The organism is Streptococcus sp. HMSC064H09 (assembly GCF_001812625.1).
In the GTDB taxonomy this organism is placed as follows: Bacteria; Bacillota; Bacilli; order Lactobacillales; family Streptococcaceae; genus Streptococcus.
In genome coordinates, this window is the sequence record NZ_KV809550.1 from 1 (window position 1) to 43,901 (window position 43,901).

Here is a 43,901-nt window from a genome sequence, read left to right on the forward strand (position 1 = left end):
TTTCTTTGGGTTGTCGAGTCTTTCCTTTACGACGAAGGACGCTTAAATCCAGATCAATCAAACCAGCATAGAGCCAGTTATAGATAGTTTAAAAGCTACCATTGGTTTTTGTTTAAGCTGATAGCAGCCACAAATCTGTTCAGGCGACCAGGAGGATTTTAAACCATCCTCAATTTCCTTTTTCAACTCTGGTGTCAAACAAGACTTCCGACCTTTTTGCTTAGCCGTGTGGTTGTACTGTTCCTGTGCTAAGGCTGCGGAATAACCATTTTGGCATCGTCTTAACTCTCTTGAAATGGTAGACTTATGGACGCCAAGTTTGCTTGCAATTTGGCAAGGTTTCAAACCTAATTCTAAGTAGGCTTCTATCTTTATTCGGTCGGTTATGGTAAGATGGGAGTAGCTCATAGTTTTTCCTAGGCTTCTGTTTGTGTGGTTACTTACAGTTTACACCAATGAAAGGCTATGAGTTTTTTGTTGCACTATATTTTACAATTTCTCTTAAAATAAAAATGGTTTATCAGCTCATATTATGATATAATATGAAGGCGTATGATTAGATTTTTGACTTGTGTGTTCGCAAGTATTTACAAAAATGTTACTAGAGTGTTCAGCTCACTCCAGTAATCCCAAAACTAAGGCAAATAGATCTCTTCTGGAAAAAGTTGCAGTATGTTTTATCTCAGTTGAAGGAAGATTTCTATACTGTCGTTCGCATAAGAGTTTTCATGCGCTTTTTTTTAAGGAAAAGATAATGACTAAATTAAATAAATTAGAAACCAAGGATGACTTAGCAAAGCTTCTTGGTTTTAAAAATGCCAGATACATTAACTATTTATTGTATAATATACAAACTGATAGTTTATATACCACCTTCACTATTCCTAAAAAGAATGGTGGAGAAAGAGTTATACATGCTCCTAAAAAAGAGTTAAAATTTCTTCAGAAAAAATTAGCTGATATTTTATGGGAGTGCTACCTCGAAAGCTTGGAATCTAAATATAAGGACAAAAACTTTAAAATTCCAGTACTATCCCATGCATTCGAAAAGGGGAAAAGTATTATTACCAATTCCCAAATGCATCGAAACAAGAAATATATTCTTAATATTGATTTGAAGAACTTTTTTGATTCTTTTAATTTTGGGCGAGTAAGAGGCTTCTTTATAAAAGATCGAGATTTTGCTGTTTCACCAGAAATTGCTACTGTAATTGCACAAATTGCATGTTATCAAGGTAAGCTACCACAAGGAGCACCGTCTTCTCCTATCATCACAAATTTAATTACTAGAATTTTGGATTATCGGATTGTCAAAATTGCTAAAAAATATCGTTTTACATATTCTAGATACGCTGATGATATGACTTTTTCTACAAATCGTGAATTAAACTCTAATAAATTGAGAGCAACTAAAGAGTTAGAAAAATTTCTAACAGAATTAGAGGAAGTGATTAACTCTTCTGGTTTTGAAATCAATTCTAAAAAGACACGATTGAGTAATAACATGAAACGTCAAGAAGTTACTGGACTAGTTGTCAATAAGAAAATAAATGTAAAAAGAGAGTACATAAAAAATACTCGTGCAATGGCATTTCAATTATACAAAGATGGAGCTTTCGAAATAGATAAAAAACCAGGTACGCTCAGTCAACTAACGGGACGATTTGCTTTTATTTTTCAAATAGATCAATACAACAACTACTTACTTTATAAAAAATCTCTGATACAAAATAATCTAGATTCGCAAAAATATTTATTAGGAAGAAATTCATCAAAAAAATCTGAATCAAAATACTATTGGAAGTATATCTTTTACAATAAAGACCTACGTAAAGAATTATTCTATAATAAAAAACATAATACATATAATAATTTACCTAAAGAGTTCTACAGTATCCCAGAAAATGAAAAAGAAGTTTATATGTGCTTATTTAATTCTAAAGAAAAAGAATATAAAAAATTTTTATTTTATAGATATTTTTTTGGGAATGATAGACCTATGATTGTTACAGAAGGGAAGACAGATCCTCTATATATTAAAGCAGCCTTAAAAAAACTATATAAGAATTATCCAGAACTTATTGAAAAAGATGGTGATGATTTTATATTTAAAATTGAATTTCTAAATCGCAGTAATACTGTGGAATACCTGTTTAATATCCCAGAAGGTGGAGAAGGTTTCAAGTATTGGTATAATTATTTTTCTAATCAAATACCCGCAAATTTTTTTAATCAAAAATTTCCTACAAAAAATGATGGAAAAGATATCTACAAGGAACTGTATCCTAATTATATAGAGTATTTTTCTAATTTAACAACAAGGAAACCTAAAAATCCTACTATTTTTTTATTTGATAATGAGCCTTCGGGTAATCCTCTTTTTAAATTTTTTAATCATGCTACAGATTTAAATGTTAGTAGCAATAATCTTGGTCAAGTTAGAGGTACATCTTTTTATAAGATTACAAAGAAAGATAGTTTGTATATAATGGCGACACCTTTAATGCCTCACATGAATAACGGTAACTCATCTGATATTGAAGATTTATTATTTTCGTCATCTCAAAATACGGTCCCTATTTTAAAAGGGAAGAAATTTCGTAAAAAAGGGGGTCAAAATTACTATGGAAAAGATATTCTTTCAAAGTATGTTCTGAAGAATTATATGAAATTTGATTTTACAGGGTTTATCCCTTTGCTAGATGGGATAAGAGATAATATTCTAGATTATCAACAGAAATAGAGGATACTGTCAATAATTATGTATAAACACTCAAGTAGAGTTCAATAGCTTACAGTTGTGCACGTCATTTATTTTTTATATCTAATTAATATGCTTTTATATTCAAATCCTAAAAATGGATTAGTTGCTGCTTTTTTACTATCTGTTATTTAATTTAAGAAATAAGAATCGCTATAAGCTTTCAAGAATAGAATAATCGTAAATATATGAGACATTTTGGAGGTTCTTAGATATGAAATTTCATGAATTTGGTGATAAAAATTTGCCTCCCATTTTATTGATACATGGTGGGGGTGGTTCCTGGTGGAGTTATCTTAGACAAGCTCGTCTCCTGTCTCATAATTACCATGTCATTTTACCTACACTTAATGGACACGGAGAAGAGTATCAAGAGGATTATATATCAACGGAAGATTCGGCACAGGAAATTCTAGATTATGTTCGACAAAACTGTGGTGGGAAATTATTTGCTTTAGGTGGAGTTTCTCTTGGTGGTCAAATTGCCATGGAACTTTTGTCCTTAGATAGCGATATAGCTGAGAAAGCCATCATAGATGGAAGTATCTGTATTCCTCAGCCAAGGTTGGCGAGATTTAGCATCTTGTTGGTATCTTTATTTGGTAAACTGATGTTTAGTAAATCCTCTTGTAAATTTCAGTTAAGCTTAATGAATAAATTCTATCCCCAATTAGCTTACCCAGACGAGATAAAAAATTATTATATGGAGGATATGCAAAGGGCACCTATCAAGACATTAGTGATCATCTATAAAACTTATATGGGGCACTACAAATTGAATAGTAGGATTTCTAAAAGTAAGGCGCAGGTTCTCTATATTTATGGTGAAAAAGAATTGAAATGTGTTAAGGAATCAGCTAGATTATTTCAGCAGATGCATCCCAACACTATCTTGTATGAAGCAAAGGGCTATAATCACGGCTATTTATCAGCCTACCTACCTCAAGAGTGGATTGACTTGGTTGTTCCATTTTTGGAGAATAACGATTGATTATACTTTATTAATTTAGAAAGCAGAGTTTCATGGAAGTCAAAAAATATAGTCCTCTCAATTCCTTAAAAAAGATAGCAGATAACCTCTGGATTGTAGATGGGGAAGAAGTACTGATGAATTTCAAACTCTTCAAAGTGCCTTTTTCAACTAGAATGACGGTTATCCGTTTGAAGAATGGTGGTATTTGGGTGCATTCACCGATTAAGCCTAGTGACAATTTGCTTTTTGAAATTAAGCAATTGGGTGAGGTAAAACACCTTATTGCACCCAATGTCTTACATTATAGTTATATAGATGAATGGAATCAACTATTTCCTGAAGCAAAAATCTGGCTAGCTAATGGTGTTCAAAAGCGTGCCAGAAAATCGGGAATGAATTTAGATTATGGTTATGAACTAGAGAAAGCCAATTGGAACGAAGAAATTTGTTTTACGACATTTGAGGGAAGTTTTTACGTGAAAGAGGTTGTTTTTTTTCATACTGAAAGTTCAACTTTGATTTTAACGGATCTTATTGAAAACATAGAAACTGAGAAATTATCGATTTTTGAAAAGCTACTGTTTAAAATAGGCGATAATCACTATCCAAATGGTAAAACACCAAGAGATTTAAGAATAAGTTTCTTATTTGGCAAAAAACAAGCTTTGAGGAGTTATCACAAAATAAAGAAATGGGAACCTAAGAATATTATTATTTCTCATGGACCGTGTATGATTGGACAAGCAAAAGAGATGTTAAAGCAATCGTTCTTCTGGTTAGAAAAATAGGGTTATGTGGTTAAGAAAACTTCTCGAAAGACAAATACGAATACTTCGACCTTTGTATTTAAAAGTTGCATTCATTCGCCGCACGCAAAATAACACCCCACAAGTCACAACTTGTGGGGCATTTTCTTTTATTAGTTTTTCTCTTACAAAATAACGTCTGTTTTTTCAACTTTGTAAAGGGCTATTCCCATGATTAGGGTCAAGACAAGAAGAATTAAAACAGCAGGGGTCCAAGAGTTAAAGAGTTGTTTGCTTGAACCGAACAAAACTGGACCAAGGGCCGCAAAGATATAGCCTCCGGTTTGGGCTAAACCTGATAGTTGGGCTGTTTTTTCAGGCGTGCTAGCCTTCATTGAAAAGGAAACCATCATGTAAGGGAATAGGACACTAGCAGAACTTCCGATTAAGAGGTTAAGTACCAACCAATACACAAAGCTGTCTGTATTGACTAGAAGCATGGCAACTCCGATGAGTCCTGCTAGGACGGTAGCCACTAGCATCAAATGGCGGTTACGATCAGAAAGTTTAGTGATTAGGCTAGGAATGATCATAGAGAATGGAATACTCGTCAGTGTGAAAACGGAAGCTAGAATTCCGGCATTGGCCTCGCCGACACCGGCTTGAGTGGCCATGGTTGGAAGCCAAGTGATAGTGGTGTAGAAGAAGAGTGACTGTAATCCACCGAAAATCATGATGGCCCAAACTTTGCCGCTCTTATACCAACTGCCTGAATTTTCGTTAGTAGAAGTATCTTGTTCTAAATAATGATTGTGACGGACATTGGGGAGCCAAACCACAAGAGCCAAGGCACAGACTGCTGTCAATACCCAGACCAAACCTTGCCATGAGGTTGCCTTAGTGATTGGAACGGCTACTGATGAAGCCACGGCTGTGGACAAGCCCCATGGCTGTAATGTAAAGTGTGGTTAAGAATCCTAACTGATTTGGCTCATTAGCCTGAATTAGGCTTGGGAGAAGGACGTTGATAAAGGCAATTCCAGCTCCGACTAAAAGCGTTCCCACATAAAGAAGAGGGAGATTAAGGGTACGCAAAGCAGAACCAAGTGTCATCACAATTAAAACACCGAGGAAGAGTCTTTCTATACCAAAGCGTTTGGCCCAGCTAGCCGCAAAAGGTGAGAATATCGCAAAGGTCAAGAGAGGGAGACTTGTCAAGAGACCGAGAGAACTGACCTCAACGCCTAGACCAGAAGCAATGTCTGATAAGACCGTAGACAAGGTTGTGAACGGGGCCCGCAAAACGATCCCTAGAAGAAGGATTCCAGGGATTAGAAAATGTGAATGTTTCTGTTTCATAAACTATCTCCATGTTTAATAAGGGTATTTTAATTTTTAAGAATATGACATTAATGCGTCACTACCATCTTACCATAAATGAAGGGGGTGATGAAAGCGATTACGTTGGATTGTCAAGAAAGAATTTTTAGTTTTATAATCCTATTCTGCTGATTATCAAATAGCATAATCTGATTTTTAAAAGACCGAACATGTAGTCCAGCCTCTTTTCAATCTCGTCTTAAATTTCATACCCCATAAGGAGTCCGCCTTCTTCAGCATAAAAGCTACAGAGTCCAGAAGTAGGAAGGACTTCGATGCTTGCTTGGGCAAATTTTTCACGAACCAATTCAGAGAATTGCTCGATAAATTTTTCATTGTTGCGGTGGGCAATCGTAATGTGGCCTCCAGCATAACCAGCCTTGAGGAGTTCATCAAAGGCAGCTTTGATAGCTTTCTTTTGGCCACGAGCTTTTTGAAGCAACTCTAGGGTACCAGTCTTACTAGCTTCACCGACCATACGGATATTGAGGAGTCCAACAACGGTGCCAACCAGTTTACTTAGACGACCATTCTTCACCAAATTATCAACTTTGGCTAAAACAAAGAGCAACTTAGTCTTGGCTTGATAAGCTGTGATGCCATCAACGACTTGGTCAAAATCAAGGCCTTCAGCGACTAAGTGATTGAGTTTACGAACGATAAGGTCGACCTCGCCACCAGCTGACAGGCTATCAATCACGTGAATCTTAGTATCAGGATGCTCTTCCAGATAAATTTTCTTAGCGATTTCAGCACTATTGTAGCTACCAGAAAGGGTTCCAGTAATCGTCACGACGACGATATTGTTCGCTCCTTCAAAGGATTTCATATAATCATCAGGACTCGGACAGGCAGACTTAGAAGCAGTCGTAGTCGCATACATTTCCTCCATCATTTGATCAATATTGAGTTGGGCATCATCCCTGTAAATGGTCTCGCCCACTTGGATAGTCAAAGGAACACTGACAAACTCCGTATCTGGTGCCAGATTGTCCAAAGAACGGTAGTCACAGCCTGAATCCGCAATAATTTTCCATTTCATAGGTTTATACCTCATATCTGCATAATGTACATTGACAAGTGTTTTGTCTTCTTTTACAATTTTATCATGAAGTGCATTGCTATCATAGTAGATCTCATCAGGTGTGACAGATAGAAAGTGAATGTTATGGCAGAAAGAAAAATCTCAGAGAAATCCTTGGAAAATCTCAAACGATTTAACCAAGAAAACAAAGCAATTACACGAGAATCCATTGAAATTTCTCTCCTGCAATTGTTGGAGAAAAAAGACTTTAAAAAGATTACCATATCGGAACTGGTTGAGCGTGCGGGTGTATCTCGTGCTGCCTTTTATCGCAATTATGGTTCTAAGGAAGAGATTTTGAAATCTATTTTTGAGTCTAGCATTGCAAAGATTACTAAGTCCTTGGACGGCTATAATCTCAAGACGGATCTTTACCAAGTCTGGGTTTATCTCCTTAAGGAAGTCAAAAAAGAAGCCAAAATCATCAGTCTTGCCATTGATTATAATTTTGAGCAGGTATTGACCAAGGCCGTTTATGATTTTTTGGAAAAACGAAATGGTAGCTCATCAAATGGTGCCGGTAGTTACCTCAATTCCTTTTGGAGCTCAGCTATTGTCTCAGTGATTTCCAAATGGGTCAAGGATGGCATGAAGACCCCAGCTGAAAAGATTGCCAAACTTGGTCTCCCGCTTTTTCCACAAAAGAAGAAGTAGTAGCCACTGAGAGGTGGTTTTTAAGTAAACTGCACCTTTCCATTACTAGTTCAAATGAATAGATAGAACTGTGCACAGATTATACAAAGGACAAGAACGATGATCGAAGAACGAATTCTTGCTGCTAAGCAGTATGTTAAAACCTTATTTGCTGATCGAGCGGATGGCCATGATGTGGCGCATACCCTTCGCGTCTATACCAATGCTATGAAAATCGCACAAGCAGAAGGTCTATGTGATCTGGAGATAGTGGGCTTGTCAGCTCTTCTTCACGATGCTGATGATTATAAATTGTTTCAAACAGAGAATAATGCGAATGCTCGCATGTTTCTAGAAGAGATTGGTGCTCCTAAAAAGCAAATCGACCAGATTTGTCGGGTTATCAATGCTGTTTCTTTCAGCAAAAATCGCGGTAAACATCCAGAATCGTTAGAAGGCAAGATTGTCCAGGATGCAGACCGCCTGGATGCGATAGGAGCTGTAGGAATTGCGCGAACTTTTTCCTATGGTGGCCACAAAGGGAGACCCCTTACTGATACCGTCCAACATTTCCACGATAAGTTGCTCCTCTTATAAGATGAAATGAACACGGAGACTGCCAAACAAATGGCAGAAAGTCGCCATCAATTTTTAATCACCTTTCTAAAAGAACTAGAGAAGGAATTGGACTGAGTGAAATATTGAAATTAACTTTTATAAAAGACTTATTTGAAAGGAAGATATGCTAAATCAACTAATAAAGAAACCTATTTTAAGTTGTTCAATGATATTTGTTATCTGCTCAGTAGCAAGGCTAATCGAATACTTCTATATGAGGACGGATGAGACCTTCTTATCTGAGAATTTTCTACATAAGCTTTTTGGAATTCTTCTACTGTGGGGAGTCCTTTCAATTTGTAAATTAAGATGGAAAGATATTGGTTTCAGTTCTGACGGAATAGTGAGTGGTATAGGGAAGGGGCTACTCTTTGGCTTAGTGTGTTCCGTCTTTGCATATACAGTTGAGTGCATTGTTCTCTTGTTTCTTCATGGCAATGTTCACTTATCGTTTTACGCCAGGCCAGTGGTTTTTCCTTAACAAACGAAAAAGTATCTCAAGCAGGAATCTTACTTATTCTCTCAAGTGTGTTGTTTAACCTGATAAACGTATGGATGGAAGAAGGAGTTTTTCGTGGCCTTTTCACAAAAATTCTTGAAGGGCTTTCTTACCGCAAGAGTCTATTCTTTATAGCCTTCCTATTTGGAATATGGCACTTGGTAATGCCTTTAAGAGATTATCTTCAAGGAGAATCATCACTATTAAATCTTATTGCCATGGGGATTGGCTATGTTATCCTAGCAGGAATGATGAGTATCAAATGGTCTTTACTTTACAAAATGACAGGTTCCTTGTGGCTAGGACTTGGAGATCATCTTTTCAACAATCTTGCTTCAAATCTTGTCCATGTGGTTTCTAATTCTGAAGTGGATAGTTTGCAGATTGTGAGAATATTGCTATGGCAGTTGTTGTCGTTTGCTATAGTGTTATGGGGTTATCAGAAAACTAACAAGAAAAACTGATAGTCAATCCCTTGCCACTACAACTAATAGAAGGTTCAGTATGCCAATTTATGAATTTTGTGCAGAAAATGTCACTCTCTTAGAAAAAGCCTTTAAAGCTGGTGCTCAACGCGTAGAGTTGTGTGATAATCTGGCTGTTGGAGGCACGACGCCTTCTTATGGTGTCATAAAGGCAGCCGTTGAGCTGGCCAAGGATTATCAGGCTAAAGTGATTGTAATGATCCGTCCACGAGGAGGCGACTTTGTCTATAGCCAGCAGGAATTAGCTATCATGCTGGAAGATATCAAATGTGCGCGTGACTTGGGTGTTGACGGCTTTGCACTTGGTGCTTTGACTTCAGAAAATCAACTCGATACAGAAGCTCTTAAGACCTTACTAGATGCCAGTCGAGGCTTAGAAGTTACCATGCATATGGCCTTTGATCAGATCCCTAAAGCAGATCAACCTAGTGCTATCCAATGGCTTAAGGACCACGGTGTGACGCGTCTTCTCACCCGTGCTGGGACTCCCGAGACTGATTTAGAATCACGCTTGAAACGTTATGCAGAATTGGTTAGGCTAGCAGAAGGTCAGTTGGAGATTTTAGCCGGTGGTGGTATCTCCGTGGCTAATCGTGACCAATTTCTTGCCATACCTGGTCTTGAGCAAGTTCATGGTACACGTGCCGTCTTTTAGATTTCAAAGGAACCAGCTTCTTGGCTTGGTTCCTTTTAATTTTTGTACCATGAAAAGTCACTTTGCCTTTCTAGCCATTCTTTGATAAGCTATTACTATAACATTTAAAAAATTGGGGGATGTATGTTAGATAATTTGTTAAAAAAGAACCCTGTCTTGGGTGTCATTATTTATCCGTTATTAGGTTTAGGAGCTATTTGGCTTGGTCACTATTACTCACAGAGCCTTTCACTATTGGAAAAAACGGGTGGTCAGCTTAAGGTTAATACTTTTGTTTACATTGCCTATCAATTAGGTGGGATCAAACTCGTCATGGGTTTCTTTATTCTTTTAGCGCTTTTCTTTTTCTATCTGGGCTATACTTACTTTAAAAAACTTGGTAATACTCAGAAATAAGGACCATGGTTATACATCGACTGCAGCTACTTGCTTGCAGTCTTTTTCTTTTTTAACTGGTCAACCAGAATCCCCAATTTATGCTAAAATAAAAGTATTACGCTTCAAAAAGGAGATGAGATGAAAGCAGAAGAATGGTAACCTATTTTATAAAGATTTATGGACGTCACCCAAAGATGACAGAGGTTGACGAGGCGATAAAAAATGGCAGTCTCTTGACCAATCGAGCAGAAGTAGAGCGCTTATTGTTAGCATCTAAGAAAAGCATTTGGCAAACCTTAAGTCAGTCTATTGTGACTCATAAGGTCGCAGCGTCAGTTCTTGCAGTTTCTTGTATGACGCTTCTTGGTGGTGGTGCCATTTTTGCTTGGCATTCCCTTCATTCACAAGCTCAACAAATGTCATCCCTTGCGGTCTCTTCGTCAAGCAGTCAGACTGGTCAAACGTCTTCCTCAGACAAGTCTAAACAATCGAGTTCCAGAGCTTCTGAGTCGTCTTCAAACTCTAGTTCTCAAAGTCAGAATGCCTCATCAGAAGTCAAAACGCCTGCCATGGATGTGGATGCTATTCGAAATGGTGATTTTTCAAGCATCGAAGGTGACTGGGTTTCTGACGGTGGTCATGTTGTGACCATTACCAAGTCAGGGCTCACAAAGTCTGAAGAGACAGGAAGTACTGATGGCAAGACTGTCATTAAAGATTTCAATGGTCAGCCTATGTTTTATTTTGCGGACAATGGTCCAGGGCATGGGGTCAATCCTTTTGTGCCTGTGCCAGCCAATCAAGCAGCACCGTCTCCGGACAATTCTGTCAAAGACACAGATCGTTTGGTTCAAATTCCAGAGTCTGCTGGGCCAGGGGTGGTTTACACGTCTTATTACAGAGTGAAAAGCAAGAGCCAGTCCAGCCAGACTAGCCCAACCAATACGACAGCCCTTTGGAATAGTGACAAGGCTGCCAAGCTCGCAAGTTACATGGTGGAGTTTGGGCACAAGATGAATCAAGAAAGTTATAGAAGGCTAACACCTAACGGAAGTGACGATTTCTTTGGTGCCATGTCTTTTGCTAAAAATAACCGCATTATTGTAGGTGAAAAGACTGAACAAAATGCCCCAATGACCAACCAACAAAAGGTAGACGTTGCCTTTTCTGACGATGGTACAGGGACAGCCGACTATATCATTGTAGACAGCTACGGGTATTCAGGTTCCGCCATGATTCTCTATCATTTCACCATCCATAAAGGTCAACCAGTGGTCCTAGTTTCCATGCAAAATCAGGGGAATCCTGAAAACATGTATTATATGTACCCTACCAATAATAAGGACATCCAAGAAGCCTTTGCCAATATTGTGAATGACAAGTGATGGTTTGAGAGGTTAGGAAAAAGCCAATATCTTCAATCTAAAGCCTTGTCAACAAGGCTTTTTCTTGTGGATAAGTATCTTGAGAATGAGTAGTCAGCAAAATCTGGTATAATGAAGCCAAGGAGGTGCCCTATGAAACATCTAAAAAAACAGACGCTAATTCTTTTATCTATCGCTAGCCTATTACTCGTCGGTTTAGCAGTTTTTGCACATATACACAAAAAGGAGGAAAAACCAAGCTACTCCAACCTTAATAGCAAGGCCAGTCTTAATGAGGTGCGAGCCATACTCTCGAAACATTTGAACGAGGAGAGTGTGGATAACTTTATCAATCTGGTTAGGGATTACAATGATACCGTGGGTACTGTTGGACTTTCTGGGGATTTTGCGCCATTTACCAAAACAGACTATGATGTGGAAAAAATCAGTAGCCTGTGGACAGCCAAGCATGGTGACTTTATCGGTACCAACTGCCGTATCAACACCTACACGCTACTGAAAGGCAAAATCAAGATTCCTCAAGTCAAAAGTGATACTGAGCTCCTTTTCCAAGACAAGGACGCCATTGACAAGGGTAAGCTCTTTAATGCCAAGGACCAGGCAAACTTTGACATTCTTTTTTCAAGGGTCAAGACCGAAGCTACCCAAGATGTCAAGGTTCACGCCAAGCATATGGAGGATTACTACAAACAGTTCACCTTTGATGACAAGGCACGCATGCTGTCGGTTGTTGTCCACGATAATTTGGATGGTGATTACCTTTTTGTCGGTCACGTCGGAGTCTTGGTGCCTACGACGGATGGCTACTTATTTGTTGAAAAGTTAACCTTTGAAGAGCCCTACCAAGCCATTAAATTTGCCAGCAAAAAAGATTGCTACAAGTATCTCACAACCAAGTACAAGGACTATACTGGACCAGGCCTAGCCAAACCCTTTATCATGGATAATGACAAATGGGTGGATATGGACTAGCTTAACGTGAAGCGGAAGTTTTAATAGGGAAGAAAAAGGAAGCAAGATATGAAAAGAAAACAAGCCTTGTTGCTTTATCTGGCGGGGACCTTTGGACAGATTTTACTGGTCAGTCTCCTTGTTTGGCTGCTAAGAGCAGGAGAAGTTAGGGTTGATTATGGGACTCCAATTGGCCTCTTTACCCTTATGTTAGGTGGCTTGTCATCAGCCATTTGGGGAGCAATTATTAGCATCCGCTATCATAACTCCAGTTTTAAACAGCTTGTCAGTGATTTTTTCCAAGTCAAACAGCCTCTTAGTAACTATCTCTTAGTCCTCATTTTTCTATGTTTGGATTTTCTACCACTAATCCTGAGTGGAGGTATACTTATCCAAGTTTGGTATTTCCCCATAATTTTATTTGTAAAAGCCCTCGTTTTTGGTGGAATCGAAGAAATTGGTTGGCGCTATTTTTTCCAGCCTACTTTGCAAGAAAAGTTGACCTATCTAGTGTCTACGCTGTGTACCTTTGTAGCCTGGTCACTATGGCATTTACTCTATTTTTACATTGATGGGTCTCTGACTACGATTCATTTATTGCCATTTTTGCTAGGCTTATTAAGCAATTGTTTCATCTTATCCGTAATTTATACAAAGACCAGAAGCCTTTGGCTTTGTGTGATGACACATGCGTTGATCAATGCTTTATCGCAACTGTCATCAGTTGAGAACATTTGGTTATCCCTTGTGATTAAGGTGCTGATAATCCTTCTTGCCATGAGAATTGCTAGTAGCAGTGTGGAGAAAGTTAAATGATAAACCGACTTTTTTCTCACTTTGCTTCAATTATTTATAAATCTTAAGAGTAGTTCAAGACTGCTCTTTTTTCTATGTAATACTCAAATGACCTTGCCCTTCTTTTTGAGGCATGTTATACTAGAAAATGTATTGTCAAAATTTTCTGACATTACAGGTGGAAAGGAGGTGCTAATGCCTTTTAAAATAACAAAACACCTTGTTTTTTCCCGCTACCTAAGCCTGCTCTGTTTGCTTCTATTTTTAGTAGTAGCGTCAGTTTTTATAGCAGTTTCTTTAGGAGCGGTCACTATAGATATAGGTGATACCTATGGTGTCATCCTCAGAAAATTGGGGTTTCCGATGGCCAGTCATAACATAGCCAAACCACTTGAAGCTATTATCTGGAATATGCGAGTTCCTAGGGTTCTCCTAGGGTTAATAGTTGGTGCAGGCCTTTCCATGTCTGGGAGTGTCATGCAGTCAACCGTTAATAATCCGATTGCCGAACCCTATATCCTGGGAATCTCGGCAGGGGCAACTTTTGGAGCAACCTTGGCCATCATTTTAGGCCTTAAGGCTGTGGTAGGCTTGGGTGCCTTTGTGGGGGCTATCCTAGCGACGGTTCTTGTCTTAATCATTGCCTCTATGCAGGGGAGAGTGACCACATCTGGCCTGATTTTATCTGGAACGGTTGTCAATGCCCTCTTTATTGCCTTTGCCAATTTTATAATCTCTATTGGAGCGACAGCAGATAGTGTCATGACCATTAAGTTTTGGACCATGGGTTCATTGACAGGAACATCTTGGTCAGATGTGATGCTTCCAGCAGTAGTGGTTGGTTTGGCCTTTCTCTTTTTCTCAACTCAGTATCGTGTCTTCAATGCCATGATGATGGGAGATGAGGCAGCTTTGACTTTAGGGATTCCACTTAAACTCTACTGGTATCTTTATATTGCCATTGTTGCGGTCATAACGGCCGTCTTGGTTGCTAGCTGTGGGATTATCGGCTTTGTAGGCTTGATTACCCCTCATATTGCTAGAAGTTTAGTCGGAACTAACTATCGTAAGCTTTTTCCAGTGGCAACTCTCTTAGGTTCCTTGTTTGTGGTTTGGTCAGATGTCTTGGCGAGAATCCTCGTCAAAAATGCAGAGCTACCTATCGGTATCTTTACAGCCTTAGTTGGCGCACCTTTCTTTATTTATATTGTGACTAGAAATCGTAGGAAGGTGGTTTAGACTTATGGATGTAAAGTGTCAGGATATTCATTATTCGATTGGAGAGAAAAAAATCCTAAACGGTGTCTCTCTAGAGGTTGAAGGTGGGCAATTCCAGACCATACTGGGACCAAATGGAAGTGGGAAATCAACCTTGCTCAAAACCATTTACCGCCAGTTGAAACCAGATAGCGGTCAGATTTTTCTTGATGGGAAATCCCTAGATCAGATAAGTCTAAAGGAAACTGCAAAAGAAATGGCCGTTGTGACACAGTTTAACACCCTTCAGTTTGATTGTACGGTGGAAGAAATTGTCATGCTTGGCCGAACGCCCCATCTTTCCTTTCTGCAAAAAGAATCGGAGCGGGACCACTTGCTCGTTCAGGATGCCCTAGACAAGGTTGGCATGTCTGAAAAGAAGACACGCTATTATTCGTCCCTATCAGGTGGCGAAAAACAAAGAGTCATCCTAGCGCGTGCCTTGGCTCAGGAACCCAAACTCCTTTTATTGGATGAGCCTACCAATCATTTGGACATAAAGTATCAGTTGGAGATGTTGGCCTTGGTCAAGGAACTCGGCATTAATGTTCTTGCAGTTCTCCACGATATTCAATTGGCCTGTCGTTTTTCAGATTATATCTACTTAATGAAAGGGGGTGAGATTGTTGCCCAAGGTGTCCCAAGGGATGCCGTAACCCCACAATCCTTGCAGGCGGTTTATGATGTTCAGAGTCGTATTACCTGGACGGATGACCAGCAGGCAATGATTCAGTATTTATAAGCCTAGGAAAGGAAGGCCTTATGAACAAGAAAACATTTCGTATCGCATTAATCGCTGCAGCAGTCCTCACATTGACAGCATGCAGTTCTACATATAAAAACAGCACATCATCGTCATCATCAGCAAAAGAAACGGTGAAAAAGACCAAGTCAGAAACCCAGTATCCTTTGACTGTCAAAACTTATGACGATAAAGGAACTGAGCTAGATCAAGTCTTCAAAAAGGCACCAGAAAAGGTTATCACCAATAACCTTTCATCAACTGAAATCTTGATTGAGCTTGGTTTGAAAGACAAAATTGTCGGTATGCTTAACCCTGACAATGAAGTAACCGATAAATATAAGGATGACATTGCTTCAATCCCACATATCGGTGATAAGAAAACAATTTCTCAAGAAGCCATCTTGGCTTACGGACCAGATGCTCTTATTGGTCGTAATATGATGTTCTCAGACAAGTCAATGGGAACCATCAGCACATGGAACAGCAACGACATTCCTGTTTATACCCAAAAAGCTTCTGTCTCAACAACCAAACAAGATTTGAATAATATCATCGAAGATGTTAAAAATATTGGTGACATTTTCAACGTCCAAGACAAGGCAGACAAGTATGCGGGACAACTTCAAAAGCGTATCGACGCTGTTAAAAAGAAAAACAAGTCTTCTGACAAAGACTTGAAGAAGGCTCTTATCATGTGTGCCTACAACGATGAGACCTTTGGAACTTACAAATCTGCCCTTCAAGAAAGCATGCTCAATCAGCTTGGTTATACCAATGTTGCGACAGGAACATCAGATTTGACTCTGGAAAATCTCGTGTCAATGGAACCAGAATTGATTATCTATGTAACCAGTGACCGTAATAAGGCCATGGACAAGGAAGCAACAGACAAGATGGAAAAGAACGCTGTTCTTGAAAATGTTCCAGCCGTTAAAAACAAGAAAATCATGACTATTTCTTATGATGAGCTTATGGATTACGGTCCATCTGTGATTGATTCTCTTGAAAAGGTTAATGACTTTGTTAATAAATAAAGACTTTGTCTGCCATGACATTCAGGTTACGGTTGCCCTTCCTGAGTCTTATGATTTCAAGAAGGCTTATCCAGTTGTTTTTTTGAACGATGGGCAGCTTGAGTATCTGGGAAAAATCGCAGATTCTGTTATCCTGGTTGGGCTTGAACCTCAGAATCGCTTGGATGATTTTACGCCTTGGCAGGCTCAGGCTCTGAGACCTGGAAGCCCTGATTTTGGCGGTAAGCTAGCCAGCTATCATGACCATCTATTTGGCCATATTTTCAAAAGCATTGCACAAGAGTTTCGACTGGATGAAAGTCGCATGGCTTACGGAGGCTATTCGCTGGGTGGTTTGGCTGCTATTTCCAGTCTTTATAGCAGTGATAAGATGCCTTTGATCTTCTCCATTTGTGGATCCTTCTGGTATCCAAATTTTGTAGCTTACTGCAAAGCCCACCAGCCCATCAATAAGTCTTGCTCGGTCTATTTACGTAACGGTTTGACCGAGGGGGCTAATCATAAGAATAGATTGGCCAAAGCTCCTAGTTATGCCAAAGAAGTGCATGAACTTATCAAAAAACAGAGCGTGTCTACTTATTCAGCATTTGACCCCTACGGACATCATGACCATCTCCAAAAAAGATATGACGCTTTTTCGGATTGGTTGATTGAGCAGTGGAAGCTTTAGTTTTAACATGGTGTAAGAAAGAGCACTAGACAGACTAAAAAAGTAGTGAAGAAAATTCCGACGATGGAATCTCTTCACTACTTTTTGTTATGCTCGAAAACTACCATAACAGTTGATGCTTCCGAAAAGTTTTTAGACATGAATCAAAAGACGCCTTAACTCTGTATATTAAAGGTAATTTATTTACCTTTGACTTATATCCTAACTTCAAAAAGGACAGGACTATTATTGTTGCTGATGCAGTAACTTATATCATTTAAAACTTTTTTGTTGGAGAAGTAGAAGGGAAAAAACTATACTTTGGTGCCTGAGAATACTTCGATATGGTTCCCTAGTATTTTTATATCTACTGGAAGATTATCCGATTTGTCTCCATCAACATCTGACTCTAACTCAACCTCTGAAGAAATCCTAATATTACGCGCTTTGATATATTCGATATTATCGTTACCTACTAGATCCCCTTTTAACAAATCTGGGATAGTCGATAATTTAGAAATGATGGATGCATCTTTTAAAATCAAGATATTTCCATATCCATCTGTATTTTCATCAAATAGTTTTTTGTCTGCATAGTAATTAGATAGAAGAACTAAGACCTGACTAGCTTCACCTTCATAATTGCCATTTTCGCTTTCAATACGAACATTAAATACATCGTCTTCTACAACGGACTTCATCGTATTGATTGCATATGCAAAGATACCGTACTTTGTTTTATCTTCAATATCAACGTTATGAATAGCTTCTGGTAAAGATCCAACACTAAAAATATAGCCAAAATAATTTTGATTAGCTTTTCCAACATCAATGGTTTTAGTAAAATTGAAGTCAAGTTCTTCAATCGCTTGATCAATACTTTGGTTGATTTCTAATAGCTTAGTGATTAAATTACCAGTTCCACCAGGAATAATCCCAAGTTTTGGGATGTGATTTTTTTCAGCAATCCCTGAAATAACCTCATTTACAGTACCGTCTCCACCAAAAACAATTACTGCATCATATTTTTCTTTAGAGGCTTTTTCAGCAAATTGAGTTGCATCTTTGGCTTTTTGCGTAATCTTAGTTTCAACATAATCAAAATACTCTTTAGCCTTATTCTCCAAGATCTCTTTATAATCTAATGCTGTTTCTCCTCCAGAAGTTGGATTAATAATTATCATTACTTTTTTCATTGCTATTTTCTCCTATGGACTACTAGTGACAATACTTTTCAACGGTTTCTTATGCTTATCAAATTAATATCTCACATTACTTGTTGTTATTTGGGGATTCTTTTTACTTATCCTTTTCTATTTGTTGAAGATCATCATCGTTTTTATATTGAATGATGTAGTCGACTAATTCTTTTTCAGTTAATCTATCATTTGTTAATTGTGAAACCTGAATCGAGATATTTTTCAAACCATATTCATTTTGTTTGTTAATGATACCTTGTAACTCAGCTTCTGAAAGATATTTACCTGAAATGGTTAGCTTTAGTGTATTGTTTTCTTTACTATATTTCTTTTTCAAAATAGTATGGTTTTCAAATTGATCAGATAGATAATTATTGATAGACTCATTGATTAGCGTATCTCTAACTAAGGTAGTTGCAGAAGCTAAACTTGGAATAATAAGAACAAGCGAGACTAGAATTAATATTTTTCGCATTTTAGAGGCTTTACGATTATGTTTAACATAAGGATTATTAACCATCATCACATTAGTGCCAATATATGTAGCAATCATAATAAAACTGCAGTTAATGGAGAACAAATATGACGCCCCTATCATATACTCAAGATTTCCTGTGGCAATAGAATACCCCACGGTACAAACGGGTGGCATAAGAGCAGTTGCAATGGCGACACCAGGAACAATGTTATTAGCTTCTTTCTTTCGTGCTCCAATAATGCCGGCTAATCCACCGACGAATGCTATTACAACGTCCCAAATTGTGGGCGAAGTTCTAGCAATAATTTCCGTACTTGCGTAAGAAATGGGCGAAAGTAAAAAATAAAGTGTAGAGGCTAAAAGGCTTACTGCAACTTGAATAAAAAGAACTTTAAACGATTTTTTGAGAAGTTTTGTATCTAATATTGCTAACGCAAAACCTACTCCAAGGATAGGTGTCATCAATGGAGAAATCAACATTGCCCCTATGATTGTTGGAATAGAATTCATATTCAAACCAATAGATGCAATCAATATCGCACACAATAAAGTGGTTAGGTCACTTTTTGATAAATCTAAATCCTCATAGATTTTGTCCCTAAATTCTATTAGAGAATAAAGTTTACCATCCTTCAAAACTTTTTCCATAACAGTACTCCCTCTTTGTTACTATAGTCAACTTTTGAAGAAGTTAATCGGTATCGTTTGATCTCTTTTGTAAGGAAAGGATTTCCTGAAGAAATAACTTTTTAGCTTCGTCCTCTGATGATGTTTCTAAATCGTCAATCATTATTTTTGCAACTTCTTTACGAGAGCTTGTTCCATATTCTTCTTTCAATTCATAATCAATTCTCTCCTCAAAATTGGTATAAGGATATTGACCAAGTAGTACATTTATACGTTGATCAAATTCATAATCAATCCACCACTTCTCAAACAATTCTTTGAAAGCTTGCAAATCTATTTCAGAATCCAATAGGGTTAATGCATCCATAAAACCTGTTTTATATCCATTAATTTCTGAGCATAAACCAACGACCTCATCCTTATTAATTTTGGCCAATTCCTGACGCATTTCAAGCAAATCCTTGTCTGCAAAGAGTCGTTCAAAGCCCTCAAGTTGTTTACTAAATTCGTCTAATTTAGTGTAATCCTGACGATTCAATGTTTCTCTAATATCCATAATTATCTCCTTTTTGAATTTTAAACTCCTACTGAAAATAACACAGTATCCTGTGTATGATTTAGGTTTTTTATTGGATGATACTTCATAAAGAAAAAGTGTGTAAGGGTTTACATATTTCAATTATACATTTTATTTCCACTTTCGTCACTCTCACTTCTTAGGGAGTTTTTTTAACGTTTTAATTGGCTAAAAATCTTATGGTCATACCAACATAATCAAATGTTTTATTGATGAATCATTCAATTATCAGAATGGTCTGATAATAATAACTATAAATGTAGAGTATTTACAAAACTGTTCAAAAAACTACAAGAATCATAACATAAAATACTTGCAAATCTATGCAATCGTTTGCAAAAACGATTAATGCTTGTCATTCTATTTTTTTGTAAGCGCAAACATTTTCATTGACTTATCAATTTAATTAACTTATACTGTTATTAACAGGTATATACTTACATTAATCTTATGATTGTTAAGATTAATATAAAAAATGTTTTAGCTAAAATGTAACTCTTTAGATTGTTTGATTTTCCAAACAATCTAACTTTCCTCAATTTAGAAAGGGGGAGACATTATGCTTTGGGCTATTATCGTAGGAGGCTTTATCGGTCTTATTGCAGGTGGAATCACTAAAAAGGGAGGTTCCATGGGAATAATCGCTAATATCTTTGCAGGTTTAGTAGGTTCATCTGTTGGACAATCACTTTTCGGTGCATGGGGACCTAGTCTAGCAGGAATGGCATTAATTCCATCAATCTTGGGAGCGGTCATTGTTGTTGCAGTAGTATCATTTTTCCTAGGGAAAAAAGAATGAACTTGAATCTTTTTGACAGGAATAGATCACAGTTCAAATTCTGTTGATGAAAGGATTCAATATGTCAAAAACCAAAAAAATACTTTACCTTATTTTATGTATTTTAATCTTGACAATTTTGATTCCTATTTTGCTAGATTATCATAAAGTCAGTGGCTTAGGACTTCATTTAGTTGATTGGAAACAAATTTCCTTTCTGGAATTTTATCTTTCAAGATATATTTTCTGGGGTACTCTAGTTCTTTCAGCTGTAGTGTTGTTCCTAATGCTTGTTATACTCTTTTATCCTAAACAATATTTAGAGATTCAATTACCTGATGTTGATGGTGAACTAAAATTAAAAAATTCAGCTATTGAAGGATTTGTGCGTTGTGTGGTTGCTAATCACAATTTTATAAAGGATCCTACTATTAAGGTAAACAGTCGTAAGAATAAATGTTTAGTTCACGTAGAAGGACAAATGCTTCCATCAGACAACATTATTAAACGAACTCAAATAATTAAAGATGAGATTGCTGATGGATTGACACAGTTTTTTGGAATGAATCATCGTGTAAAACTGTATATTTCTGTAAAAGAATACAAGCCAAAACCACCACGTAAAAAAACTGTTAGTCGTGTAAAGTAAGGAAGTAAAAAATGGAATGGTTTAAAAAATACCAATATCCATTTCTTTCCGGATTAGCGGGTGCTATCTTAGCTTGCTTCATCCTATCCTATGGTTTTTTTAAGACTTTATTTGTCTTGATTTGCGCCACTCTAGGAGTTGGAATTGGATATTATATTCAACAAAAACAATTATTTAAATAGTAAAGGAGATTCATATGTCAAAAGTAGAAAAAAAAGTAGAAGAAGTAAAAGGCGAATTGACCTACGAAGATAAAGTCATTCAAAAAATTATTGGTCTTTCTTTAGAAAATATTCCAGGCTTGTTGGCTATTGATGGAGGCTTTTTCTCAAACCTAACTGAAAAACTTATCAATACTGATAACGTTGCAAGCGGAGTCAATGTTGAAGTTGGTAAAGAGCAAGTTGCTGTTGATTTGAACGTAATTGTCGAATATCAAAAGAATGTTCCTGAACTATACAAGAAAATCAAAGAGGTTGTTGTTTCAGAAATTTCTAAGATGACTGATTTGGAAGTGGTTGAAGTTAATGTAGATGTTGTTGATATCAAGACTAAAGAGCAACATGAAGCAGACTCAGTAAGCCTACAAGATCGAGTAACTGGAGTTGTTGAATCAACAAGTGAATTTACTTCCGATAAATTTGAAAGCGCAAAACAGGGATTGAGTGATGGCTTCTCAGCTGCAAAGGAAAAAGTTAGTGAAGGTGTTGAAGCTGTCTCTGAAGCGACTGCTAAAGCAGAACCAAGAGTTCACTAAATTCTTTTATGCCTAAAAAAATTTAAATGAATTGTTTAAAAACGTTCATTTTCAATAATCTGATTTTCCAATGGAGGGTAACACTATGTCAGTAGAAGAAAAACTTAATCAAGCTAAAGGCGCTATTAAAGAAGGTGTCGGAAAAGTAACTGATGACAAAAAAACTGAAAAAGAAGGAGCTGCTGAAAAAGTAGTTTCAAAAGTTAAAGAAGTTGCCGAAGATGCCAAAGAGGCTGTTGAAGGGGCTATCGAAGGCGTTAAAAATATGGTTAAAAAGGACGATAAATAGTTCTAAGATTAATTGATTTTTCACACAAAGTCTTAAAAACTACTGTATGAAAAAGATAGGGATGTCATATCCTACTCCTAATAACTCATTTATACTGATTACATTCAATTTATCTACAAATCAATATCTTTAAAAGATTACTCAAGTGGAAAATCAATCCTCTTTTGAACAATCTAAGTTCTTTACATATTCCTTTCAATATTTAAAACAATTCATTAATGGAGGTTGACACTATGTCAGTAGAAGAAAAACTTAATCAAGCTAAAGGCGCTATTAAAGAAGGTGTCGGAAAAGTAACTGATGACAAAAAAACTGAAAAAGAAGGAGCTGCTGAAAAAGTAGTTTCAAAAGTTAAAGAAGTTGCCGAAGATGCCAAAGAGGCTGTTGAAGGGGCTATCGAAGGCGTTAAAAATATGGTTAAAAAGGACGATAAATAGTTCTAAAATCGATTGATTTTTCACTTAAAACATGGAAATTGCTCTACAAGAAATTTAAGGTTGTTTTACTCCTAACTACTCACTTTTAAAACAACACCAAAAACTATGACAAATCCTTAACATTACGATATTACTCAGGTGAAAAATCAACTTTCTTTAGATTAATTTAAATTCCTTTTTAAATCCATATATTCTTTCTAATAGTAAAAGCACTCTAATTTCTATAGTTTTATCCAAGCTATAGACGCTAGAGTGTTTTTTATAACATTTTGAAGAATTATTTAATGATTGGGGGAGATTTGTATTTTTCTAGTTCTTATACAAATCAGCAAAGTATAAGTGCTAACGTCATCCCGAATAGGGAATGGCAAACGTTTGCATTACTTGTGAATGTTTTCACCACCAAAACATCGCATTTTCAGTGAATTACTTGATTTTCATAAGTATTAGTTTTATAATCAAAGTATAGAAAACGCTTTCAAAAACATCTCCGAGTTTTTGTCCTACTTGAAGTGGTTCGGCTAACAGCCGACTTCCATTCTAGAAAGGAGTATTGTTTTGAGTCAATGTGATATTCTCATTATAGGGGCAGGTCCTGGTGGTTATGTTGCTGCTGAAGAAGCTGCCCGTTTAGGTAAAAAGGTAACTGTCATTGAGAAAAACTCCATAGGTGGCACCTGTTTGAACGTTGGCTGTATCCCATCCAAAGCCTATCTTGAACATGCCCATTGGCTATTAGCTGCTAAAGAAGCCTCTCAGTATGGAGTGACAGTTTTAAATGATAATCTTGATTTTCAAAAACTTGTTGCTCGCAAAGATCAAGTCGTAGCAACACTACAGTCTGGTATTCAATCAAGTTTTAAACAATTAGGGATCACCTATATTGAAGGTGAGGCAGCTTATATTTCTGATAAAACCTTCCAAGTTAATGGTGAAAGAGTCTCAGGTAAGTCTGTTATTTTGGCGACGGGGAGTCATCCATTTATTCCTCCTATTCCTGGTATTAACGATGTTGACTACTTGACAACAGATAACTTTTTCAACTTAAAGGAACTTCCTCAACGTTTGCTTATCATTGGTGGAGGTATTATTTCCGTTGAGTTAGCTTTTGCCATGGCTCCACTTGGTGTGGATGTGACAGTGATAGAGGTTGCACCAACAATTTTAGCAACTGAAGATGATGAAGCACGTTCCATTATTAGAGAAAAGATGGAACAACTTGGAATTACCATTCTGGAGGGAGTTAGCATAGATAGGGTTAAAGAAAATGCTGTAATTTTAGCAGATGGGAAGTCCTACTCTTATGATAACTTACTTGTAGCAACAGGGCGTAAGCCAAATATTGAGTTAGCCCAAATGATGGGCTTGGAGCTGACCGAAAAAGGCTTTATTAAGGTAGATAGTTATTACGAGTCATCTCAATCAGGTGTTTATGCGATTGGGGATTTGATTCCTGGATATATGTTAGCTCATGTTGCTAGTAGCGAGGGAATCAAAGCTGTTCGAGCCATTTGTCGTCAGGCTGAGGAACCGGTTGATAATTCAAGTGTTCCACGGTCGCTCTTTACAACACCAGAGATTGCTTCCTTTGGCTTGTCAGAAGAGGAGGCTGTACAACAAGGATATGATATATCAGTTGGTCAACTTCCTTATGTTTATAATGGTCGAGCCATTGCGTCTAATTCAGCAAAAGGTTTTGTTAAAATTGTCTCCGAAAAACGCTATCACCTACTATTAGGTGCCGTTATCGTTGGTCCACATGCAACTGATATTCTACAATCCTTGATTGTCTTGAAAGATGCTGAAGGAACACTTGATCAGCTTGATAAGACAATTTTTGCACATCCAACAATTTCTGAGTTGGTTCAGGAAGTTGCAAGACTGATTTTAAGGTCCTAAGGTCGATGGATAGGTTTAGCACAGCCATTCTCATTTTTCAATCTATATATCTGTCAATAATATTTGTTTTTTATAAAGCTCTCTATAGAAGGAGGAAACAATATGACACATTATCAAGAATTGCCACAAGCCCTAATGAAAGAAAAACATCAGGGACAAACCTTAACCAAGGAAGAAGTTAAGGTTCAAACTGCCCATGATCTTGGTGTGGAAAATGTTTCAAAAGAAGAGGCTAAATCCATGTATAAGACTATGTGGGATATTCGAAATTTTGAAGAAAATGCACGACATTTCTTTTCAATCGGTCAAATTCCAGGATTTGTTCACCTTTACTCAGGTGAGGAAGCTATTGCGACTGGGGTATGTGCTAACCTGACTGATAAAGACTACATTACTAGCACACATCGAGGACATGGACACTGTGTGGCTAAAGGTGGAGACCTTAAAAAAATGATGGCTGAAATCTTTGGTAAGTCTACTGGGCTTGGTAAAGGTAAGGGTGGCTCTATGCATATCGCTGACTTGGATAAAGGAATCCTTGGTGCTAATGGTATGGTAGGCGGAGGCTTTGGTCTTGCGACGGGTGCTGCTATGCGCAACAAATATCTAAAGACTGATGATGTTGCTGTATGTTTCTTTGGTGATGGTGCTGCCAATGAAGGTAATTTTCATGAGTGCTTAAACATGGCCTCTATTTGGAATCTACCTGTGGTATTTGTAAATGAAAACAACCTTTTTGCAGAATCAACACCACAATGGTATTCATCAGGTTCTCCAACAATTGCTGAACGTGCACAAGCTTACAATATGCCTGGAGTTCGCGTTAATGGTAAGGACTTATTTGCTGTTTATCAAGTGGCTAAGGAGGCCATTGAACGTGCGCGTCGTGGAGATGGTCCAACGTTAATTGAAGCTATTACTTATCGTAACCATGGCCATTTCGAAGGAGATGAGCAAAAATACAAAGCACCAGATGGAATTGAAAAAGAATGGGCAGATGTGGATGCCTTGGAAGTATTTCGTGATCTGGTAACTGAAAAGGGTATCCTTAGCCAAGATGAATTGGATGAGATTGTTGCCCAATCACAAAAAGATGTTGAAGATGCAATCCACTTTGCTCAAGAGAGCCCAATTCCAAAAGAAGAAGCTCTCTACGAAGACGTATTTGCAGACTGATTGAGGAGGATTCATAATGACTAGAGAAACATTATTTATGAAAGCCATCAATGAAGGGCTCGATCAAGCCATGGAAAGAGACGAGCGAGTTGTTCTCCTAGGAGAGGATATCTCAGGTGGTGTTAATGTTGAACACTTAGAAAATAATAACGAGGATGCCTGGGGCGGTGTCATGGGGATTACACGAGGACTGATGCCGAAATATGGCAGGGAACGTGTTATTGATACTCCGATTTCTGAGCACGGCTATTTATCAGCTTCGGTGGGGATGGCGCTTACGGGACTAAGACCTGTACCAGAGTTGATGTTTAATGATTTTATTGGATTCTGTTTTGATGCCCTATTAGGACAGGCATCTAAGATGCGTTACATGTTTGGCGGTAAAGCTAAAGTTCCGATGGTTGTTCGTACTATGCACGGGGCAGGTGCTTCAGCTGCTGCGCAACACTCTGGCTCATATTACGGTCTCTTTGGATCTATTCCAGGTATTAAGGTAGTTGTTCCTGCTACACCATATGATGCTAAAGGTTTACTATTGGCGTCAATTGAAGATGATAATGTTGTTATTTTTTCTGAGGACAAAACCCTCTATGGCTTAAAAGGGGAAGTGCCAGAAGAATACTATACTGTACCAATTGGAAAGGCTGCCGTTCGTAGAGAAGGTAAGGATTTAACAATTGTGACAATTGGTAAGATGTTGTATGTAGCTTATGAGGTCGCAGATCGTTTAGCAAAAGACAATATTTCTGTAGAAGTGATTGATCTTCGTACAGTTGCTCCATGGGATGAAGAAACAGTGTTAAATTCCGTGAAGAAAACGGGTCGTTTGATTATTGTGGATGAGGCAAACCCGCATAACAATACTGCAACTGATATTGCATCTGTAGTTTCAGATAAAGCTTTTGATTATCTTGATGGACCAGTGAAATGTGTTTGTGCACCAAATACTCCTGTTCCATTTGCGACAAACTTAGAACAAGCCTATATCCCGGATGCGGATAAGGTTTTGAAAGTAGCTGATGAATTGATTCAGGACTTGAAAGGATAGGAGGGCGCTTATGGCAACAGAAATTTTAATGCCCAAGCTCGGCCTAACCATGACTGAAGGACTCATTCAAAAGTGGTTGGTCCAAGTTGGTGATACAGTAACAAGTGGTCAGCCTTTATTGGAAATTAGTTCTGAAAAATTGACTAGTGAAGTCGAATCCCCTGCTTCTGGGGTTGTTCTAGACATTGTGCATGGTGAAGGTGCTACAGTTAAATGTAAAGAAGTTGTTGGATGGGTTGGCCAGGAAGGAGAAAATGTAGGAACCCAAGAAGCTCCTGCACAAGAGGAAGCTGCAACTGAAGTCGCTAAAGATCCAACACCGTCTAGTCCTAAATCTACTACAGCACCTATAGCTCGTACTAGTGGGGAACGAATTTTCATTACACCAGTGGCTCGTAAGATAGCTACTGAGAAAGGCTATGATATCTCCCTTATTAAAGGAACAGGTGGAAATGGTCGTATTACAAGACGTGATGTAGAATCTTACCAACCAAGTCTTGTTGCTGATAAGGTCGTTGAACCTCTACCACAAGATATGACCTCAGGTCAATACGGTGAGGGACTCCAAGGCATGCGTAAGATTATTGCCGAACGTATGATGAACAGTCTTCATTCTTCTGCTCAAGTGACACTCCATCGTAAGGCTGATTTAACTGAGCTTTTGAAATTCCGTAAAGAACTTAAGGCCAAGGTCCATACTCCACTTGAAAATGGTGAACTAGGTATCACAACTCTATTAACTAAAGCAGTAACCAAAGCTTTGAGAGATTTTCCAGCTTTGAATGCTTGGTATGGTGGCGGCATTCATCAGATTCAAGAACGCATTCATATTGGTATGGCAACAGCTTTGGATGATGGTTTGGTTGTCCCTGTGATTCGAGATGCAGACCGTATGACTTTAGCAGATCTTGGTCAAAGCATTAAGACTCTGGCTAATCAAGCTCGAAAAGGTACACTTCCATCTGACCTATATAGTGGTTCTACTTTCTCAATTACGAACCTAGGGGGGCCAGGTGTAGAATACTTCACACCAATCCTTAACTCCCCAGAGGTGGCAATTCTTGGAGTAGGAGCAACTCAACAAGCTTTAGCATTTAATGAGGAGGGAGAGGTTGTTCAAAAAGACTATCTTCCATTGAGTCTGAGCTTCGACCATCAAGTCATCGATGGCCTTCCAGCTGCTGAATTTTTAGCAAGAGTTGTTTCTTATCTTGAAGATCCTTATCTCCTTATCTTCTAACAGAAGTATCCATTTGTAAGATGCAATTGTGGACGAATAGGACTTACTAGAGGTATAAAAGTAAAGTAATTGTTGATGTTCCGCAACCTAGTATGAAGAGAAGACTAAATTAGTCTTCTCTTTGTGTTTTGCTAGGGTTGAGACATTAGATTTGATTAAGGAGTTTTTTATTAAATTTCCTAATCACTCTTAGTGACAACATACACAACCCATTTGTAATTTTGCTTTTCTTCAATCTTTGAAAAGCCAATGCTTGTTAACAACTGCCTCAATTCATGGCTTGTCCCATAATCTGTCATATGATATTTTATTTTTTCTTTTTCGGAAGCAATAATCAAAGTGGAAGGATTGGACATGACTCTATAGATTTCCTGAAAACTCTGCTTCAAATCGTCCCAGAAAATATGTGTCTGAATAGTAAAGACTAAATCAAAATCACTATTTTGGTAGGGAAGGTTTGCTACATTACCAATCCTCAGCTTAACACTTCCATTTTCTATAGCCTCTGAATGAATTCGTCTAGCAGTATGATAAGACTCTTCGGAAATATCAATACCATGAATGTCAAGGTCTTTATCTAAAGCAAGAAGGTTTTTAATAGTGCTACCACCGCCATAGCCGATTTCTAAAATCCGACTATTGTTGGGGATAGTGGTTTGTTTGATTGCCCAAAGGCTGAGTTCCTTGAAATAGGACGACCAGATGTTGGTAATCAATCGCCCGACAAGACCACTTGGTTTTCTAGATTGCTTTATAAGATATTGAATGAGCATGGTCCCTCCCATTTTTGAAAATAAAGTTTGAAATATACATGATTAAAATTCAAACTTCATTATAGAGAAAGCTAGTAAGAATAGCAAGAAAAAATGAAATATTTACTTATATATTTCAAACTTATGCTACAATTATTTATAACAGAGGTGTTCACATGAATCAATATCAAAAGACGACTGAGAAAAAGAAGCAAGCGATTGTTCAAGCAGCTTTGCGTTTGTTTAAAGACAAAGGTTTTAAGGAAACTAGTATAAAATCTATTGCAGAGGCAGCAGAAGTATCTCCTGTTTCTATCTACAATTATTTCGGGAGTAAAGATAATTTGGTAGCTCTCTGTGTTAATGACTTGTTTGAAGAAATAGCCCAACAAGCTGAGGATATTTTAAACAGCAATCTAGATTTTAAAACAAAATTAGACCATGCTTTTGCCCTATGTCAGGAGAAAATGAGTCAGCAAATCTCGGAATATTTTCAAGATAAATTGGTGAAAGAACCTACTTTTTCAACTCTCTTAGCGAAAGCAATCACTGCAAAAAAACGTGACATCTATCGTGCTTATATTAAGCTCGGAAAAGAAGAGGGGGTTATTGCTGAAGACCTATCGACAGAGCTTATCTTAAATGTCATGGATGCTCTTAATGGTATGGGAAATCAATTAGCCCATAGTGACAATTTAGAGACAGAGGTTGAGCAAATTCATCAGATCTTTTTGTACGGTATTTTAGGAAAAAAGAAATCATGATTTTCCTAATTCTATTATTGTTCACAGCTAGCAACATCCCATCCCAATCAGTTGTATATTCTCATGCATGGGTGTAAAATTTACTATATAAAGATAAAGAGGAGCAAGTTATGGAATTAAAAGATTTTACAGAACAAGAACAAAAGCAAATCGAAAAAGGTTTGAGAACAGCTGAGATTTCTGATAAGGAAGCGGCTAAGAAGTTGCTCGCTCTCGTACCACAAGAATGGATTAAACGCATTCCTTTCTTTGTCAGAGGGCATGCGACGACTAAGACAGTCGAGCGTGTGGCCAAGCAATATCCTGAACTTTATGCAGTGGCTAAGCGCCAAGGGGACCTTCCTGAAAAAGAGAGAGAAGAGTTACGTAAGATTATGACAGATATCTTTGAAGAAAAGATGAACAAACACAAGATTAAATAAGATTTTTAAAGACAATGTATTTATTTCTACAATTACGAATTAACCTTCCATAAAAAAGAGATACTGTCAATTTTACCATCCCGTTACGGAGAAAAAATGAGCAAATTTATTTCAAAACAATCAGTCGCTATCTGGTATGTACTGTCTGCCCTCTTTGCTACATATATAGTAGGGCAAGTTATCCTATGTTGTTTCCCAGACAGGAGTAGTCTGGGTGCCTCACTACTGTTTATCCTAATGAACTGTGTTCCCCTGATTATGGCGGCTGTCTTTTCTCTTGTCTTGAGTGAAGTCAAATCCTTGGATGAATTCTTCAAGAAGGTCTTTCTTCAAAAAGAAAGTCCCCTGTCCTGGATTCTAGCTCTCTTCATTCCAGTCATCTACTATGGAATCTCATTCTTTCTCAGGAATGTTAGCTTTACTGGGAACACCCTCTTGGCCTTCTTACTATATTTTCCCTGGACCTTTTTATATGGGGGGCTGGAAGAAGTAGGTTGGCGTTGGTTTTTACAAGAACATCTTTACTTTAGTAAGCACTTTATAACTAAAATGATGGTTCTTTCCATTGTCTGGTTCCTCTGGCATATCCCTATCTATCAACTCCCTTGGATTACAGCAGGTTCCTCCAACTATCTCATTTTTTACCTGATGATTTTAGGAAATACTTTTCTATTTGGAGCTCTCAAAGAGTATTCGAAAGGAGCTGTTCCTTGTATCCTCGCTCATATGCTGATCGATAGTCTGGCTGTCCTTATGCTGGTTCAGAGTTCACTCACTCAGATTATCTTTCTGGTCATTTTTGAAATCATGCTAGCCTCTTGGCTGGTAGCGGTACGAAAATCATAGAAATAGAGTTGAACCTCCCACTGAATTTCGGTGGGAGCTTTTCTTTCCTATCTGTTGATATAATGACACAGTTTCATTTTTAGGAGGTGACTCGTTTGGCCAAGGATACATTTCATCATCAAAAGGCTGAAAAAGAATGCCAAGAGTTGCGTAAAATCATGACAGACATCTTTGAAGAAAAGATGAACAAACACAAGATTAAATAATGTTGTATCAAAAGAGGTATAAGTCTACAAACTTATACCTCTTTCATATCTTTACTTCTTACTTGATTTGGATAGGGTGATGGCAACCATTGTCGCACACAGGAAAAAGGCTGCTAGTAAACCTTTTGTAGTCGTGGTCATAAAGGGTTTATCAAAGACATAATAGTTATAGACAGAAAATCCCAGTCCAATAAGAGTTACAATAATCGACACAACAAATAGCGTCACCCATAATCTTCTTTGAGTCATCGTCAACCTCCTGTTTGTATTCGTTTTCTTTCTGCCTATAGTATAACATAAAAAACCTTAGCTAAATTCCAGAGAGTGGTTTGGCTAAGGTTTTTCATATTATTTCGTCAAGATAACCGTATCATTTGGATCGTGGTCATCATCTTCAATAGTCAGCTGATTACCGTCGAGTTTGTAGAATTTGGTATCATCACCAATCGTTAGACTTTGATTGTCAGGGTTAACTGTTACAGACTTGCTTTCCTTCTCGCCATCTGCTTCGTCCTCTTCCCAAGTTCCAGTATTTCCAGAGATGGTAAGAGTAATACGATCATTTTCATCAGTTCCCTTATAGGTGCCATCTAGCCCCTCAGTCTGTTTAGAAACTTCAGAACTTTGTGAAGATGAAACCTTACTTGAACTTTGTTGGGTGTTAGCAGAGCTTTCAGGTGTTTGAGCTTTCTGGTTTGAGCAGGCTGCTAAAAGACCAAGAACTGCCATAGAGGCAAGAGAAAGTGTGAGTTTTTTGGACAATGTCATAGGCTTGTCTCCTTTCTTTGACACCTTAAGTATAGCAAACGCTTACAAACAAACCAAGCAAAAAAACTTTTCTGAAAATACTTGAAAATCAGTCTTTCGGATTCTCAAAGGTATAATCTATTATCCCTATTTAAACTATGCTATACTGATAAAAAGCAAGAAGGAAGGTTCCTAATGACAACTACTAATCCACGTCGCCAGTGCGAGCAACTATGGGCAGCCAATAAGTACCTGGTGCTCAGCCATTCTAACAAGATTTACTTGGAAATCCGTAACTATCTCAAGAATGAAGAGGTTAGTTTGGATCAGGTTCAAGCCTACATTGATCAAGCGCTTGCTCTTCCTGAAAATCCTGGTCAGGTCGTCAATGCCTTCCAACATATCTGGGGATATTTTAAGAAAAAGGCGACCGCCAGCGAGAAGGAAATGTTTATGGATCAACTGGATAGCTATGCAGCAGGCCAAATTCCTCAGCATGGTTTGGTGAAATCCGTCAAAGAGCTCCTCAGCAAGTATCCTAATCGTTATCTGGAGGAGTCAACCTTAATTAATGGGGGTTCAAAATGAGACTGTGGCATCAAGACTTGATTGCAAAACTACCCCGTCAGCAATTATTAGGACAACACCGAGAATGTTGTGCCCTTCGTGGCAAGGGATGGCAACGCAAACACGCTACGGTTAACTATGTTTTTGACTATTCTCCATATCGCCTGTTTAAATACCATGAACTTATTATGCAAGAAATGACGAAACGTGGCTATCGTGTCAGCCCTGAGTGGTTAGACAAGGAGTATCGAGGCAAGCAGATGCCAGCCTATGATAAGCTTGAAGTGGAGGAGCTACCAGCCATCATTTATCCTGAGCATGATACCACCTATTTACAGGAATGTCTGGACAATCTCAAGCAAAAAGGAATCATCATCTAAAGGAGGAAAACGATGCATTTATTTAAGTGGCTAGTACCTAAAAAGAAAGCAGTAGAAGGCCTTGTCATGCGTATTTCGACAGCGGATCAGGTGGACTATGCGACGATTACGAACCCAAGTGACAGTGATATCTGGGATGCCTTGGTGCAACTCCCAGCATCCTACGATAGTCTCTATCTTACCTATGGCGATAAAAAGTCAACGAGCTTTATCTTCGTTGAGTACGAGGATGACCAGTATCGTTTGGAACACGACACACCTGAGCTAGGGTTAGAATTGACCAATGTCGCGCGTGTATCCCAACAAGTTGCCAGAGATATCCTTATTCGCTTTTCAAAAGAGCACACAGTGATTTTGGACGACCATTGGAAGCAAGAGAAAGTAAGGTAGTCCTATGGCATACCTTACCTCAGAAGCCAGAAGAAAACAGCGAAAAGCCTTGTGCTTAATTATCGAAATCATTTGTCTGGTTCATTTTGCAATCATTGTCCCTCGTGACCGAGTCTTTACGCCTGAAAAATGGGCTCATACACCAGATCATATGCGACACAAACTCATGTGGAGTTTTCACCGTCAGTATCAGCTTGAGAGCATGACGAGAGAAGAAGTGGAGAAGCTCTTGGGCAAGGGTGACGACCTTAAAGGAAGTGTTGAGTACCAGCTGGCCGACGATTGAATTGGTGGCTGGCGAGTTTACCATATTGACTATGAGCAAGGCCGTGTGATTCGTGCCAAAGAAACCTGGCAAGATTGGTGAGAATGAGCTTTCTCTTCCTCTAAAAGTAGTATAATGAAAATGTAGAGGTATACGCTTTCAAAAAGGTCAAAACTGTCTTTTGACTAGAAGAGGAGGACAAACTCATGACCCTATTTATGTCTAAACTGATGAGCGGTATTCTGGAACTGCTCATAGTCTCTGTCATTCCTTTTATCACTTGGTTAATTTGGAGCAGGAAAAAGGTCGGTTTCTTTGACTGGATTGGGTTGAAGAAAGTTGAAAGTCAGCAGAAGAGGCGATTACTACTGACCATTCTGGGGATTAGTCTACTTTTTCTTCTTTTTTCAATTGTCGTCTTCGCTTGGTTCGACTCTAGCAAAACGACCACAGCAGCTTTTTCTGGAAAGGGAATTGGAGCCCTTCCAGCCATCTTGGCATACGCTATCTTAGGGACTGCCTTGCCAGAAGAAATCTTCTTTAGAGGTTTTCTTTTGAAAAGGCTACAAGGAAAACTAGGATGCCTAGGGGCTAATCTGGTTCAGTCTCTAGTCTTTGGTCTCCTTCATGCACTCATGTTTATTCAACTAACTGGTTACCTTAAGGCTTTTGCCATTTTGGTCTTTATCAGTCTCATAGCTTACGTTTTGGGTGCTATCAATGAGAAGAAAGCAAACGGCTCCATTCTTCCAAGTGTCTTTATCCACGCCTTGGCCAATACGGTTGTAGGGTTGCTCTTTGCCTTCTCTCTCATTTAGATAAAATTATATAGAAGAAAGTTATCATGGATGAATTAAAAGATATCAAACTTAAAAATTATCAGTACCTAAATGAGGTTGCTATCAAGGGGGAAACGCTTTTCACGGGCTCCTCTCTCATGGAGCTTTTTCCCATTTGTGAAAACGCTAGGAGTAGAGGTATCGACGATATCATCTACAATCGGGGCATCAGTGGTTTGAATACGGATGAATTTCTCCAACATATCCATCCCCTACTTTTGGATTTGCAACCGGCCAAGGTTTTCATCAATATCGGTACCAATGATATGACCGAGGAGCCTCATGGAGATCAGTGGTTCCAACATATGACGGCAAATATCAGCCAAATTCTGAAGCAAACACTTGCTATTTTGCCCCATACCAAGATTTACCTCATGGCTTTTTACCCGGCCAATCTACATCTGCCTTGGCAGACACCGGCATCTATCCAGTGGATGAAACTGCGGACTCCTGAAAATCTTGACCGCTGTAACCAGGCTCTTGAGGAAATTGCCAAAACCTATGGCTGCCACTTCATTAATTGTAATGCTGATTTGGTTGATGATAGGAAAGAGCAGAAGGCTGAGCACACCTATGACGGCGTCCACCTTTATGCCAATGCTTACTTAAAAGTCTTTGAAGTTCTGGAGCCATATCTCCTGCATTAAGAAAATATGAGAGAATTTCCAGTTCTTACTCGCTTTTTTCCCTTGATTACAGTACAATAGACGTCAAAAGTGAAAAATTGAAATGAGGTATCCCTATGTGGAAATGGTTTAAACGACTCCTTGTCCTCGTCATTGTGCTCTTTTTTGCAGTGGCGGCTCTACTTATTCCGGACAAGATTGACAGTCAGGACCAATTAAAAAATGTATCAACACAAACATCCCTTGCTGATTTAGCCCAGGCTGGTATTGGTGGGGCGTCCCTTTCATCAGGCGGGGTTTCAACTGAGATTAATCTTGACAGTAATCAGTTTCGTCAAATCCTAAAAGCAAGCATGGCTGATTCTAATGACGAGACCTTGCAAAACAGTAGCGTAGAGTTGAATGATTCCTATCTAACAGCTAAGGTTCCCGTATCTCTTGGGCCTATCGGATCAACATTTAGCCTTGATTTTACGGTCAGCACTAACAAGGAAGTCATCCTACTAGATTTGGCAGGTGCCCACCTGGGTCGCCTTCCAGTTCCAAAATCACTGGTTCTGCCTTACCTCAAGAAGAGCATTGCCCAGTCCAGCAGTGGTGTTCGCATGGTTAATGACCAAATTCAGCTCAAGCTTCCAGAAATCGGCTATGAGATTGAGCAAGCCTCTGTAACCAATAGCAAGATGAAGGTTAAACTTAACATTCCGATTTCCTTGCCAACAAGTTGGTAATCCATAATGAATCTTTCAAAACAAGTCCATAGTCTGGACTTGTTTTTTGATACCTTCACTTCTAAACAAAGAAAGTTAGAAAATTCTTGAAATAATAGCTTTAAATCCCTCAATCCCCTAGAAAATGAGCTTTTCCTATGCTATCATAAGATTGTAAAATTGATAAGCGTCTGACACTCATTGAAAAAGAGTTATTTCACTGAGTTAAAGAGTTTTAGGATAGTAGTTAGGAGGAAAAAATGGACGCTTTAAAATATATCACACCCAAATTTTTCACTACCATCAGGAATTATTCTAAGGGCCAGTTCATCAAGGACTTAATTGCAGGAGTCATCGTGGCTATCATTGCTCTCCCCTTGTCGATTGCCCTTGCCATTGCCTCTGGTGTCAATCCCGAACAAGGTCTTTACACAGCAGTCGTTGCAGGCTTTTTTATTTCCTTTTTAGGAGGTAGTCGGGTTCAGATTGGTGGACCCACCGCAGCATTCGTTGTTATCATTTATGGCATCATTGCCCAGTATGGTATGGCTGGTTTGACCCTTGCCACGCTCATGGCGGGACTCATGCTTATTATCATGGGGCTCCTGCGTTTTGGTGACCTGATCAAGTTCATTCCCAAAACCATCACACTTGGTTTTACCTTGGGGATAGCTGTTGGGATTGTGGCTGGACAGGTTAAAGATTTCCTGGGCCTTGAGATGAAGTCCGTGCCAGCTGAGTTCTTAGAAAAACTTCTAGCTTATGGGAAGCATCTTTCGAGTATTAGCTGGCCGACACTTGCAATTGGTATCTTGGCCCTAGTCATTCAAATCTTTTGGCCACGCCTTTCTCAGAAAATTCCGGGGTCTTTGGTTGCAATTATTGTGACCACAGCCATCGTAGCTTTTGGTCATCTGCCAGTCAAAACCATTGGTGATCTTTACACCATCAAAGCAGGACTTCCAAGTTTCACAGTTCCTGACCTATCATTTTCTTTGATTCGTCAAATGATGTCGCCAGCCTTCACCATTGCCATACTAGCAGCCATCGAATCCCTACTTTCTTGCGTTGTTTCAGACGGGATGATTGGTGGTAATCATCGCTCTAATGCTGAATTGATTGGCCAAGGTGTTGGGAATATCATGTCAGCCCTCTTTGGCGGGATTCCTGCAACGGGTGCCATCGCCCGTACCGCAGCCAATGTCAAAAATGGAGGACGGACACCAGTAGCGGGGATGGTTCATGCCCTTACCTTGCTTCTGATTTTACTCTTTCTCATGCCTTATGCCTCATTGATTCCTATGACCTGTTTGGCCTCAATCCTAATGATTGTCGGTTATAACATGAGCGGTTGGCGTACTGTCGTTCGTATGATTCAACGTGCTCCTAAGAGTGACGTAGCAGTCCTTATCGTAACCTTTATCTTAACCGTTTTCTTTGACCTAGTGGTTGCCATCGAATTTGGTATGGTCCTAGCAGCCTTCCTCTTCCTCAAACGCATGTCAGACGTGGCTCAAATTCGTCAGTGGGTGGACAAGGGGAATCTAGAAGATCCTATATTGTCTGAGGACAGCGACTTGAAACAAGTTCCTAAAAATGCAGTCGTATATGAAATCTTCGGTGCCCTCTTCTTTGGTGCAGCCAATAATTTCTTGAATGTTATCAATGACGACAGTAAGAATGTCCTTATCCTACGCATGCGCAATGTTCCAGCCATGGATATCTCTGGTCTGGATGCTCTTGAGGAAACGCTTGCTATCTGCCAAAAACGTGGCATGACCTTGCTTCTTTCTCACGTTAACGCCCAACCCTACCGAGTTCTCGAAAAATCAGGCTTCATCCAGACTATCGGTCCAGATAATATCTGCGAGTCGACGGACCAAGCCCTTGAAAAAGCAGTAGCCCTAGCAAAAGAAGTCTAGACAAATCCATTTTGCACAAGAAGAAAAAGCCAGTTCAACTGAACTTGGCTTTTTAAAATAATAACAGTGCTAATAAAAAAATGTTGTGAATTTTCAGATATTATTGTAAAATATTAGAAAAAAAGCATAAGGAGATTCTTAAATGAGCGACTTAGTTTTAGGACTTGATATCGGTATAGGTTCTGTTGGTGTAGGTATCCTTAATAAGGTGACGGGAGAAATTATCCATAAAAACTCACGCATCTTCCCAGCAGCCCAAGCGGAAAATAATGTAGAACGTAGAACAAATCGTCAAGGGAGACGATTGACACGACGTAAAAAACATCGTAGAGTTCGTTTAAATCATCTATTTGAGGAAAGTGGATTAATCACCGATTTTACGAAGGTTTCAATCAATCTTAACCCATATCAATTACGAGTTAAGGGCTTGATCGATGAATTGTCTAATGAAGAATTGTTTATCGCTCTTAAAAATATGGTAAAACATCGTGGGATTAGTTATCTCGATGATGCCAGTGATGACGGAAATTCATCAGTAGGAGACTATGCACAAATTGTTAAGGAAAATAGTAAACAATTAGAAACTAAGACACCGGGACAGATTCAGTTGGAACGCTACCAAAAATATGGTCAATTACGTGGTGATTTTACTGTTGAGGAAGATGGAAAAAAACATCGCTTAATTAATGTCTTTCCAACATCAGCTTATCGTGCAGAAGCGCTAAGAATACTACAAACTCAACAAGAATTTAATCCACAGATTACCGATGAATTTATTTATCGGTATCTCGAAATTTTAACTGGAAAACGTAAATATTATCACGGACCAGGTAATGAAAAGTCACGGACTGATTATGGAAGGTATACTACTAAGAAAGATTCTGAAGATGAGTACATAACTTTAGACAATATTTTTGGTATCCTAATCGGGAAATGTACATTTTATCCAGAAGAGTTTAGAGCAGCAAAAGCATCTTACACGGCTCAAGAATTCAATTTGCTAAATGATTTGAACAATCTAACAGTTCCAACAGAAACCAAGAAGTTGAGCGAAGAACAGAAGAATCAAATCATTAATTATGTCAAAAATGAAAAGGCAATTGGTCCAGCGAAACTCTTTAAATATATCGCTAAGCTACTTTCTTGTGATGTTGCAGATATCAAGGGATACCGTATCGACAAATCAGATAAGGCTGAAATCCATACTTTTGAAGCCTATCGAAAAATGAAGACACTTGAAACCCTTGATGTTAAGAAAATGGCAAGAGAGGAACTTGATAAATTAGCCTATGTCTTAACATTAAATACGGAGAAGGAAGGTATACAAGAAGCGATAGAGCATGAGTTTGCTGATGGGACCTTTAGTCAGGAGCAAGTTGACGAATTGGTTCAATTCCGCAAAGCAAATAGTTCCATTTTTGGAAAAGGCTGGCATAATTTTTCTGTCAAACTGATGATGGAATTAATCCCAGAATTATATGCGACGTCAGAAGAACAAATGACTATTCTGACACGACTAGGAAAACAAAAAACAACTTCGTCTTCAAATAAAACTAAATATATAGATGAGAAACAACTAACTGAAGAAATCTACAATCCTGTTGTTGCTAAGTCCGTCCGTCAAGCTATTAAGATCGTAAATGCAGCAATTAAAGAATATGGAGACTTTGACAACATTGTCATCGAAATGGCCCGAGAAACGAATGAAGATGATGAAAAGAAAGCTATTCAAAAGATTCAAAAAGCCAACAAAGATGAAAAAGATACAGCAATGCTTAAGGCTGCCAACCAATATAATGGAAAGGCTGAATTACCACATAGCGTTTTCCACGGTCATAAGCAATTAGCGACTAAAATCCGCCTTTGGCATCAGCAAGGAGAACGTTGCCTTTATACTGGTAAGACAATTTCAATCCATGATTTGATAAATAATCCTAATCAGTTTGAAATAGATCATATTTTACCTCTTTCGATCACCTTCGATGATAGCCTTGCCAATAAGGTTTTGGTTTATGCAACTGCTAACCAAGAAAAAGGACAACGAACACCTTATCAGGCTTTAGATAGCATGGATGATGCATGGTCTTTCCGTGAATTAAAAGCTTTTGTACGTGAGTCAAAAGCACTTTCAAACAAGAAAAAAGAATACCTTCTTACAGAAGAGGATATTTCAAAATTTGATGTTCGCAAGAAATTTATCGAACGAAATCTTGTAGATACAAGATACGCTTCAAGAGTTGTCCTCAATGCCCTTCAAGAACACTTTAGAGCTCACAAGACTGATACAAAAGTTTCCGTGGTTCGTGGTCAATTCACATCTCAATTGAGACGCCATTGGGGAATCGAGAAGACTCGTGATACTTATCATCACCATGCTGTCGATGCATTGATTATTGCTGCTTCAAGTCAGTTGAATTTGTGGAAGAAACAAAAGAATACCCTTGTAAGTTATTCAGAATACCAACTACTTGATATTGAAACAGGTGAACTTATTAGTGACGATGAGTACAAGGAATCTGTATTCAAAGCTCCTTATCAACATTTTGTTGATACATTGAAGAGTAAAGAATTTGAAGACAGTATCTTATTCTCATATCAAGTAGATTCTAAGTTTAATCGTAAAATATCAGATGCCACCATTTATGCGACAAGACAGGCTAAAGTAGGAAAAGATAAGAAAGACGAAACTTATGTCTTAGGGAAAATCAAAGATATCTATAGCCAGACTGGCTATGATGCCTTTATAAAGATTTATCAGAAGGATAAGTCAAAATTCCTCATGTATCGTCACGACCCACAAACCTTTGAGAAAGTTATCGAACCAATTTTAGAGAACTATCCCAATAAGGAAATGAATGAAAAAGGGAAAGAAGTACCATGTAATCCTTTCCTAAAATTTAAAGAAGAACATGGCGACTATATTCGTAAATATAGTAAAAAAGGCAATGGTCCTGAAATCAAGAGTCTTAAATACTATGATAGTAAGTTAGGTAATCATATTGATATCACTCCAAAGAATAGTAACAATAAGGTTGTCTTGCAGTCAGTTTCTCCATGGAGAGCGGATGTCTATTTCAATAAGACTACTGGAAAATACGAAATACTTGGATTGAAATATGCTGATCTACAATTTGAGAAAGGGACAGGAACATATAAGATTTCTCAGGAAAAATACAATGCCATTAAGAAGAAAGAGGGTGTAGATTCTGATTCAGAATTCAAGTTCACACTTTATAAAAATGATTTGTTGCTTATCAAAGATACGGAAACAAGAGAACAACAGTTATTCCGTTTTTTATCTCGAACTATGCCTAAACAAAAGCATTATGTAGAGTTAAAGCCTTATAATAAACAGAAATTTGAAGGAAACGAATCGTTGATAAATGTACTAGGAGCCGTTGCTAAAGGTGGACAATGTCTAAAGGGAATGAGTAAAACAAATATTTCTATTTATAAAGTAAGAACAGATGTCCTAGGAAATCAGCATATCATCAAAAATGAGGGTGATAAGCCTAAGCTAGATTTTTAATATTAATTGTTAAAAAGTGTTGCAATTATAGTTGCTATATACTATAATAATCGTGTAAGGGACGCCTTACACAGTTACTTAAATCTTGCAGAAGCTACAAAGATAAGGCTTCATGCCGAAATCAACACCCTGTCATTTTATGGCAGGGTGTTTTCGTTATTTAAAAAGGAGAAGAAATGACTTGGAGAGTTGTACATGTCAGTCAAAGTGAGAAGATGCGCTTAAAACTTGATAACTTGTTAGTGCAAAAGATGGGCCAAGAGTTTACGGTGCCACTTAGTGATATTTCAATAATAGTTGCTGAAGGTGGGGATACAGTTGTTACCCTTCGTCTATTAAGTGCCCTGAGTAAATATAATATTGCTTTAGTTGTTTGTGATAACGAACATTTACCAACAGGGATTTACCACTCTCAAAATGGGCACTTTAGAGCTTATAAGCGCTTGAAAGAACAGATGGACTGGTCTCAGAAGCAAAAGGATAAGGCATGGCAGATTGTGACTTACTATAAAATCAATAACCAAGAGGACGTCCTAGCTATGTTTGAAAAAACTCTGGACAACATTAGACTACTTTCAGACTATAAAGAGCAGATAGAACCAGGTGATAGAACCAATAGAGAGGGACATGCTGCCAAGGTCTATTTTAATGAGCTCTTTGGTAAACAATTTGTCAGAGTAACCCAACAAGAAGCCGATGTCATCAATGCTGGCTTAAACTATGGCTACGCTATCATGAGGGCACAGATGGCTAGAATAGTGGCGGGTTATGGTTTAAATGGCCTATTAGGTATCTTTCATAAAAATGAATACAATCAGTTTAATTTGGTTGATGACTTGATGGAGCCATTTAGACAGATTATAGATGTTTGGGTTTATGATAATCTACGAGATCAAGAATTTCTTAAATATGAGTATAGGTTGGGATTGACAGATTTACTCAATGCTAAAATCAAATATGGCAAAGAGACTTGCTCAGTGACAGTTGCTATGGATAAGTATGTTAAAGGCTTTATCAAATATATTTCGGAAAAAGATAGTAGTAAATTTCACTGTCCGGTGGTATCAAGTTTAGAGTGGAGAAAATAAGATGAGGTATGAAGCATTGAGATTATTATGTTTTTTTGATCTGCCAATGGAATCCAAGGATGAAAAAAGAATTTATCGTAATTTTCGTAAAGAATTAATTTCAAATGGGTTTGAAATGTTACAATTTTCGGTCTATTATCGCACTTGTCCTAATAGAAGCTTTGCAAATAAATTTTATAAAAAGCTAAAGATGAGTAATCTACCTGCTGGAAATGTAAGACTTTTAGCAGTTACTGAAAAGCAATTTTCAGAGATGACATTAATCATAGGTGGCAAAACTAAGCAAGAAGAAATCGTCAGTGATAATAAGTTGGTGGTTATATGAAATTTTTTGTACAACATCCTTATAAGGAACGTATTGAATTGAATATTGGTGCAATGACACAAATTGTTGGTCAGAATAAAGAACTCAAATATTATATTTGGCAGATTTTGAGCTGGTATTTTGGTGGAAAAAAATACTCAAGTGAGGACTTAAGTATTTTTGATTATGAGGAACCTACTATACTTGATGAGTCTGGAAAAATAGTGAAGCGAAGTAGCTATCACTATATCGACATTTCAAGTTTTAAGGATTTACTTGAGCAGATGGAATATAAGAAAGGGACACTTGCTCAGGGTTACCTTGGTAAAATTGTCAATCAAGTTGATATTGTAGCCCATTTGGAGAAAATTAATGAACAAGTAGAGCTTATAGAAGGGGCAATGAACCACCATATCAACTTAAACAGTGGTAGGGTGGAATACCATTTAGAGAATCGTCCTCTTACACTAGATCAACTACTTTCAAAAAATTTTAGCCCATTTTTTGCCATTGAGAACAAGAATTTATCTTTTGAATGGGTTTCTAATACTGATAAACTATCCCTCTTTTTAGAAATGTTAGACCGTCTTCTGTCACAAACAACAGAGAAATATCTCATTGTGCTAAAAAATATTGATAGTTTTATTTCAGTGGAAACATATGATAGTTTTTATAAGCAAATTGGTCGACTAGTCAAAAAGTATCCAAACCTAACCTTTATTTTATTTCCAAGTGATCAATGCTATTTAAAGATTGATGAGGAAAATAGTAGGTTTGTCAATATTTTATCTGACCAGGTGGAGCATTTGTATGATGTAGAGTTTATGTATGAAAGTGTGGCGAAACACTATCCAAGCAATAATTTTCCAACGAGAGACGGTTTTAGGATGTCCTTAGAGACTGTGACGCCTTATTTGTTAACAAAAATGACGAGACAACCTAGTCTCTCACTTGTTGATTCAGTAATTTTGAATATCTTAAATCAATTGTTTCATTTTAATTACCGTATAAGATATCCACAAACATCTGATGAAAAACTTTTACAGAAATTTTTAGAAAGTAAGAATTGACAATGACAGTTATTGATTTTATAATCACTATGTGGGTATAAAAACGTCAAAATTTCATTTGAGGTTTTTGTACTCTCAAGATTTAAGTAACCGTACAACCAAGGACTTTGATAGATACCAATATTACCCGTTTTTGTACTCTCAAGATTTAAGTAACCGTACAACTGCATTGCACTTGTTTTATATGTTTTGTCAGTTTTTGTACTCTCAAGATTTAAGTAACTGTACAACTGAATCCATACAGGTTGAGATAGAGCCTCAGTTTTTGTACTCTCAAGATTTAAGTAACTGT

General features: G+C 37.9%; 46 protein-coding genes and 3 pseudogenes. 40 read left to right on the forward strand and 9 right to left on the reverse strand.

Annotated features, from left to right (window positions below; translation table 11 throughout):
- Nucleotides 1-408 (reverse strand): annotated as a pseudogene (locus tag HMPREF2867_RS00005) (transposase); the annotation flags it as partial.
- A gap of 346 nt (nucleotides 409-754) precedes the next feature.
- Here HMPREF2867_RS00005 and HMPREF2867_RS00010 point away from each other — a divergent pair.
- From HMPREF2867_RS00010 to HMPREF2867_RS00020, 3 genes are all read left to right on the forward strand, one after another.
- Nucleotides 755-2,743: a retron Ec67 family RNA-directed DNA polymerase/endonuclease gene (locus tag HMPREF2867_RS00010; protein ID WP_070574829.1), complete on the forward strand. Its 1,989-nt coding sequence runs from the start codon at nucleotides 755-757 to the stop codon at nucleotides 2,741-2,743.
- Nucleotides 2,744-2,975: 232 nt separating this feature from the next.
- Nucleotides 2,976-3,752, forward strand: coding sequence for an alpha/beta fold hydrolase (locus HMPREF2867_RS00015; RefSeq protein WP_070574832.1), 777 nt, complete (start codon nucleotides 2,976-2,978; stop codon nucleotides 3,750-3,752).
- A 32-nt stretch (nucleotides 3,753-3,784) separates the two neighbouring features.
- The gene (locus HMPREF2867_RS00020; protein WP_070574835.1) at nucleotides 3,785-4,522 is read left to right on the forward strand and encodes a DUF4336 domain-containing protein; all 738 of its coding nucleotides are present in this window, start codon (nucleotides 3,785-3,787) and stop codon (nucleotides 4,520-4,522) included.
- Between the two features lie 143 nt (nucleotides 4,523-4,665).
- Here HMPREF2867_RS00020 and HMPREF2867_RS00025 read toward each other — a convergent pair.
- Together HMPREF2867_RS00025 and HMPREF2867_RS00030 are read right to left on the reverse strand one after the other, a co-directional pair.
- Nucleotides 4,666-5,839 (reverse strand): annotated as a pseudogene (locus HMPREF2867_RS00025) (MFS transporter).
- Nucleotides 5,840-6,059: 220 nt separating this feature from the next.
- Nucleotides 6,060-6,902, reverse strand: coding sequence for a DegV family protein (locus tag HMPREF2867_RS00030; protein WP_070574838.1), 843 nt, complete (start codon nucleotides 6,900-6,902; stop codon nucleotides 6,060-6,062).
- A gap of 126 nt (nucleotides 6,903-7,028) precedes the next feature.
- Here HMPREF2867_RS00030 and HMPREF2867_RS00035 point away from each other — a divergent pair, with 126 nt between their 5' ends.
- The 12 genes and pseudogenes from HMPREF2867_RS00035 (at nucleotide 7,029) to HMPREF2867_RS00090 (ending at nucleotide 17,049) form a co-directional block, all read left to right on the forward strand.
- The gene (locus tag HMPREF2867_RS00035; RefSeq protein ID WP_021144459.1) at nucleotides 7,029-7,598 is read left to right on the forward strand and encodes a TetR/AcrR family transcriptional regulator; all 570 of its coding nucleotides are present in this window, start codon (nucleotides 7,029-7,031) and stop codon (nucleotides 7,596-7,598) included.
- 99 nt (nucleotides 7,599-7,697) lie between these two features.
- Nucleotides 7,698-8,270, forward strand: a pseudogene (locus HMPREF2867_RS00040) (HD domain-containing protein).
- 480 nt (nucleotides 8,271-8,750) lie between these two features.
- Complete coding sequence (locus HMPREF2867_RS11475; RefSeq protein WP_256263043.1) at nucleotides 8,751-9,158, forward strand: CPBP family intramembrane glutamic endopeptidase; 408 nt, start codon at nucleotides 8,751-8,753, stop codon at nucleotides 9,156-9,158.
- Between the two features lie 40 nt (nucleotides 9,159-9,198).
- Nucleotides 9,199-9,834 (forward strand): copper homeostasis protein CutC, encoded by a 636-nt coding sequence (locus HMPREF2867_RS00050; protein ID WP_060972037.1) that lies wholly within the window; start codon nucleotides 9,199-9,201, stop codon nucleotides 9,832-9,834.
- 123 nt (nucleotides 9,835-9,957) lie between these two features.
- Nucleotides 9,958-10,230 (forward strand): hypothetical protein, encoded by a 273-nt coding sequence (locus HMPREF2867_RS00055; RefSeq protein ID WP_002885916.1) that lies wholly within the window; start codon nucleotides 9,958-9,960, stop codon nucleotides 10,228-10,230.
- Between the two features lie 134 nt (nucleotides 10,231-10,364).
- The gene (locus HMPREF2867_RS00060) at nucleotides 10,365-11,597 is read left to right on the forward strand and encodes a DUF4767 domain-containing protein (RefSeq protein WP_256263044.1); all 1,233 of its coding nucleotides are present in this window, start codon (nucleotides 10,365-10,367) and stop codon (nucleotides 11,595-11,597) included.
- Nucleotides 11,598-11,729: 132 nt separating this feature from the next.
- Entirely contained in the window at nucleotides 11,730-12,569 is an 840-nt protein-coding gene (locus HMPREF2867_RS00065; protein ID WP_021144455.1) for a DUF4300 family protein, read from the forward strand.
- Nucleotides 12,570-12,617: 48 nt separating this feature from the next.
- A complete protein-coding gene (locus tag HMPREF2867_RS00070) occupies nucleotides 12,618-13,364 on the forward strand; it encodes a CPBP family intramembrane glutamic endopeptidase (protein ID WP_070574841.1) in 747 nt (248 codons plus the stop codon).
- Nucleotides 13,365-13,538: 174 nt separating this feature from the next.
- Complete coding sequence (locus tag HMPREF2867_RS00075; protein ID WP_070574844.1) at nucleotides 13,539-14,582, forward strand: FecCD family ABC transporter permease; 1,044 nt, start codon at nucleotides 13,539-13,541, stop codon at nucleotides 14,580-14,582.
- Between the two features lie 4 nt (nucleotides 14,583-14,586).
- A complete protein-coding gene (locus tag HMPREF2867_RS00080; protein ID WP_061652229.1) occupies nucleotides 14,587-15,342 on the forward strand; it encodes an ABC transporter ATP-binding protein in 756 nt (251 codons plus the stop codon).
- Nucleotides 15,343-15,362: 20 nt separating this feature from the next.
- Entirely contained in the window at nucleotides 15,363-16,379 is a 1,017-nt protein-coding gene (locus tag HMPREF2867_RS00085) for an ABC transporter substrate-binding protein (RefSeq protein ID WP_002885936.1), read from the forward strand.
- A complete protein-coding gene (locus tag HMPREF2867_RS00090) occupies nucleotides 16,360-17,049 on the forward strand; it encodes an alpha/beta hydrolase-fold protein (protein ID WP_037611460.1) in 690 nt (229 codons plus the stop codon). Before HMPREF2867_RS00085 ends, HMPREF2867_RS00090 begins: the two co-directional genes overlap by 20 nt.
- Before the next feature lie 293 nt (nucleotides 17,050-17,342).
- On the opposite strand, the gene HMPREF2867_RS00095 is transcribed toward HMPREF2867_RS00090, so the two are convergent.
- The 3 genes from HMPREF2867_RS00095 to HMPREF2867_RS00105 form a co-directional block, all read right to left on the reverse strand.
- Nucleotides 17,343-18,224, reverse strand: a complete 882-nt coding sequence (locus HMPREF2867_RS00095; RefSeq protein ID WP_002886150.1) for a diacylglycerol/lipid kinase family protein — start codon at nucleotides 18,222-18,224, stop codon at nucleotides 17,343-17,345.
- Between the two features lie 103 nt (nucleotides 18,225-18,327).
- Nucleotides 18,328-19,353 (reverse strand): DUF389 domain-containing protein, encoded by a 1,026-nt coding sequence (locus HMPREF2867_RS00100; protein WP_060972391.1) that lies wholly within the window; start codon nucleotides 19,351-19,353, stop codon nucleotides 18,328-18,330.
- A gap of 43 nt (nucleotides 19,354-19,396) precedes the next feature.
- The gene (locus tag HMPREF2867_RS00105; protein WP_037604021.1) at nucleotides 19,397-19,768 is read right to left on the reverse strand and encodes a hypothetical protein; all 372 of its coding nucleotides are present in this window, start codon (nucleotides 19,766-19,768) and stop codon (nucleotides 19,397-19,399) included.
- A gap of 700 nt (nucleotides 19,769-20,468) precedes the next feature.
- Between HMPREF2867_RS00105 and HMPREF2867_RS00110 the strand changes: the two genes are divergently transcribed.
- The 10 genes from HMPREF2867_RS00110 (at nucleotide 20,469) to HMPREF2867_RS00155 (ending at nucleotide 28,182) form a co-directional block, all read left to right on the forward strand.
- Nucleotides 20,469-20,708 (forward strand): GlsB/YeaQ/YmgE family stress response membrane protein, encoded by a 240-nt coding sequence (locus HMPREF2867_RS00110; protein ID WP_049545819.1) that lies wholly within the window; start codon nucleotides 20,469-20,471, stop codon nucleotides 20,706-20,708.
- A 61-nt stretch (nucleotides 20,709-20,769) separates the two neighbouring features.
- Nucleotides 20,770-21,336: an alkaline shock response membrane anchor protein AmaP gene (gene amaP, locus HMPREF2867_RS00115; protein ID WP_070574846.1), complete on the forward strand. Its 567-nt coding sequence runs from the start codon at nucleotides 20,770-20,772 to the stop codon at nucleotides 21,334-21,336.
- 11 nt (nucleotides 21,337-21,347) lie between these two features.
- Nucleotides 21,348-21,518 carry a DUF2273 domain-containing protein gene (locus tag HMPREF2867_RS00120; protein ID WP_070574849.1) on the forward strand — a complete coding sequence of 57 codons (171 nt, stop codon included), beginning with the start codon at nucleotides 21,348-21,350 and terminating at the stop codon, nucleotides 21,516-21,518.
- A 14-nt stretch (nucleotides 21,519-21,532) separates the two neighbouring features.
- Complete coding sequence (locus HMPREF2867_RS00125; protein ID WP_049546105.1) at nucleotides 21,533-22,093, forward strand: Asp23/Gls24 family envelope stress response protein; 561 nt, start codon at nucleotides 21,533-21,535, stop codon at nucleotides 22,091-22,093.
- Nucleotides 22,094-22,178: 85 nt separating this feature from the next.
- On the forward strand, nucleotides 22,179-22,382 hold the full coding sequence (locus HMPREF2867_RS00130; protein ID WP_070574854.1) for a CsbD family protein: 204 nt from the start codon (nucleotides 22,179-22,181) through the stop codon (nucleotides 22,380-22,382).
- Between the two features lie 233 nt (nucleotides 22,383-22,615).
- Nucleotides 22,616-22,819 carry a CsbD family protein gene (locus HMPREF2867_RS00135; RefSeq protein WP_070574854.1) on the forward strand — a complete coding sequence of 68 codons (204 nt, stop codon included), beginning with the start codon at nucleotides 22,616-22,618 and terminating at the stop codon, nucleotides 22,817-22,819.
- A gap of 558 nt (nucleotides 22,820-23,377) precedes the next feature.
- A complete protein-coding gene (gene lpdA, locus HMPREF2867_RS00140) occupies nucleotides 23,378-24,718 on the forward strand; it encodes a dihydrolipoyl dehydrogenase (RefSeq protein ID WP_070574857.1) in 1,341 nt (446 codons plus the stop codon).
- A gap of 102 nt (nucleotides 24,719-24,820) precedes the next feature.
- A complete protein-coding gene (locus HMPREF2867_RS00145) occupies nucleotides 24,821-25,894 on the forward strand; it encodes a thiamine pyrophosphate-dependent dehydrogenase E1 component subunit alpha (protein WP_014634179.1) in 1,074 nt (357 codons plus the stop codon).
- A gap of 16 nt (nucleotides 25,895-25,910) precedes the next feature.
- Nucleotides 25,911-26,942 carry an alpha-ketoacid dehydrogenase subunit beta gene (locus HMPREF2867_RS00150; protein WP_002890539.1) on the forward strand — a complete coding sequence of 344 codons (1,032 nt, stop codon included), beginning with the start codon at nucleotides 25,911-25,913 and terminating at the stop codon, nucleotides 26,940-26,942.
- A 10-nt stretch (nucleotides 26,943-26,952) separates the two neighbouring features.
- The gene (locus tag HMPREF2867_RS00155) at nucleotides 26,953-28,182 is read left to right on the forward strand and encodes a dihydrolipoamide acetyltransferase family protein (RefSeq protein WP_070574860.1); all 1,230 of its coding nucleotides are present in this window, start codon (nucleotides 26,953-26,955) and stop codon (nucleotides 28,180-28,182) included.
- Between the two features lie 179 nt (nucleotides 28,183-28,361).
- Here HMPREF2867_RS00155 and HMPREF2867_RS00160 read toward each other — a convergent pair whose 3' ends face one another.
- Complete coding sequence (locus HMPREF2867_RS00160) at nucleotides 28,362-28,955, reverse strand: class I SAM-dependent methyltransferase (protein WP_070574863.1); 594 nt, start codon at nucleotides 28,953-28,955, stop codon at nucleotides 28,362-28,364.
- A gap of 155 nt (nucleotides 28,956-29,110) precedes the next feature.
- Between HMPREF2867_RS00160 and HMPREF2867_RS00165 the strand changes: the two genes are divergently transcribed.
- The 3 genes from HMPREF2867_RS00165 (at nucleotide 29,111) to HMPREF2867_RS00175 (ending at nucleotide 30,966) form a co-directional block, all read left to right on the forward strand.
- Nucleotides 29,111-29,698 carry a TetR/AcrR family transcriptional regulator gene (locus HMPREF2867_RS00165; RefSeq protein WP_070574866.1) on the forward strand — a complete coding sequence of 196 codons (588 nt, stop codon included), beginning with the start codon at nucleotides 29,111-29,113 and terminating at the stop codon, nucleotides 29,696-29,698.
- A 110-nt stretch (nucleotides 29,699-29,808) separates the two neighbouring features.
- On the forward strand, nucleotides 29,809-30,120 hold the full coding sequence (locus tag HMPREF2867_RS00170) for a hypothetical protein (protein ID WP_070574868.1): 312 nt from the start codon (nucleotides 29,809-29,811) through the stop codon (nucleotides 30,118-30,120).
- 96 nt (nucleotides 30,121-30,216) lie between these two features.
- On the forward strand, nucleotides 30,217-30,966 hold the full coding sequence (locus HMPREF2867_RS00175; protein WP_070574870.1) for a CPBP family intramembrane glutamic endopeptidase: 750 nt from the start codon (nucleotides 30,217-30,219) through the stop codon (nucleotides 30,964-30,966).
- 257 nt (nucleotides 30,967-31,223) lie between these two features.
- On the opposite strand, the gene HMPREF2867_RS00180 is transcribed toward HMPREF2867_RS00175, so the two are convergent.
- Both HMPREF2867_RS00180 and HMPREF2867_RS00185 read right to left on the reverse strand, forming a co-directional pair.
- Nucleotides 31,224-31,421: a hypothetical protein gene (locus tag HMPREF2867_RS00180; RefSeq protein WP_048674353.1), complete on the reverse strand. Its 198-nt coding sequence runs from the start codon at nucleotides 31,419-31,421 to the stop codon at nucleotides 31,224-31,226.
- 99 nt (nucleotides 31,422-31,520) lie between these two features.
- A complete protein-coding gene (locus HMPREF2867_RS00185) occupies nucleotides 31,521-31,940 on the reverse strand; it encodes an SP_0198 family lipoprotein (protein WP_070574873.1) in 420 nt (139 codons plus the stop codon).
- A gap of 174 nt (nucleotides 31,941-32,114) precedes the next feature.
- Between HMPREF2867_RS00185 and HMPREF2867_RS00190 the strand changes: the two genes are divergently transcribed.
- The 12 genes from HMPREF2867_RS00190 to csn2-St all read left to right on the forward strand — a co-directional run bounded on the left by HMPREF2867_RS00190 (nucleotide 32,115) and on the right by csn2-St (nucleotide 43,609).
- Nucleotides 32,115-32,507: a YbgA family protein gene (locus HMPREF2867_RS00190; protein WP_070574876.1), complete on the forward strand. Its 393-nt coding sequence runs from the start codon at nucleotides 32,115-32,117 to the stop codon at nucleotides 32,505-32,507.
- Complete coding sequence (locus HMPREF2867_RS00195; protein ID WP_022495946.1) at nucleotides 32,504-32,866, forward strand: TIGR02328 family protein; 363 nt, start codon at nucleotides 32,504-32,506, stop codon at nucleotides 32,864-32,866. The genes HMPREF2867_RS00190 and HMPREF2867_RS00195 overlap by 4 nt, the downstream gene beginning before the upstream one ends.
- A gap of 12 nt (nucleotides 32,867-32,878) precedes the next feature.
- Nucleotides 32,879-33,256: a hypothetical protein gene (locus HMPREF2867_RS00200; RefSeq protein ID WP_070574880.1), complete on the forward strand. Its 378-nt coding sequence runs from the start codon at nucleotides 32,879-32,881 to the stop codon at nucleotides 33,254-33,256.
- 4 nt (nucleotides 33,257-33,260) lie between these two features.
- Nucleotides 33,261-33,542, forward strand: a complete 282-nt coding sequence (locus tag HMPREF2867_RS00205) for a hypothetical protein (protein ID WP_256263045.1) — start codon at nucleotides 33,261-33,263, stop codon at nucleotides 33,540-33,542.
- A 185-nt stretch (nucleotides 33,543-33,727) separates the two neighbouring features.
- Complete coding sequence (locus HMPREF2867_RS00210) at nucleotides 33,728-34,339, forward strand: CPBP family intramembrane glutamic endopeptidase (protein ID WP_070574883.1); 612 nt, start codon at nucleotides 33,728-33,730, stop codon at nucleotides 34,337-34,339.
- Between the two features lie 26 nt (nucleotides 34,340-34,365).
- On the forward strand, nucleotides 34,366-35,007 hold the full coding sequence (locus HMPREF2867_RS00215; protein ID WP_070574886.1) for a GDSL-type esterase/lipase family protein: 642 nt from the start codon (nucleotides 34,366-34,368) through the stop codon (nucleotides 35,005-35,007).
- Nucleotides 35,008-35,102: 95 nt separating this feature from the next.
- Nucleotides 35,103-35,717: a DUF2140 domain-containing protein gene (locus HMPREF2867_RS00220; protein WP_070574889.1), complete on the forward strand. Its 615-nt coding sequence runs from the start codon at nucleotides 35,103-35,105 to the stop codon at nucleotides 35,715-35,717.
- Between the two features lie 239 nt (nucleotides 35,718-35,956).
- A complete protein-coding gene (locus HMPREF2867_RS00225) occupies nucleotides 35,957-37,618 on the forward strand; it encodes a SulP family inorganic anion transporter (RefSeq protein ID WP_070574892.1) in 1,662 nt (553 codons plus the stop codon).
- Nucleotides 37,619-37,760: 142 nt separating this feature from the next.
- Nucleotides 37,761-41,147 (forward strand): type II CRISPR RNA-guided endonuclease Cas9, encoded by a 3,387-nt coding sequence (cas9, locus tag HMPREF2867_RS00230; RefSeq protein ID WP_070574895.1) that lies wholly within the window; start codon nucleotides 37,761-37,763, stop codon nucleotides 41,145-41,147.
- Between the two features lie 176 nt (nucleotides 41,148-41,323).
- Nucleotides 41,324-42,235: a type II CRISPR-associated endonuclease Cas1 gene (gene cas1 / locus HMPREF2867_RS00235; RefSeq protein WP_070574898.1), complete on the forward strand. Its 912-nt coding sequence runs from the start codon at nucleotides 41,324-41,326 to the stop codon at nucleotides 42,233-42,235.
- Nucleotide 42,236: 1 nt separating this feature from the next.
- Nucleotides 42,237-42,560, forward strand: coding sequence for a CRISPR-associated endonuclease Cas2 (cas2, locus tag HMPREF2867_RS00240; protein WP_002946754.1), 324 nt, complete (start codon nucleotides 42,237-42,239; stop codon nucleotides 42,558-42,560).
- Nucleotides 42,557-43,609 (forward strand): CRISPR-associated protein Csn2-St, encoded by a 1,053-nt coding sequence (gene csn2-St / locus HMPREF2867_RS00245; protein ID WP_070574902.1) that lies wholly within the window; start codon nucleotides 42,557-42,559, stop codon nucleotides 43,607-43,609. The genes cas2 and csn2-St overlap by 4 nt, the downstream gene beginning before the upstream one ends.
- Nucleotides 43,610-43,901 lie beyond the last annotated feature (292 nt).

What these genes read in the sequence shown, in the direction of transcription:
- HMPREF2867_RS00100 (WP_060972391.1), bottom strand. Translation starts at nt 19,353, where the DNA reads ATGGAAAAAGTTTTGAAGGATGGTAAACTTTATTCTCTAATAGAATTT.
- HMPREF2867_RS00020 (WP_070574835.1), top strand. Translation starts at nt 3,785, where the DNA reads ATGGAAGTCAAAAAATATAGTCCTCTCAATTCCTTAAAAAAGATAGCA.
- HMPREF2867_RS00195 (WP_022495946.1), top strand. Translation starts at nt 32,504, where the DNA reads ATGAGACTGTGGCATCAAGACTTGATTGCAAAACTACCCCGTCAGCAA.
- HMPREF2867_RS00095 (WP_002886150.1), bottom strand. Translation starts at nt 18,224, where the DNA reads ATGAAAAAAGTAATGATAATTATTAATCCAACTTCTGGAGGAGAAACA.
- HMPREF2867_RS00170 (WP_070574868.1), top strand. Translation starts at nt 29,809, where the DNA reads ATGGAATTAAAAGATTTTACAGAACAAGAACAAAAGCAAATCGAAAAA.
- HMPREF2867_RS00135 (WP_070574854.1), top strand. Translation starts at nt 22,616, where the DNA reads ATGTCAGTAGAAGAAAAACTTAATCAAGCTAAAGGCGCTATTAAAGAA.
- HMPREF2867_RS00090 (WP_037611460.1), top strand. Translation starts at nt 16,360, where the DNA reads ATGACTTTGTTAATAAATAAAGACTTTGTCTGCCATGACATTCAGGTT.
- HMPREF2867_RS00210 (WP_070574883.1), top strand. Translation starts at nt 33,728, where the DNA reads ATGACCCTATTTATGTCTAAACTGATGAGCGGTATTCTGGAACTGCTC.
- HMPREF2867_RS00150 (WP_002890539.1), top strand. Translation starts at nt 25,911, where the DNA reads ATGACTAGAGAAACATTATTTATGAAAGCCATCAATGAAGGGCTCGAT.
- HMPREF2867_RS00180 (WP_048674353.1), bottom strand. Translation starts at nt 31,421, where the DNA reads ATGACTCAAAGAAGATTATGGGTGACGCTATTTGTTGTGTCGATTATT.
- HMPREF2867_RS00065 (WP_021144455.1), top strand. Translation starts at nt 11,730, where the DNA reads ATGAAACATCTAAAAAAACAGACGCTAATTCTTTTATCTATCGCTAGC.
- HMPREF2867_RS00015 (WP_070574832.1), top strand. Translation starts at nt 2,976, where the DNA reads ATGAAATTTCATGAATTTGGTGATAAAAATTTGCCTCCCATTTTATTG.
- amaP (WP_070574846.1), top strand. Translation starts at nt 20,770, where the DNA reads ATGTCAAAAACCAAAAAAATACTTTACCTTATTTTATGTATTTTAATC.
- HMPREF2867_RS00050 (WP_060972037.1), top strand. Translation starts at nt 9,199, where the DNA reads ATGCCAATTTATGAATTTTGTGCAGAAAATGTCACTCTCTTAGAAAAA.
- HMPREF2867_RS00055 (WP_002885916.1), top strand. Translation starts at nt 9,958, where the DNA reads ATGTTAGATAATTTGTTAAAAAAGAACCCTGTCTTGGGTGTCATTATT.
- HMPREF2867_RS00225 (WP_070574892.1), top strand. Translation starts at nt 35,957, where the DNA reads ATGGACGCTTTAAAATATATCACACCCAAATTTTTCACTACCATCAGG.
- HMPREF2867_RS00205 (WP_256263045.1), top strand. Translation starts at nt 33,261, where the DNA reads ATGGCATACCTTACCTCAGAAGCCAGAAGAAAACAGCGAAAAGCCTTG.
- HMPREF2867_RS00080 (WP_061652229.1), top strand. Translation starts at nt 14,587, where the DNA reads ATGGATGTAAAGTGTCAGGATATTCATTATTCGATTGGAGAGAAAAAA.
- HMPREF2867_RS00075 (WP_070574844.1), top strand. Translation starts at nt 13,539, where the DNA reads ATGCCTTTTAAAATAACAAAACACCTTGTTTTTTCCCGCTACCTAAGC.
- HMPREF2867_RS00035 (WP_021144459.1), top strand. Translation starts at nt 7,029, where the DNA reads ATGGCAGAAAGAAAAATCTCAGAGAAATCCTTGGAAAATCTCAAACGA.
- cas1 (WP_070574898.1), top strand. Translation starts at nt 41,324, where the DNA reads ATGACTTGGAGAGTTGTACATGTCAGTCAAAGTGAGAAGATGCGCTTA.
- csn2-St (WP_070574902.1), top strand. Translation starts at nt 42,557, where the DNA reads ATGAAATTTTTTGTACAACATCCTTATAAGGAACGTATTGAATTGAAT.
- HMPREF2867_RS00030 (WP_070574838.1), bottom strand. Translation starts at nt 6,902, where the DNA reads ATGAAATGGAAAATTATTGCGGATTCAGGCTGTGACTACCGTTCTTTG.
- HMPREF2867_RS00165 (WP_070574866.1), top strand. Translation starts at nt 29,111, where the DNA reads ATGAATCAATATCAAAAGACGACTGAGAAAAAGAAGCAAGCGATTGTT.
- HMPREF2867_RS00085 (WP_002885936.1), top strand. Translation starts at nt 15,363, where the DNA reads ATGAACAAGAAAACATTTCGTATCGCATTAATCGCTGCAGCAGTCCTC.
- HMPREF2867_RS00200 (WP_070574880.1), top strand. Translation starts at nt 32,879, where the DNA reads ATGCATTTATTTAAGTGGCTAGTACCTAAAAAGAAAGCAGTAGAAGGC.
- HMPREF2867_RS00185 (WP_070574873.1), bottom strand. Translation starts at nt 31,940, where the DNA reads ATGACATTGTCCAAAAAACTCACACTTTCTCTTGCCTCTATGGCAGTT.
- HMPREF2867_RS00125 (WP_049546105.1), top strand. Translation starts at nt 21,533, where the DNA reads ATGTCAAAAGTAGAAAAAAAAGTAGAAGAAGTAAAAGGCGAATTGACC.
- HMPREF2867_RS00175 (WP_070574870.1), top strand. Translation starts at nt 30,217, where the DNA reads ATGAGCAAATTTATTTCAAAACAATCAGTCGCTATCTGGTATGTACTG.
- HMPREF2867_RS00060 (WP_256263044.1), top strand. Translation starts at nt 10,365, where the DNA reads ATGGTAACCTATTTTATAAAGATTTATGGACGTCACCCAAAGATGACA.
- HMPREF2867_RS00145 (WP_014634179.1), top strand. Translation starts at nt 24,821, where the DNA reads ATGACACATTATCAAGAATTGCCACAAGCCCTAATGAAAGAAAAACAT.
- HMPREF2867_RS00155 (WP_070574860.1), top strand. Translation starts at nt 26,953, where the DNA reads ATGGCAACAGAAATTTTAATGCCCAAGCTCGGCCTAACCATGACTGAA.
- HMPREF2867_RS00130 (WP_070574854.1), top strand. Translation starts at nt 22,179, where the DNA reads ATGTCAGTAGAAGAAAAACTTAATCAAGCTAAAGGCGCTATTAAAGAA.
- HMPREF2867_RS00190 (WP_070574876.1), top strand. Translation starts at nt 32,115, where the DNA reads ATGACAACTACTAATCCACGTCGCCAGTGCGAGCAACTATGGGCAGCC.
- HMPREF2867_RS00160 (WP_070574863.1), bottom strand. Translation starts at nt 28,955, where the DNA reads ATGCTCATTCAATATCTTATAAAGCAATCTAGAAAACCAAGTGGTCTT.
- HMPREF2867_RS00215 (WP_070574886.1), top strand. Translation starts at nt 34,366, where the DNA reads ATGGATGAATTAAAAGATATCAAACTTAAAAATTATCAGTACCTAAAT.
- HMPREF2867_RS00110 (WP_049545819.1), top strand. Translation starts at nt 20,469, where the DNA reads ATGCTTTGGGCTATTATCGTAGGAGGCTTTATCGGTCTTATTGCAGGT.
- cas9 (WP_070574895.1), top strand. Translation starts at nt 37,761, where the DNA reads ATGAGCGACTTAGTTTTAGGACTTGATATCGGTATAGGTTCTGTTGGT.
- HMPREF2867_RS11475 (WP_256263043.1), top strand. Translation starts at nt 8,751, where the DNA reads ATGGAAGAAGGAGTTTTTCGTGGCCTTTTCACAAAAATTCTTGAAGGG.
- HMPREF2867_RS00010 (WP_070574829.1), top strand. Translation starts at nt 755, where the DNA reads ATGACTAAATTAAATAAATTAGAAACCAAGGATGACTTAGCAAAGCTT.
- HMPREF2867_RS00220 (WP_070574889.1), top strand. Translation starts at nt 35,103, where the DNA reads ATGTGGAAATGGTTTAAACGACTCCTTGTCCTCGTCATTGTGCTCTTT.
- cas2 (WP_002946754.1), top strand. Translation starts at nt 42,237, where the DNA reads ATGAGGTATGAAGCATTGAGATTATTATGTTTTTTTGATCTGCCAATG.
- HMPREF2867_RS00070 (WP_070574841.1), top strand. Translation starts at nt 12,618, where the DNA reads ATGAAAAGAAAACAAGCCTTGTTGCTTTATCTGGCGGGGACCTTTGGA.
- HMPREF2867_RS00120 (WP_070574849.1), top strand. Translation starts at nt 21,348, where the DNA reads ATGGAATGGTTTAAAAAATACCAATATCCATTTCTTTCCGGATTAGCG.